Source organism: Planktotalea sp., assembly GCF_050633725.1.
GTDB lineage: Bacteria > Pseudomonadota > Alphaproteobacteria > Rhodobacterales > Rhodobacteraceae > Planktotalea.
In genome coordinates, this window is the sequence record NZ_JBOEHB010000023.1 from 1 (window position 1) to 56,904 (window position 56,904).

Genomic DNA, 56,904 nt, shown 5'->3' on the forward strand with positions numbered 1-56,904 from the left:
CTCCAGCGATTGCTGCATCGTGCGCTCGTCAGTTGCGCGCTTTTCAGCTTCGGAAAGCTGAACAGTCAAAACACCGTTGTCACCGCTCACTGTTATATCGCTCTGCCCGACACCAGACAAAGAGACAACTTGTTGCGACAAACCGCGTACAACTTCCATCGCGCGCGCCATACCGTCAGGCTCAGAGATACGAACTTTCAGCTCGTCGCCAGCGGAGGGCTGCAAACGGATCGTTCCAATCGTCGCGCGCTCAGGGCGCAACGCGTCGCGCACTTCTGGCCAAAACGATTTCATCCGCGCGGAGTACACGTCCGCAACTTTGACTTCCGCCAAAAGATGCGCACCGCCGCGAAGATCAAGGCCCAGATTCACCAACCCAGACGGAAGAAACCCCGGCCATTGAGCGACAGACGCATCAAGTTCTGGCGTGGTGCCAGAGACTTCTATCGCCGCAAGCGCGTCATTGTGCTGCTCGACTTTAGAGTAAAAGGCATTTGGAACCGCAAGCAGCAACCCGAGCGCACATAGCGCCCAGATGACCACCCGTTTCCACAGGTCAATTTGCAACATCCGAAAGGCCTTTCACGCCAACCGGCCAAACTGCGTGTTTACGCAGAGGCTGGTTCTGTTTTGTTGATCACGTTGGCGATTGTGGACTGAACCACGCGCACTTTGACGTTTTCTGCAAGCTCAACTTCGATTTCGTTGTCATCTTTAACCTTGCTGACCTTGCCAATCAGACCACCTTGCGTGACGACCTGATCGCCGCGGCNNGGACGGATCAGCAGGAAATACATGATCGCAAAGATCAGAATGAGTGGGACGAATTGGCCAATGCCTTCCATCGAAGTATCCTTTGAATTTAGGTTCTGGCCCGCGACGCAGACCGTGTCAGAATTTGGCCAGAACCTATGATCTGCGCACGGGCTTTGCAATGGGGCTTAAAACTGCGATTTCAAAGAGACGGTTGCGAGCTATGCACAGAGCGCATAGCGGGCATGCTGCACCTGCGGCATTATACGCCTTGATCGAAGGCAACCTGCATACTATTTAGGCCGTACAAGAATGAAGATGGCGCTGAGGTGCCTAGTTCTTGTACCTCCCTGTTGGACTTCGGCCGAGCTTATTGCTCGGCCTTTTTTTTGGGCAAAACACCTGATTTCAGTCGAAAACAGAGCGAATTTCATCCAAAGGCTTCTTAATTTTAGCCACTTTGGGGACTGTTGCGTCCTCAGCAGGATGACCAACAGCAAGAATCATCACTGGTTTTTCAGAATCAGGCCTGCCCAAAAGTCCGTTGAGAAATTTCATAGGATTCGGGGTGTGCGTCAAACAGGACAGCCCCGCATGATGAAGCGCCGAGATAAGAAAACCAGTCGCAATTCCCACGCTTTCTGGCACGTAATAGTTTTTGTACCGCGTTCCATCCTCGAACTCGCCCCAACGCTGCGCAAAAATCACGATCAACCACGGCGCTATATCAAGGTGCGGTTTATGCGCGTCGGTTCCAATCGGCTCTAGCGCTTTGATCCACTCGTCGCTGCCCCCGCCTGAATAGAACTTCTTTTCTTCCTCTTCCGAGGCAAGCCTGATCTGGTGTTTCACTTCGGCGCTGGAAACTGCCACGAAATGCCAAGGTTGATGATTGGCCCCTGACGGCGCAGAGCCTGCCGCCGTGATCGCAGCATCAATAACGTCTTGGCCAACCGGCGTTGGTGCAAAGTCCCGAACCGAGTGCCGTTTTTGCATAAATGCAAGGTGTTCCTGAGCGGCGCGCAAACGTTCTTCGTCTCTCATTTCAATGCGATCTGGCAAAGCCAGCGCGCTGTAATCAAGTTTTTCTCGTGCAAACACCTGGTGCAGCCCTCATTTGGTTGTTGAAATTCGCATTGATTGCCTAGCTCAACAGGTCACTCGATAGACCAGCAAGTTTGAACATATGCCAGAAGAGCGCCTGATTAGAGGATAAGGCAGGTTTCGCGCAAGCCTCTTTGACGTCCTTAAGAATGCCAAACGTGCGCAAATTGGTACAACTCATAAAGACAGCCTCAGCCCCTTTGTCTGCGCCCATTTTGATCGCCGCGTCGCGGATCGAGGCAGGATCAATCCGCGCAACATTTGTTTCGACGGGTTCATTGAACGTGCCGAACACGGGCGTCTCAATTCCGTTTTGCATCAACGTGGCGCGCAAGCTGTCGCTGACCTCTTCGGTATAAGGCGTGAGCAACGCCAATTTGCTAACGCCAAACTCCTTGCAAACGGCAACCAGCGCGCTGACAGGATCTGTGACGGCGGATGTTTGACACTCAGCGCGCACCAGATCTGCGATACGCTCGGTTCCGATCACACTCGACGCAGAGGTGCATCCATATCCAACCACATCAAACGCAACGCTCTTGGGCAAAAGTCCTGCGGCGCATGGCAAATCCATTTCCATTTTCGCAAGGCTTTCGCTTGAGACTTCCGCAGCGCTAGAAATGCGCGACACAAATGCCGCGATATCGCCCGTGGGCAACGCGCCCCGCAACTCGGCCTCCATCGTTTCATCCGATTGCAAAACGATCAGCCCCAAACGCCCCGCTGTGCCGATCTGCGGCGCTAAAGAATAAGGCAGGCTCATGCTTCTATCCTTATTAAATGCTCAGGCGGTTTGGGCGATAAACGCTCCCAGCCTGTTTGAGTAATCACATAGTCATCTTCATGTACCATCAATCCCGCCCCGCCTGAGACGGAAACGCCCGGCTCTAAAGTGATCACCATGCCCGGTTTCAGCACTTCATGGTCCTGCGCGATGAAGGAAAGCCCTTCTGTCAATTGCAATCCCAACCCATGCCCCAAACGCCCTGCGCTCTGACCACCTGCCCCGCCTGTACAGACACTGTCCATTGCATGGAAAACATCGGATGCCGTATTCCCCGGTTTCAACGCGGCCTCACCTGCCTGCGTCGCTTTCAAGAGCGTCTCATAAGCGCGCGCAACATCCGCGCTAGGCGGACCTACGCTAAAGTTACGGTCAAAATCGCTGAAATAGCCATTTCGGATCACCCCCGTATCTAGCATCAGAACATCGCCCTGCTCCAAGGGCACATCCGTTGCAGGTGATATAACATCTTCATACCCATCTGGCCCCGCGCCCCCCGCAAGATACGGAACCCAATCCGCACCTTCCTCCAAGCAGAGCATTTGAAAGCGGCGAAACACATCGGAAAGCGCGTCACCTTTGCGTGCAATCTCTGGCACGCGGTCAAAGGCACGACCTGCGATCTGACATGCATCCCGTATGGCCTCGACTTCTGCTGGGGTCTTGATCATTCGCGCGCCGCGCATGATCGCCTCATCGCTCACAAGTGTCAGCCGCGCGTTCAAACGCATCCAGTCCGCGAGCGGCATGCGCAGGTGGCTTTCGATGCCATGCGGCGTGCCAATCTTTCCGCGCCCAGCAACCTCTTGCAAAGTATCGATCAAAAGCGAAACGCCATCGTCTTGATAATCAGGCGCGGACCATGTTCGAATGTCCTCCACAACCGTCCCGGCCATAAGCGCCGCACCAATCGACGGGATCACGGCGATCGGCAGCCCCTGCGCAGGCACGACCAAAAACCAAACCCGCGTCGGGCTTTCCCAAAACCGTGTCAGAAAGCCGGTCAGATAGCGAATATCGGCATCTTGGGTCAGCAAAAGCGCGTCAAACCCGCGCTCCGCCATCCGCGACTGAACGCCTGCAATCCGATCAACAAATTCAGCGCGCTCAAACATCACTCACCTTCGCTCAAAATGCACAGGACACGCGCATCTTCAGGCAAATCGCTGAGCAAAGCTGCTGCAATCCCTGCCGCGCCCGACGTGCTGGAAGCAAGCCCGACTTCGGCCAGCTTTGGCAAAACGTCAGATGCTTCCTCCTCCGAAATCAACGCAAACCGATCCGCATCATGCGACAACCCTTTTAACGCAATCAACGAGGCTTCTTTGCAATCAAGCCGCCCCATATCAGAGACAGGCCCCTTGGCGGTGACAAATTCACCTGCCGCAATCGAATCGTATAATGCGGGCGCGAATTCAGGCTCTACCACCGTAATGATCGGCACATCCCCCCACACATCGCGAAACAGCGCGGCGCAGGCCCCAGCCAAACCACCAACGCCCGCTTGCAAGAAAATATGGCTCGGCGGCTCCATCTGCTCGGTGCATTCCGCCGCCATCGCCAAATAGCCTTCCATCAAACGATGGGGCAGATCAAAATAGCCCTCCCAAGAGCTGTCTGACAGCAAGGTCCAACCATTGTCTGCTGCCGCCTTTTGCGCAGCTGCCATGCTCGCCTCATAATCCGCGCCCTCGATGACAACATCTGCGCCCTTCGCGCGCAAACGATCTGCGAAATCGCTTGGCACAGTTTCAGACAGATAAATGACAGCCTTTGCACCAAAGACTTTCGCACCCGCCGCGACCGAAAGGCCATGATTGCCTGCACTTGCAGTAATATATGTACGCCCCTCAAGCGAACCTGCTTGCGCCTCATGAGCGATCACATAGGCAGCTCCGAGCGCTTTGAAACTGCCAAGGCCCATGCGGCCTCGCTCGTCTTTAATGTTCAAGCCGAGCGCAGACATCATGGGCGTGACCCCATGCACAGGACACTTTGCAAGCAATGCTCTTGGCGCGGCGGCATTAACCGAGGGCGCTCGAACAGCATCCAGACCAATTTCTATTCCGACCTTACGAAAAGGGTTTTCTAGTGTTTGCATATGTGCGCTCCCCATGCTCGTGCGCACCTCATGGCAAAAAAACTTAAGCGTCAACGCCCGAAACGACATGGCTGTCGCATTGCCCCCACGGCCCTTTCCCAGTAAGAGACCCGCAACTTCACGTTTTGGGGACCAAACTTGATGCAAGAACCTGCTATTTCCGCTGATCTGATCGCCTCTCACGGGCTGAAACCAGATGAATATGATGTCATTTTAGAGATCATCGGACGAGAGCCGACATTCACAGAACTGGGAATTTTCTCGGCCATGTGGAACGAGCACTGCTCTTATAAATCCTCCAAAAAATGGCTGCGCACCCTGCCGACAGAAGGCCCGCAGGTGATTTGCGGCCCCGGTGAAAATGCAGGCATCGTTGATATCGGAGATGGCCAAGCGGTTGTTTTCAAAATGGAAAGCCACAACCACCCGTCTTACATCGAGCCCTATCAAGGCGCGGCAACAGGCGTTGGCGGCATTTTGCGCGACGTCTTTACAATGGGCGCGCGCCCTATTGCGGCGATGAATTCGCTCTCATTTGGCGAAACCGCGCACCACAAAACCCGTCAACTCGTGAACGGCGTTGTTGAAGGTGTTGGAGGGTACGGCAACTGTTTCGGCGTTCCAACGGTCGGCGGCGAAGTGCGCTTTGATCCTGCTTACAACGGCAATTGCCTTGTGAATGCGTTTGCCGCGGGAATCGCTGACACGGACAGTATTTTCTATTCGGCCGCTTCTGGCGTCGGCATGCCTGTTGTTTATCTCGGCGCGAAAACGGGCCGCGATGGTGTTGGCGGCGCGACCATGGCGTCAGCTGAATTTGACGATTCAATCGAAGAAAAGCGCCCGACAGTTCAAGTGGGTGATCCCTTCACCGAAAAACGCCTGATGGAAGCAACGCTTGAGCTGATGCAAACAGGCGCTGTGATTTCAATTCAGGACATGGGCGCTGCTGGCCTTACCTGCTCTGCCGTTGAAATGGGCGACAAGGGCGGACTTGGCGTGCGCCTTGATCTCGAGCGCGTTCCCGTGCGCGAAGTCAACATGACCGCTTACGAAATGATGCTCTCTGAAAGCCAAGAGCGCATGCTGATGGTTCTGAAACCAGAACTTGAAGCAGAAGCCAAAGCTGTGTTCGACAAATGGGACCTCGATTTTGCGATCGTGGGTGAGACGATTGCAGAAGACCGCTTCCTGATCGTTCACAACGGCGAAGTAAAAGCGGATCTACCGCTTAGCAAACTCGCGTCTTCCGCTCCCGAATATGATCGCCCTTGGGTTCCAACGCCAGCGGCAGACGCGTTGGAAGATGTGCCACAAATCGATCCAATTGATGGCCTGAAGGCCTTGCTTGCCAGCCCGAACTATTCGTCCAAGCGCTGGGTTTATGAGCAATACGATAGCCAAGTAATGGGCGATACGATCCGTATTCCCGGCGCCGGCGCTGGCATTGTACGCGTTCACGGCACGCCCAAAGCATTGGCGTTTACCTCTGACGTGACCCCGCGCTATGTGAAAGCCAATCCGGTCGAAGGCGGCAAGCAAGCCGTCGCCGAAGCCTACCGCAACCTCACAGCTGTGGGCGCAAAGCCATTGGCAACAACAGATAATATGAACTTCGGCAACCCTGAGAAACCTGAGATCATGGGCCAGTTTGTTGGCGCAATCGACGGTATTGGCCAAGCGGTCAAGGCGCTGGATATGCCTATCGTTTCTGGCAACGTATCGCTTTATAATGAAACCGATGGCACGGGTATTCTACCAACGCCGACAATTGGTGCTGTTGGCCTGCTTGCAAACGAAGACGAACTTATCAATGGCGATGTGCGCGAAGGTCATGTTGCTATTTTGGTTGGCGAGACAAAGGGCCATCTTGGGCAATCGGCATTGCTCGCCGAGGTGTTCAACCGCGTTGAAGGTGATGCACCTAGCGTTGATCTAGACCTTGAAGCAAAGCACGGTGATTTCATCCGCGCGAACCGCGACTGGATCAAAGCCTGCTCTGATCTATCCGATGGTGGCCTTGCGCTAACGGCCTTTGAAATGGCGGCATCCGCCGATGTTGGCGTGTCGCTAGACACGGATCAAACCCCGGAACTCTTTGGCGAAGATCAAGCGCGCTACCTCGTGGCCTGCAACTTTGATCAAGCCGAAGCGCTAATGAGCGCGGCAGGCCAAGCGGGCGTTCCAGTTGCCTTCGTTGGCAAATTTGGTGGCAGCGATGTCACCATCGGTAGCTCATCCGCGCCATTGGCCGACCTTAAAGCCACGTCGGAAGGTGTCTTTCCCACGCTCTTTTCCTAAGCGCCCCTTGCGAGCGCCTGCGCCCCCTTCTACATTTGGGGGAGCATACACATCGAGAGGATAATCATGGCGATCACCGCACAAGAGATCGAAACGCTTCTACGCGAAGCGTTTCCAGACGGACAAATTGCGGTGCAAGGGGATGATGGCCAGCATTTTGCCGCGGAAGTCATTGATGCCTCTTTCGAGGGCAAAAATCGCGTCCAACAACAACGCGCAGTTTATGCCGCGTTGAAGGGCAAGATGGATGGTAGCGCGGGCGAACTGCATGCACTGGCGCTAACGACAAAGGCACCAGGCTAAAGCGGTGTTCAGGTTCTGGAATTTTCTGGTGGAACGACTTGCTCCTCCAAAATACGATCCAGACAATCCGCCACTTGGAATGGAAGCGACTGATCTAGAGAGCATCAATCAAACAAATCGAGAAAATGCTTCTCATGAAAAACACAACTGGCGAGAAAGCACCGGCTATCGCCCACGAAGGAATCTAAAATGAGCGACGCACAAGACGCAATCAAACAGACCGTCACAGACAACGCAGTTGTTCTGTTCATGAAGGGCACCAAAGAAATGCCGCAGTGCGGGTTTTCCTCCCGCGTGGCAGGTGTGTTGAACTACATGGCGGTTGATTACAAAGACATGAATGTTCTGGCGGACGAAGCGCTGCGCCAAGGCATCAAAGAGTATTCCGATTGGCCAACAATCCCGCAACTTTATGTGAACGGAGAGTTCATCGGTGGCTGTGATATCATCACGGAAATGACGCTCTCTGGTGAGCTTGATACCTTGTTTTCTGAGCAATCCGTTGCCTTTGACAAAGACGCAGCTGACAAGATCCGCGAAGCCAACGGCTAAAATTCCGCCGGAAAAGAATTCTCTGCGATAATTCTTGTTTGAGACCCTTCGCAGAAGGGTCTCAATTGCGCTGATATTCGCAGAATATCAGCTTTCGTAAGCTTCCGCGCTATGATGCCCCGCGCGCACAATGCGCTCACACTCTTGCGCCATGGCTTTGCGTCCTTGAGCATTCGCCACGCGTAGCGGTTCATGATAAATCACCTCCACGCCGCCTGGATGTTTCACCGCAAGTGTTTTGATCATATGCGGGAAAAAACCCATGTCCCCCCACCATCCGTAAAAGCGATCTTCCTGACCCAATGGGGCTGAATAGTTCACAGTAACAGGTTGAACCCACAGCAATTCTTTCAACTCCGGCACAAAGAACGCTGCGAACAATGTTGATTTGAATGGCAAAACCCGCAGCCCATCTGTCGATGTGCCTTCGGGAAAGAACAAGAGCTTGTGACCCGCCTTCAAGCGCGTCTCGAACACAGCTTTTTGTTCCTGCGACTTGCGGCGATCTCTCTCAATGAACACGGTCCCTGTGGCTTTCGCCAAAGCGCCGATCCCAGGCCATTTGGCGACTTCGGACTTAGAAACAAAATACACCCGTTTCGCAGCATTGAGCGAAAAAATATCCAGCCATGAGCTATGATTTGCAACAACTGCGCCAGGCTGCTTCATTTGCCGCCCTTTCGCGGTAAATGACATCCCCATCAGGCGAAACGCATTACGGCACACAAATTGCGTAATGAAGGGCGTAATGGGGCGATGCATACCGTAAATGGGGCGCTCAATCAGGCGCAAAAGCAAAAGCAATAAAAGACAAACAAGGATCATGACAATGATTGGCACAGCGCGCCTTGCAAAACGCAACCAATCACGAACCGTGAGCGTTCTCAGGTCCACATTGTCGTCGTCATCTTGGCCCCATGTTGAACTCATTGCGCATGTTCCATTGAATATAATCGTCTCTGTTTTTCGCTCATATTCGAGACGTCCAACACCAAACACACATCTGTGGTGTTAAACGTGTGGTCCAAATATGCGCCCTGCCCGATGCAGCCACCAAGACGCAAGTAAGCTTTGATAAGCGCAGGAATTTGCATCATTGTGTCTTTGCGCGCGATCTGTTCGGTCGAAAACTCGGCCATGGAAATACAGGGTTCCTGCGCGATTGGGCGCAGGTCTTGCGATGCAAGGTGGCGCTGATGAAGCAGGGTCAATGGCGCAGTAAGCGGCGCTGGATCCGTGCCGTGGAAACTCGCCACGCCAAAGAGAACATCTACTTTCTGCTCTAGCACATAGCGTGCAAGTTTTGACCAAAGGTAATACATCGCCATGCCGCCGCGATAATCGCGATGCAAACAGGATCGCCCAAGTTCTAAAAGAGCTCGCTTGGACGCGATTAACGGTGCAAGGTCGAATTCGCGCGCCGAATAAAAGCCGCCGGCATTTTGCGCCCCTTGCGCGTCAAGCAAGCGATACACACCGACAACTTGGTGCGCCGCATCATCTGAGCGTGCGCGATCAAGCAGCAAAAGATGCTTGGAGTGTTTATCAAAGCTATCGATTTCGAGGCCCGCATTGTGATCGACAAGTGGTCCATCGCCACCAAGTTCTCGTACAAACACATCGTAGCGCAGCGCTTGTGCGGCTCGAAGCTCATCGCCCGTTGTGGCGAATACAACGTCAAAATCTGGCTGTGACATCGGGAAATGCGATCCTAGAAACCTGCGCGAGCAGATTTAGGCAATGTCGGGCGCAAAGGCAAGCGCAGGAGTCACACCCTTGACGTGCACCAATGCAACCTTTAGTTGTTTACCTATTGTTAATCTTCACCCGTCATCAAAGACGGGCACCAAGGCAATGCGAGATCCGTCAATGACTACCTTTCCAACGTGGCGAAAGTTAACTGTGATGCGCCGATCAATAACTGATTGCACCTGCCCGCGCCCCCAATCTGGCTCGCTAGGATGGCTGACAATCATGCCCGGTTCCAAAAACGTGTTCAAATCTGTCATGTCATCTTCGCTTAAAGGAATGTCTTGTGGGAGAACATAGCTTGCAATTCGCCGCATTGGTAGGCTCGCGCATTTGCCATGACCTAATCAGCCCTATTGGCGCGATTAACAATGGTATGGAGCTGATAGCCATGTCTGGCCAAAGCACCAGCCCTGAAATGGCTTTGATTTCAGAAAGCATCGATGCCGCGAATGCTCGAATTCGCTTCTTTCGGATTGCTTACGGACCTGCAAGCGATGCTCAACAGCTTAGCGCGTCAGAAATCGCCTCTCTCTTGACTGACATCACAAAGGGGTCGCGCCTATCTCTTACTTATGATCTGCCAGACAATTTGCCGCGCAGTGAAGCACAATTGATTTTTCTGGCCTTTCAATGCTTGGAACAAGCACTTCCTTATGGCGGCGATATTAGCCTATCCCCACAGAATGGACGCTGGCGTTTCATCGCCCGCTCAGATCGGCTTTCGTTTGATCCAAATCTATGGAGCATGCTCGAGAACGGGAAGGACGTGGCAAGCGATACAATGAGCACACCTGCGCATGTTCAATTCTTGCTACTACCACTACATGCGGCGGCAAAAGGACGGCGCATCGAGGTGACGCAAGGCGATGGAACCGCCTTGCTGGTGGTGTAAGGTTCTAAGAGCGCGTTGTCCCGTTTCCAACGACCAGATACTTAAAGCTGGTCAACTGCGCCGCGCCCACAGGCCCGCGCGCATGCATTTTCCCTGTCGCGATACCTATTTCAGCGCCCATGCCAAATTCGCCGCCATCCGCAAACTGGGTAGAGGCGTTGCGCATCAGAATCGCGCTATCAAGCTCGGCAAAAAACTTGTCCGCAACCGCATCATCCTCGGTCAGAATGCAATCCGTGTGATTTGATCCATAGGTCCGAATATGAGCAATCGCACCGTCGACATCATCAACAACTTTGGCGGCAATGATCATATCAAGGAACTCGCAGCCAAAGTCTGAATCGCGTGCCGCAACGGTGCCTTCGATATGCTCAAGCCCCTCACCCGCGCGCACTTCGACACCTGCATCAATCAACGCGCGAATGACGCCCTGCCCCAAAGTGTCGACAACAGAGCGATGGATCAACAAACATTCGGCTGAGCCGCAAATTCCTGTGCGCCGCGTCTTCGCATTCAACACGACGTCGAGCGTCTTTACAGGATCGGCTGCAGCATCAATATAGACATGAACGATGCCTTCAAGATGGGCAAATACCGGAACACGCGCCTCGCGTTGAACCAAACCAACAAGACCTTTGCCGCCGCGCGGGACAATCACATCGATGGTATCGGTCATCGTCAGCATTTCCTGCACCGCCGCGCGATCCCGCGTTGGCACCAATTGAATGCTCTCTGCGGGCAAGCCTGCTTTTGTTACCCCATCAACCAGCGCCGCATGGATCGCACCAGAGCTGTGAAAACTCTCGGAGCCACCGCGCAAAATGACTGCATTGCCCGACTTGAGGCACAAAGCCCCTGCATCAGCGGTTACATTGGGGCGGCTTTCATAGATCACGCCAATCACCCCCAAAGGGGTACGCACGCGGCGAATGTCGAGACCCGACGGCATATCCCATTCCGCAATGACTTCGCCCACGGGATCCGCTTGCTCTGCCACCGCGCGCAAACCATTCACGATGCCTTGGATACGTTCTTCATCCAACATCAAACGGTCCATCATCGCATCTGACAGGCCCTTTTCACGGCCATATTCCAGATCAAGCTTGTTCGCTTCAATGATTTCGTCGCGCGTCCTCCAAACGGCTTCAGCGGCGCCAATCAGGGCTGCGTGTTTACGCTCGGCGGTGGCGCTGGCCAAAATGGCAGACGCAGCTTTTGCCTTTGCTCCAATGTCGGCCATCAAGGCCGGAATGCTCTCAAAATCTTTCATATCGGCCTCCTCTTAAAGTGCCATGTCGTCTCTGTGGATCAGTGCCGCGCGACCAGAATAGCCGAGCAATGCTTCGATTTCGGTGCTATTGTGCCCCATGATCTTACGCGCGTCTTCGCTAGAATACCGCGTCAGCCCATAGCCAACAATGCGCCCATCAGGGCCTTCAATTGCAACGCTGTCGCCGCGCTCGAATGTGCCGATGACATCTATTACGCCAGCGGGTAGCAAGCTGTTACCATCTGTCAATGCACGCGCCGCACCTGTATCAACGCGCACGGCGCCATGTGCCTTCATCGCGAAAATCCATGACTTGCGAGCGGTAATTGGATCGGTCTGGGCCGTGAACCATGTCGCATTTGCCCCCGCTTCAAGCGCGTTGATCGGGCGATAGACCGAACCTTCCATAATCACCATCGCGCAGCCCGCAGAAGTGGCCGTCTTGCCAGCGATCACTTTGGTTTTCATCCCGCCTTTGGACAGCGACGACGTGGCATCCCCTGCCATGTTTTCAATTTCTGGCGTGATTTCTTCAATCACATCAAAGCGCGTCGCCTTGGGATCAAGCGTAGGATTGGACGTATAAAGCCCATCCACGTCGGAAAGCAAAACCAAGGTATCAGCGCCGACCGTCACTGCGATTTGCGCCGCTAATCGATCATTGTCGCCAAAGCGAATTTCATCCGTCGCGATGGTGTCGTTCTCGTTTACAATCGGCACTGCGCCAAGACTAAGCAATTGATCAAGCGTCGCACGCGAGTTTAAGAACCGCCGACGGTCCCAACTGTCTTCGAGGGTCACAAGAATTTGTGCGGCGGCAATTCCGTGCGGTGCAAGCGCTTCTTCGTAGGCGCGCGCAAGGCGGATTTGACCGACCGACGCCGCAGCTTGGCTCTGCTCTAGCGGCAGCGCTGTGTTTGGCAATCCAAGCACACCGCGCCCCAGCGCAATGGACCCTGAGGACACCAGAACAACATCCACACCGCGCCCGCGCAGCGCCGCGACGTCTTCCGCAAGGCCATAAAGCCAATCTCGGCGTAAGCGCCCCTCTTCCACCAACAGGGCTGAACCGATCTTGATGACAACGCGTTTTGCAGAGCTTAAGGACGCCATGGCTCATCCTCTGCTTCGCCAATATGCGCGCGCAGACGGTCATCATCAATTTGGGTGCGCAGTGCGCGAAGCACTTCGGTCGTGCCGAGCTTTGCCGCACCCGACATTTCCATCACAGGGCCGCCGCTGGCTTTTTCAAGCGCGGCTTTTGCCTCGGCGCGCGTGTCATCATCCAGCGCATCGACCTTGTTCAAAACGGTAACGCGGTTCTTGAAGGCAAGCTCACCGCCATAGGCCTCTAATTCGCCAATAATGGTTTTGTAGTCTTCGACCACGGTTTCCGACGTGCCATCCACAAGATGCAGCAGGACCGCGCAGCGTTCCACATGGCCAAGAAACCGCACGCCAAGCCCAACGCCTTCATGCGCGCCTTCAATGAGGCCGGGAATATCTGCAACGACGAATTCAACATTATCGACACCAACAACGCCCAAATTCGGGTGCAAGGTGGTAAAGGGATAATCCGCAATCTTCGGGCGCGCGTTCGAGGTCGCCGCAAGGAAAGTTGATTTGCCCGCATTGGGAAGCCCCAATAGCCCAACATCCGCAATGAGTTTCAAGCGCAACCAGATCGTTCGCTCTACGCCCTCTTGCCCCGGATTGGCGCGGCGCGGTGCTTGGTTGGTTGCTGATTTAAAGTGAAGGTTGCCAAAGCCACCATTGCCGCCCTTAGCGATCAACACACGTTGGCCAAGCTCGGTCATGTCTGCGATCACCGTCTCTTGATCTTCATCCATAACTTCGGTGCCGACGGGCACGCGCAGGATAATGTCATCCCCGTCTTTACCCGTGCGCCCCTGACCCATTCCGGGCTGGCCACTTTTGGCGAAGAAGTGTTGCTGGTAGCGAAAATCGATCAGCGTGTTCAGACCATCAACGGTTTCAACCCAAACAGAGCCACCACACCCACCGTCGCCGCCATTCGGGCCACCGTATTCAATGAACTTCTCGCGCCGAAAGCTGACAGAGCCGCCCCCACCGCCGCCTGAACGGATATATACTTTGGCGAGGTCTAGGAATTTCATGTCAGTGCTTTCTATTGCGCGCAAAAGTGCGTTAGGTGCGGTTTACGCAAAGGCGCGGCTTTGCTCAATCGAGTTTTCGTAAATAGGTCCAAGTCGGCACATTCGCTCCGCGCGCAACACAAAACGTTTCCGCATCGCCAATATAGGCAAATCCAACGTTTGTTAACACGCGGGCCGAAGCAGGGTTGTCATGAAAGACCGAGGCAAAGATCGTGCAATTGCCCAAAGGGTTCGCCTTAATCAAGGTTGCAACCGCATCGGAGGCTGCGCCTGTATTCCAATATGCTGGGGCGACCCAATAGCTAATCTCGGATTGGCTTTTGTCTAACTTTGTCAAAGAGATGAGACCAACAACTTCAGGTCCTCCATGAATGCTGGCATCCATCGCCCAAATGTCGACCTCACGCTCAGGATCGCTCGCACGTGCAAGCAACGCTTCGGTTGCCCCGGGGGGCAACGGATGTGGAATAGCTGGCGTCATTTTTGCGACGCGCGCATCGCTTCGGTGCATTTCGATTAACCCGAAATCTGAGCCGCGCAACGGGCGCAGCTTCATTCGCTCAGAGATCAGGTTTTTCTGCTCGATCTGTGTCATATCATTCATGCTTTGCCTCCTCCAAACAAAACAAAGAGAACAGAAGCAACGGTCAACGCTGCCAAAGTCCACATTAAATAGGTCTCCGCACGCGTTCCTGCGACGGTCTGCGCGATTTTGTGACCGGCAAAGGTCCAAATCGGGTGCAAAACGATTTGGCAGGCCAGCAAACAGGCCGCGATAATCGCGGTTGCTTCAAAAGTCGGCGTATCAGGTTCGACAAAGGCGGTGAAACCGCCCACAATCATTGCCCAAGCCTTTGGATTAAGCGGATGCACAATCAAGCCCGCGGCAAATCCAGGGGCTTTGGCCTTTTCATTTGTTTTCAATCGCAGGTTCGCGACCTTCCACGCCAACCAAATGATGTAGGCCGCGGATATGTATTTCAACGCGGTGAAAAGCGCTGGAACAGTTTCCGCTAAACCCATGAGACCAAACCCAATCGGCCATATAATGAGCTGCTTGCCAAGCGCCACACCCGCCACAAATGGCAGCGCAGCTTTGAAACCAAACCGCGCGCCTGTCGCCATCAGCGCCATGTTTGCAGGCCCGGGCGTTCCAACTTGGGACGCGGCGAAAATCAGGAAAGCTCCTGTTGCAACTGACATCAGACAAACGCCTCTTGCAATCCAGAGTTTCCGCAACATAACCCGCGCCTTACGACGCGCTTATGAAGTATCACATCAAAATTCATTAACACTACCATCGCGCGGTCCTCCCAAACCTTACGATACAAAAGAAAAGGGACCGGCGTTTCCGCCGATCCCCTGAATTTAGTCTGTATTCAGAAACGGCTTATTCAGCGGCCTCCGCCACTGGCAGGACCGATACAAACGTGCGGCCTTTAAGGCCTTTGTGGAATTTCACCGCGCCATCGGCTGTTGCGAAGATCGTGTGATCTTTGCCAAGGCCAACGCCCTCGCCTGGCCAGAACTTTGTGCCACGCTGACGAATGATGATGTTACCTGCGATTGCCGCTTGGCCACCGTAGAGTTTTACACCGAGACGGCGACCAGCTGAGTCGCGACCGTTACGGGATGAACCACCTGCTTTTTTATGTGCCATGGGGTCGTGCTCCTCTTATTCTGCTGAGAACTGTTTTGCTTGCGCAATCCAGTCGTCACGTTCGATGCGGCCTTTGAAAGACAGACGATCATCCATATAGGCGATCTCTGCTGGGCCCCATGCTGCGATTTGGTCGAAGTGGAAAACACCGATTTCGTGCAGTGTGCCTTCGAGCTTTGGACCAACGCCGCTGATCTTTTTCAGATCATCAGGCTGACCGCCGCGTGCTTCTTTCAAAAGGTTTGTTGGCTCTACACCATCAACCTCAACAGCCGGAGCCGCTGCTTCTGCTTTCTTAGGCGCTGCTTTTTTCGCGGCTGCCTTCTTAGGCGCGGCTTTCGCTGCTGCGGCTGCAACGGCAACACCAGCAACAGAACCTGCGCCGATTGCTGCTTTTACGCCAGACTTGTCACCACCGGAGGCAAGGATGTCGCCAACGCGGATCAACGTCAGTTGTTGACGGTGGCCCTTTGTACGCTGGGAGCCGTGCTTACGACGACGCTTAACAAAGTTGATAACCTTGTCGCCTTTGATCTGGTCTACGACCTCGGCCTGAACAGCAGCGCCGTCCACGTTCGGTGCGCCAACGACAGTCTTGTCGCCGCCCAGCATCAGAATTTCATTGAATTGTACGGTTTCACCCGCATCAGCAGCCAGCTTTTCAACACGAAGCACATCGCCCGATTGAACTTTATATTGCTTGCCGCCGGTTTTCATTACCGCGAACATCTACGTTCTTCCTTGTCTACCGCGTCTCTAGGGTCCCGTTTCCAGCATTTCTTGGGGATCGGCCCCACCCATAAACAGCGCGCACATTTGTGCGAATTTCCAATAACACCAAAGCGCAAGACGGACCTCGCGCCCTTGGTAGGCGGCTTATGTTGCTATGAAGACCTACTGTCAAGCGATCTTTACACGCTTTTCACTTGTTTTGGCACCCTTTCGCCGGGATTAGGTGCTCGGAAAAAAAGAATCCCAAAAACGTCAGGCCGCGCGACGGAACATAGTGCGCTCAGCGTATTAACCTCATTAGCAGCGCAACGGAATAGAGCGACCTATGAAACTTCTCAACTCAAAACCCTTCTTTTGGCTTCTTCTAAGCCTGCCCGCTTTCGGGTTTCTCTCTATGTGGATCAACGGAGCGACGAATACAGACGGAAAGGCAATTGAAGAGATTCTGCTTCACCCCACAGGTGAATTTGCAGCGCGCTTTATGATCATCGCGATGATCCTCACGCCCATGCGGATGCTTTTCCCTGCGTCCGGGTTTTGGCGTTGGATGATGAAACGCAGACGCCACATTGGTGTGGCGGCCTTTGGATACGCAGCGTTCCATACATTACTATACATTGTCGATATGGGCACGCTTCGCGCGATGCTAGGCGAGTTCTTTGCACTCGGGATTTGGACCGGTTGGCTTGCCCTGTTCATCTTCTTGCCCCTTGCTGTGACCTCGAATGATTATTCGCTCAAGAAGATGGGGCGGTCTTGGAAGCCGTTGCAACGCACAGTTTACGTCGCAGCGCTTGCAACGCTCGTGCACTGGATATTCGTGCATAACAACGTTGGCCCTGCCCTTGTGCACTTTATCCCTCTCGCGGGTCTAGAAACCTATCGCATCTGGAGAAACGCGCGCCCGCGCAATGCAAGCCTTGCCTGACAAGAATGTCGAACCTCAAACCTGTTCCTATCCCAGCACTTTAGCTGGCAGCGCCGCAAATGGCTGGCGCAACAGGCAGGTTTGATTGTAACGCATCCGAGAAAGCCGGTTGGCTTTCGTTAGCAAAGCTTACGCGCAAGCTGGATGATCTGCACGTTGAGGGGCTTTGACCGATCGCTGACGCCGCGCAGATGTTCACAAAGCGCGGAAGATGAAAACAGGGCCACAAAAGCGGTCAGCCAGAGATTTAACTGGCTGACTTTTCTTCAATTGCCGCCGCAAAGCTCTCAGTGCGCGCTGCGATCTCTGCCAAAGTTTCCGTCACGATTGCTGGAATCACCGGCACTTCAACCCGCTCAGGTGCAGGCGCAGGTTGGTTCTGCAAAGTCGTCAAGGCGGACTGAACCTCGGCCAATTGGGCCTCAACCTGAGCCACTTTGTCCTCCATTGCCGCGGTCTTATCCGCCAACATCAAACCCGCCATAAGCAACATACGCGGCTCTGGAATTCGGCCAATCTGACTTGCTAAGGTTTGCGCCTCTGTATCTAGCATTTTAGCCGCCGAATGGAGATATTCCTCTTCGCCCGCTTGGCACGCAACTTCAAACTCACGACCGCCAATTTTGATCACGACCTCAGGCATCTGAATTCTCCTTTGCGTTGGCAGCGTCATTCACCGCACGTTTCACCAAAGGCTCTAACGCGGCAAGCACAGTATCGGCTTGGGCAATTTCAACCGAGCGGGTTGCGCGAAGGGTCTCTAATTCAGCTAACATTGCCTTATTAATAAGGTGAGGCTCGGCCAAACCTTTCTCCAAAGCATCACGAAGGCCCAGATTAGACGCGCGCAAATCTTCGGCAGCGCGGCGAAGGCGCTGCAAATCGGCGTCAAGGCGCGCGGTTGTTTGCTGTTGCTCATAGGCCTGAATGTCCATCGCAGACGCATGCCGGTCAGCCGTTTCGCGCACCGACTTCATCCGCTCTTCCAATTGGGCGTTCGCCAGTTTTTCATCAGTCAGTGCTTGCTCTAACTCCGCCGCGCGTGCTTCCGCCGCTTCGAGCTTTGCCAGAGTTTCAGGATCAGGTCCGGCTGGCGCTGGAGCCTCTAATCCGTCTAGTCCCGTCCCAATTCGATCCAGCGCCGCTGTTATCCGGCGCTCGAGCTCGGTGATATCGCTCATCGTGCTCTCCTCGTCCCTCAATTCCTCGTGCCGCACGTCTTGCGCGAATCGCATATATGTGCGGCTTGAAGCGAGTTTAGCCAAAGCCTCAGCAAAATACTCCCCCCTTATGCATCAACCACTTAAGGGCTACGCTTGATCTTTGCCCGAAGCTTGATATTGAGCGCTAAAACTTACCGCTAACATTCAGCCTCTCACGAAGGACGACCCTTTTGGATATTGCAGCTCTCCGCTCCGCCAATCCTGATCACTGGAACAAGGCCGCCGCTATTCGCGCGTTGACTTTGGACGCGATCCACGCCGCCAATTCAGGCCACTCAGGCATGCCTATGGGCATGGCCGATGTCGCGACCGTTCTTTTTGAGAAGCATCTAAAGTTTGATGCAAGCGCACCGCTTTGGCATGATCGCGACCGCTTTATCTTGTCTGCGGGCCACGGCTCGATGCTGATTTATTCGCTGCTGTATCTCGTTGGCGACAAGCAGGTCACGCTCGATCAGATCAAAAACTTCCGCCAAAAAGGCGCTTTGACAGCGGGACACCCTGAGAATTTCTTGATCGACGCGGTTGAGACGACAACTGGTCCACTTGGTCAGGGCATCGCCAATTCTGTCGGTTTCGCGATGGCAGAAGAAATCCAGCGCGCCCGTTACGGTAAGAAGTTGGTGGATCACCACACATATGTCATCGCTGGCGATGGTTGCCTGATGGAAGGTGTTTCCCAAGAGGCGATCGGCCTTGCGGGTCGTCATGAACTGAGCAAGTTGATTGTGCTTTGGGACAACAACAACATCACCATCGACGGCACGGTTGAGCTGTCTGATCGCACAGATCAGGTGCAACGCTTCAAAGCCTCTGGTTGGCATGTTCAGGAAATCGACGGTCACAACCCAATTGAGATTGACGAAGCAATTACGGCTGCGAAGAAAGCAGGCAAGCCGTCAATGATCGCTTGCAAAACGCACATCGCTTTGGGTCACGCGGCGCAAGACACGTCCAAAGGTCACGGCGCATTGACCAATGAAGAGCAAATGGCAGAAGCCAAAGCGCTCTACGGTTGGACATCGGGCCCGTTTGAAGTCCCTGCTGACATCAAATCCGCTTGGGAAGCGATCGGCGCGCGCGGCGCCGCCGAGCATGCCGCATGGAACGAGCGTTTCGCGTCTGTTTCTGCAAACAAACAGGCCGAGTTCAAACGCGCTTATGATTTGGAAGCACCCAAGAAACTGGCCGCAGCGATCAAAGCGTTCAAAAAGCAGATCACCGCGGACGCGCCTAAGGTGGCGACCCGTAAGTCATCTGAAATGACGCTCGAAGTGATCAACCCGCTCATGCAAGAAACTGTTGGTGGCTCTGCTGACCTAACAGGCTCTAACAACACCAAGACAGGTGATATGGGCGTGTTTGACACGGACAATCGCGGTGGCCGCTATATCTATTGGGGCATTCGTGAGCATGGCATGTCCTCTGCGATGAACGGTATGGCGCTACACGGCGGCGTGCGCCCTTATGGCGGCACGTTCATGTGCTTTACCGATTACGCGCGCCCAGCAATGCGTTTGGCGGCGCTGATGAAAGTGCCAACAGTCTTTGTCATGACCCACGACTCCATTGGTCTGGGCGAAGATGGTCCAACGCACCAACCTGTTGAGCACCTCGCAATTTCGCGCTCTACGCCGAACACCTATGTGTTCCGCCCAGCGGATACGGTTGAAACGGCAGAGGCTTGGGAAGTGGCTTTGACAGCCAAAACAACGCCATCCGTTCTGGCGCTTTCCCGTCAGAACCTGCCAACTGTGCGCCTTGAGCACAAAACCAAGAACCTTTCCGCGCAAGGCGGTTACGTTCTGGCAGATGCAGAAGGCAAGCGTCAGGTTATCTTGATGGCCACAGGCTCTGAAGTGGAAATCGCTTTGGCAGCGCGCGACGCCCTACACGCGGAAGGCATCGGAACACGCGTTGTGTCTATGCCCTGCATGGAACTTTTTGCCGCGCAAGACGACGCCTATCGCAAGCGCGTTCTGCCGGGCGGTCCAGTGCGCGTTGCAATCGAAGCTGGCGTGCGTATGGGCTGGGATCAGTGGCTCCTTGGTGAGCGTGGCCGCGAAGCAAAAGCGGACTTCGTTGGCATGGATAGTTTTGGCGCATCTGCCCCAGCGGGCGAGCTTTATGAGCACTTTGGCATCACTGCTGAAGCGACTGTCGCCAAAGTCAAAGCCCTTTTGGGCCTATGAGACGGAGGGTGCGTGAAACCACGCACCCTACCCCCAATTTCTTATGAAGCCCTTTGAAATCTTCTGTGCTTGCCCACCGGGGTTAGAGCCCATTCTGGAAGCCGAAGCGTTAGAAGCAGGTTTCAAAGGCGCAACAGCCACGGCTGGCGGCGTAAGTTTTTTCGGCCTCTGGCCCAACGTTATGCGCGCCAACCTCACCCTGCGCGGCACATCGCGCATCCTCGCAAGGTTCGCACATTTTCGCAGCTTCAACCTGAGCCAGCTCGAAAAGCAAACGCGTGAACTCGATTGGCACGCCCTGTTGCGCAAGGATGTCCCGGTTAAAGTTGACGTCACGACGCGCAAATCCAAAATCTACCACGCTGGCGCTGCCAAAGAACGCATCGAACGCGCAATCCATGAACGCATGCGCCTCCCCATTGGCGGTGAAGACGCAATCAAGATCATGGTGCGGATCGAAGATAACCTATGCACTTTTTCGGTAGATACATCTGGAACGCCGCTCCATCAGCGCGGCCATAAAGAAGCTGTCGGCAAGGCCCCGATGCGAGAAAATCTCGCATCTCTGTTTCTACGCGCCGCTGGCTTTGATGGCACAGAGCCTGTCCTTGATCCAATGTGCGGTTCGGGAACCTTCCCGATTGAAGCCGCCGAAATCGCGCACGGCCTTCTGCCTGGGCGCTCGCGCGCATTCGCCTTTGAACATCTTGCAAGCTTTATGCCCGAACGCTGGGCCGAGTTGAAATCCGTTCAAACACGCCATGACACGCAATGCCAATTCTACGGATCAGATCGCAATCCAGGGGCGATTGACAACGCAAAAGCAAATGCAAACCGCGCGGGTGTCGGCGAAAGTTGCCTCTTTACCAAGGCCTCTATCAGCGATCTGGAATGCCCCAAAGGCGCGGCGGGGTTGCTCATAATGAACCCACCCTACGGCGCACGGATCGGTGACAAAAAGCAACTATTTGCGCTTTATGGCGCGCTCGGGAAGACCCTGAAAACCCGCTTCAAAGGCTGGCGCGTTGCGATCATCACAACGGATATGGGCCTCGCTCAAACCACGGGCCTGCCCTTTACTACAAGCAGCGCACCAATCCCCCATGGCGGACTAAAAGTGCGCCTCCATCAAACAAAGCGGCTGACCTAAACTCTTCATTTTCCAAGTAAACTCTGGGGGCAAAGCCCCCAGTCGGTCCAATCACGTCAGTGATTGGAAACCTTATGTTCGCTTAAAAACCGCGCTCCAAATTGGCGTGATCACTTTGCTAACAACTGGAATGAGCAACAGCCCTAACGCCAAACCGAACACCCCATCCGCAAAAGCCGTCGCGCCCCATTCTACCGCGCCCTGTGCTCCTTCGGGAACCAAAGCCGCTACCTTCACTGCAAGGTCATGAATCAAAGAATATGGCGTCTTCCAACCCAGATCTTTCAAGCTGTGAATAATGATCGACCCGCCGACCCAAAGCATTGCACCCGTTCCAACAATTGTAAGTGTTTTCATAACCTTCGGCATCGCACTGACAATCCCGCGGCCAAGCGCACGAAACGCAGCAAATCGCCCTCCCGCCATCGCGAGGCCCACATCGTCAGCCTTCACAATCAAAGCAACCGATCCGTAAACAGCCACTGTGATCCCGATTGCAACAAGCGCCAAAGTAGCGGCCTCCATCCAAAAGCTGCTCTCTGGAATTGCCGCCAAAGCAATTGTCATTATCTCAGCGGAAAGAATGAAATCTGTCTTGATCGCACCTTTCACTTTCTCTTCTTCCAAATGCGCAGGATCGCCGCTTTCGTAAGAGTCCGTATGGCTGTCCTCATGATGAAATAACCAATGGGCGATCTTCTCTGCGCCTTCAAAGCACAGATATGCGCCGCCAAGCATCAACAAGGGCGGAATAAGCCAAGGCGCGAAGGCAGATAGGGCAAGACCCAAAGGCAATAAGATCAAGAGCTTATTCAACAAAGAGCCACGCGCAATGCGCCATATGATTGGAAGCTCTCGCTTGGCGTCAAAGCCTTGAACATATTTTGGCGTCACAGCCGCATCATCAATAACCGCGCCTGCCGCTTTGCTCCCTGCTTTCACAGCTTGCGCTGCCACATCATCCAATGATGCCGCTGCAACCTTTGCAATCGCGGCCACATCATCCAGCAAAGCCAGCAAACCACTCATATTCGTACCCTTCGTTTCGTCTGTCTTGATCGAATCACTATTATCGCGCTCAATCGTTGCTTTTACACCTGTTACCGCAATCACCTGCGCGCGCCCATGCGTTCGTTAGCGCCACCATGCGCAAAGCGGTAACATTTAACGCTAACACATTGCACAAAAGACCTTTTTGGCTTGGTCACGCTGCACTTGCACAGCTATACCCGCGCCAATGGCAGCACTTTAGGAGACCAGAATGACCGTCACTCTAGGAATCAACGGATTTGGCCGCATTGGTCGCTCAACCCTTGCGCATATCGCAGAAGCCGCGCGCAATGACGTACAGGTTGTTAAAGTAAATGCCACTGGCCCTCTCGAAACCAGCGCCCACCTTTTGCGCTATGACAGTGTGCACGGCCGTTTTCCCGGGGAAGTCAAAATCAAAGGCAATACAATGGATTTGGGCCGCGGCCCGATGGAAATGTTTTCGACCTATGACCCACAAGAGCTCGACTGGTCTGGTTGCGATGTTGTTCTAGAGTGCACAGGCAACTTCAATGACGGTCACAAAGCGGGTGTTCATATTGAACGCGGCGCAAAAGCGGTTCTTATTTCTGCCCCTGCCAAAAACGTCGAAAAGACAATCGTCTATGGTGTAAACCACCGTGATCTCGCAGCGGGCGATTCAATGATTTCCAACGGATCATGCACCACGAACTGCCTTGCCCCGCTGGCAAAAGTTCTGGACGAATCTATTGGCATTGAGCGCGGCATCATGACAACAATTCACTCCTACACGGGGGATCAGCCAACGCTTGATCGTCGCCACTCCGATCTTTACCGAGCGCGATCAGCCGCAATGGCGATGATCCCGACCTCAACCGGCGCGGCAAAAGCTTTGGGTGAAGTATTGCCAAACCTCAAGGGCAAACTTGACGGAACAGCCATGCGTGTACCCACGCCAAATGTTTCAGCTGTTGACCTTACATTTGAAGCAAAGCGCGATGTAACCGTAGAAGACGTCAATGCCGCAGTGCAAACAGCTGCTGCGGGACAGATGGGTTCAGTTCTGTCCTATGATCCAGAGCCGAAGGTGTCGATTGACTTCAATCACACGACACATAGCTCGATTTTTGCACCTGATCAGACCAAGGTTGTGGGCGGCCGCACAGTGCGGGTCCTCGCTTGGTATGACAACGAGTGGGGCTTCTCTGCGCGTATGGCAGACGTAGCCGCCGCCCTTGGCCGCTTGAACCACTAAGCTCTTTACAAATTTCGATCTCGAAAACGCCCCCGCCTACCCATGTGTAGTGCGGGGGTTTTGCATCTTGGCATTCGCGCCGCTCTGACGCATGTTGCACATGTCCACAAAGCAGAGCCACAATGACAAACCCAATCGCAATCTTTCTTGGCGCTCTCATCGTCGTCGCACTCTTGAGCGATATGGTGCTGACAGGTGGCAGCAACCTTCTGTTCCTCGCAAAAAAGTTCACGGAAATGACTGAATGGATGGCGTTCTGGCGTTAATCCGATGCTCAGGTCTTACAAGGCCTTGACTCTAGCCTTGTTTTGGAATTGTTAGCGCTAACAGCTCAAGCCCGAGGAATGAGACATGACCCTTAAAGTAGCAATCAACGGTTTTGGACGTATCGGCCGCAATGTGCTGCGTGCAATTATCGAAAGTAATCGTACGGACATCGAAGTTGTCGCCATCAATGATCTCGGCCCAGTGGAAACCAATGCCCACTTGCTGCAATTCGATAGCGTGCATGGCCGCTTCCCGGCCCCAGTTACCCATGATGAAACATCACTCAATGTTGGACGCGGCCCGATTGCGGTAAGCGCAATCCGCAACCCTGCCGATCTGCCTTGGGGTGAAGTAGACATCGTTCTGGAATGCACTGGTATCTTTACAGACAAAGAAAAAGCCAAGGTTCACCTTGAGAATGGCGCAAGCCGTGTTCTCGTCTCTGCCCCGTCCAAGGGCGCAGATAAAACAATCGTTTACGGTGTAAATGACGATGTGCTTGGTCCAGAAGATCACATTGTATCCAACGCCTCTTGCACCACGAACTGCCTTGCGCCTGTGGCAAGCGTTTTGAACAACGCCATCGGCATCAAACGTGGCTTTATGACGACAGTTCATAGCTACACGGGTGATCAGCCGACACTGGATACGATGCACAGTGATCTCTATCGCGCCCGCGCCGCTGCGCTGAGCATGATCCCGACCTCCACAGGCGCGGCCAAAGCCGTTGGGCTTGTGTTGCCTGAGCTCGCTGGCAAGCTTGACGGGGTCGCCATTCGCGTACCAACTCCCAATGTTTCAGCGGTTGACCTGACTTTCGAGGCGAGCCGAGATGTAAGTGTTGAAGAGATTAACGCAGCGATTGAGGCTGCTGCACATGGGCCTCTTAAAGGCGTTTTGGACTACTCAGAACGCAAACTGGTTTCGATGGATTTCAATCACGATCCCCACAGTTCAATTTTTGCTGCGGACCAAACCAAGGTCATGGACGGAAATATGTGCCGTATCCTTGCTTGGTATGACAACGAATGGGGTTTCTCTAATCGCATGGCAGATACAGCTGTTGCGATGGGTAAGTTTCTGTAGCCAAATCCTTCTGCGAAGGATTTGCGCCCCGCGATTTTTCGCAGAAAAATCGCACCCTTAACGACGGTAAAGAATGGGAAACCAATCTTCTCGCAAGCGCTGCCCTGCGTTCATATCGTGCCCGGGAAATGGCGGAGACGTTGGACCCGGGCGCTCTACGTAGCGTGCATCATCGCCAAGCAAACGAAGTGAAAACGCGCGTCTGCGCTGCTTTGTTTCATTGCCCCGTGCGCCGTGCAGAATCGAATAGTTGAAGGCGACTGCGTCTCCCGGCTCCATCGCCCATTCGCGCACAATCATACCCTCGGCATCCGGATCAGGAACTGGCATGTAAGCGTCCGCATCTGGATAGAAATCTTCCTCAGACAGCCATCTCGTCGGCAGCACTGGTTTTTCCCAAAGGTGCGATCCAGCAACGCAGCGCAAGGAAGCATCAGTTACCGGATCTAGCGGCGACCAAAAGCTAACCGTTTGTTGCCCTTCGACAAAGTAGTACGGCCCATCCGTATGCCAAGGCGTTGGCTTTGACGTTCCTGGCTCTTTTACCAACACATGATCATGGAACATCTGCACGCTCTTTGAGCACATCAAATCCGCCGCTACTTCTGCCGCCGCGCTATTATTGACCACATCCTCGAACTCTGGAATTCGCGTCCAGTTGCAGTAGTCGTCAAAGAAACGACCGCCCTCGCCCTCTTTCAAGTTTTCGGCGCTAAAGGGCCCTGGATCATCGATGTTGCGTTGGACCCCAGCGCGCAGAGTTTCAACATAGCCAGCAAACAGCCCTTTGATCAGCACCACGCCGTCGCGCTGAAATGCGTCGACCTGTTCTTGCGTCACCAGATCGTGCATCTATTGCCTCTCCCGTTGTGTCATACGTGTTGCCAACTCCAGCATGCGCATAGAAAAGCCCCATTCATTATCGTACCATCCAAAAACCCGTAGCAAGCCGCCGACTGAAACCGACAACTCTGGTCCAACCAGAACAAGCGATTCTGGCCGCATCCGCAAGTCCGAAGACACCAAGGGTTGCTCGGTCCAGCCCAATATCTCGCCGCTCGCGTGCTCTTTAAGGCACGCACGCACCTGATCCGCCCTAACGCGCGCTCGCGTTTGTACCGTGAGGTCAATCGCAGACACGCTTGCCGTTGGCACCCGAATTGCACGGGCTTCGATCCTCCCGGCAAGATGCGGCAAAACTTCGTCCGTCAGGCGCTGCGCACTCGTTGTTGTCGGCACCATTGACAAGGCCGCAGCGCGACTGCGCGCAAAATCCGCGCCAGGTTTGTCCACCGTCGGCTGACTGCCTGTGTAGCAATGCACAGTCGTCATATGACCGCTTTCAACGCCATAGGTTTGATCCAAGATGTGCAACAAAGGCGCCAGAGCGTTGGTTGTGCAGGATGCATTTGAAACAATCCGCGCCGAGCCCAGCTCTTGCTCATTCGCGCCCAAAACGATCGTTTTGTCCGCCGTATCGGAGGGGCCAGAGATCAAAACCGAGGCTGCTCCTGCGTCCAAGCCGCGCGTTGCAACTGCGCGGTTTCCAGCAAGACCTGTGCATTCCAAAACGACGTCGACCCCAACAAGATCAAGCGTGCTTAGATCATCCGTATGATGGAATGGAACGGGTGTGCCATCTAAGATCAACGCGCCGTTTTTCGTGTCGACAGTGCCGTCAAATCTTCCAAAAACACTATCATATTCAAATAGATAAGCGCAAACATCGAGCGGCTGGATGTCGTTGATCAACACCAGCTCAAACGGCAAGTCCTGTTGCTTTAGAATACGAAGGATCGAGCGACCAATACGCCCAAACCCATTCAATGCGATGCGTGTGGATTTCTGTGTCATGCTTAATCATTGGCTCAAAGCACGCTGCATTCCAAGCGCACAATTGTACCAATTCTTGCCTTGCAAACGCGACAATATTTCAATTGGGTCGCAAACAGACAGGCCATGTCGCGACCAAAGCGCCAAGTCACAAAGAAGCAACGACATTCAAAGAAACAAAAGACTGGAATTCCGCCGTGCAATTTGGATTAAGTGAAGAGCAAAACATGATCGTCGAGACGGTCAGAAGCTTTGTCGAGAACGAAATCTACCCGTTTGAAACCGAAGTCGAACGCACAGGTCATGTTCCGCATGAGCTTGGCGAAGAAATAAAGCAAAAGGTGATCGATCTGGGGTTTTACGCCTGCAACTTCCCTGAGGAGGTTGGCGGCGCGGGCTTGTCGCATCTTGATTTCACCTTAGTCGAGCGAGAGTTGGGTCGTGGATCAATGGCATTGACTCACTTCTTTGGGCGACCACAGAACATCTTGATGGCTTGTGAGGGCGAGCAGCGCGAACGTTACCTACTGCCTGCCGTGCGCGGTGAAAAAATGGATGCGCTTGCCATGACAGAACCCCAAGCGGGATCAGACGTGCGCGGGATGAAATGCAGTGCGGTTCGCGATGGTGGCGATTGGGTGATCAACGGATCAAAACACTTTATTTCAGGCGGCGAGCATGCGGACTTCTTTATCGTTTTCATTGCAACGGGCGAAGATCAAACTCCGAAGGGTCCGAAAAAGCGTATAACCGCCTTCTTGGTTGATCGTGGAACACCAGGCTTCGAAGCGCGTGAAGGTTACAAATCGGTCTCGCACCGCGGATATAAGAACTACATTCTCGATTTCACCGATTGCCGCCTGCCCGATGCACAAGTCCTCGGTGAGGTAGATAGCGGATTTGCTGTGATGAACGAATGGCTCTACGCCACGCGCCTCACAGTCGCGGCCTTTAGCGTTGGGCGCGCGCGCCGTTGCTTTGACTATGCTTTAAACTATTCAGCTGAGCGCCAACAATTTGGACAGCAAATTGGAAAGTTCCAAGGCGTCAGCTTTCAAATTGCAGATATGATCACAGAAATCGACGCCGCAGATTGGTTAACACTGTCAGGGGCATGGCGCCTCGATCAAGAACTGCCAGCTAACCGTGAAATCGCAAGCGCCAAGCTTTATGCAACAGAAATGCTGGCGCGGGTGACAGATACAACTTTGCAGATATTTGGCGGTATGGGGTTGATGGATGATTTTCCTATCGAGCGATTTTGGCGCGATGCGCGGGTTGAACGTATTTGGGATGGGACGAGCGAAATTCAGCGTCACATTATCAGCCGCGATTTGCTTCGCCCTCTTGGTGCTTAACCGATGAGCGCTCTGCGGACTGGCCTTGATCGCTTGTTGCGACCCCGCTCAATCGCCGTCGTCGGTGGCGGTGCATGGTGTCGAAATGTTATTAAAACATGCGAGAGCATTGGCTTTACTGGCTCGATCTGGCCCGTTCATCCAACAAAGTCAGAGATCGCTGGTCGCCGCGTTTATAGCGCAATTGATAGCCTGCCAGATGCGCCCGACGCGAGCTTTCTTGGTGTAAATCGTCATGTGACCATTGAGTGCCTTTCCTCTCTTTCAAAGCGCGGCGCAGGCGGCGCTGTTTGTTTTGCCTCTGGCTTTGCAGAAGCCACGGCAGAACTGGCCGATGGCGCGGACCTACAGGCCGAGCTACTTGCCGCGGCGGGCGAAATGGCGATCCTAGGCCCCAATTGTTACGGAGTTCTTAACTACCTTGATGGCGCGGCTTTATGGCCGGATCAGCACGGCGGAAAACGCGTTGAAAGCGGCGTCGCGATCATCACACAAAGTTCGAACATCGCGATAAATTTGACCATGCAAACCCGCGCTTTGCCTGTGGCCTATGTTGTTACCGCTGGCAACCAAGCCCAAACGGACCTCGCGCAGATCGGTGTCGAATTGTTGCGCGATCCTCAGGTTACTTGCCTTGGACTTCACATCGAAGGTATCCAAAATATCAAGGCACTAGAAGACCTTATTAAAGTAGCACATGAACTTAAAAAGCCAATTTGCGCCTTGAAAGTTGGACGTTCTGAGCAAGCTCAACTTGCATCTGTTTCGCACACGGCATCGCTGGCCGGAAGCCATGTTGGCGCACAGGCCTTGCTGGCCCGCCTTGGCATCGCGCAATGCGATGACTTAAGCACATTTCTTGAATTGCTCAAGATTTGGCATGTTGCGGGGCCGCTTAAATCAACGCAGATTGCCTCTGCGTCTTGTTCTGGTGGTGAGGCAAGTTTGATCGCTGACTTAGGTCAAACAGAAAAGGTCGGTTTCCCCGCTCTGAGCAAGCGACAGTCAACTGCGCTTAGGGCGGCGTTAGGCCCCAAGGTCGCGCTTGCGAACCCGCTAGATTATCACACTTATATCTGGGCACAGAAGGACGCGATGCGAGACACGTTTACCGCATTGTTTGACGCCGATATCTCCATAGGCCTGATTGTATTAGATTTTCCACGTCCCGATCGCTGCGCGCTGTCCGATTGGGATATCGCAGTTGAGGCCATCGTAGAAACGGCAAAAACAAGCGATGTGCCCGTCGCGGTCCTGTCTTCTTTGCCAGATACGTTTCCGGAGGAGATCGCAGAGACGCTATTGTCCCACGGCGTCGTTCCTCTGTCAGGAATGGACCACGCGCTGCGCGCTATTCGATTGGCGCAGATCAACCCACGGCTCGCAGCCCCTGTGCTAACGGCGCGCACCCCCATTGATGCAAAGGTGCTTTCTGAAAAAGACGCCAAAGAGGCCTTAATGCGGTTTGGCATGGATATACCTTCATCTCTCTTGGCCAATTCAGTGGATGAAGCTGCGAAGAAGGCTGATACCCTCAAGGCACCTTGGGTGCTTAAGGGAATGGGGTTTGCCCATAAGTCTGATGCAGGCGCTGTTAAGGTCGGATTGCGCACGCCTGATGACGTGAAGAACGCGGCAACGCAGATGAGGTGCGATCAGTATCTCGTTGAAGAAATGATAGAAAATGCGGTCGTTGAGTTGTTGGTAGCCGTTACTTTGGATCCTGCGCACGGCTATGTTTTGACGCTAGGCGCTGGCGGAACGCATACCGAATTATTGCAAGACACGACCTCCCTCATCCTGCCTGTGACGCAAGAAGAAGTCACTGACGCGCTGAAAAACCTTCGCTGCGCCCCCGTCTTGGATGGCTATCGCAATGGCCAAGCCATTGATCGTAGTGCTTTATGGAAGGCGAGTGACGCGGTTCAGAACTATGTGATTGCGCATCACGGGCAAGTACAAGAAGTTGAGATAAATCCGCTGCTTTGCACAGCGTCGCGTGCTACCGCTGTAGATGCGCTTATTGTTCAAGGAGACAAGAAATGAGCGAAACCCCAATCAAAACATCTCGCAACGGTCACATCCTCGAAGTCACGCTAGATCGCCCAAAAGCCAATGCGATTGATCTGGCAACAAGCCGCATAATGGGGCAAGTTTTCAAAGACTTTCGCGATGATCCTGAACTGCGTGTGGCGATCATTACGGGGGCTGGCGACAAGTTCTTTTGCCCTGGATGGGATCTGAAAGCCGCCGCTGACGGCGATGCAGTGGATGGCGATTACGGCGTTGGCGGATTTGGCGGTTTGCAAGAGCTGCCGCACCTGAACAAGCCTGTGATTGCTGCTATTAACGGCATCTGTTGTGGCGGAGGCCTTGAGCTGGCTCTGAGCGCGGACATGATCCTTGCCGCCGATCATGCCAGCTTTGCCTTACCTGAAATTCGCTCTGGCACGGTCGCTGATGCTGCGAGCATCAAATTGCCCAAACGCATCCCCTATCACATTGCAATGGATATGTTGCTCACAGGTCGCTGGTTAGACGCTGATGAAGCCGCGCGTTGGGGAATGATAAACTATGTTTACTCTGCGCAGGACTTGATGACAGAAGCGCGAAAGCTGGCAGAATTGCTCGCCTCTGGCCCCCCGCTTGTTTACGCCGCGATTAAGGAAGTTGTGCGTGAAGCCGAGGATATGAAGTTCCAGGATGCGTTGAACAAAATCACCAAAAGCCAGTTCAAAACCGTTGAAACGCTTTACACCTCAGAGGATCAACTTGAAGGCGCGCGCGCATTTGCGCAGAAACGTGATCCGGTTTGGAAAGGGCGCTAAGCGCTCTAAAGCCCAACAAAAATTGGCATTTTGCTAGCAGCGCTGACGCGCCTGACCCTGTGCAAATTTGACTCAAAACTAAATGAGGCGCACTCTGATCGCATTCATTTTGAACAGGGTATTTTTTCATGGCGACTTTTTTCTATTCTGGTGCTGATCTTCCCAGCCTGACGCTCGACGTGGCTTCAGGCTTTGATCACTTCGATGCGCAAATGTCTTTGATTACGGGCACAGCCACGGGCAACATTTTCGACCTCACGGGAATTCTCACTTATGAGGGCGCAAATCTATTCGAGTTGCGCGACGGTGCGGATCAGTTCGTCGGCTCTATCGCTGCCGAGCAGGTTATTGGCGGCAATGGTTCCGACACGCTTCAAGGGGGCGGCGGCATAGATGTTCTGACGGGCGGAAGTGGGAATGATTTCCTGCATACCGGTTTCGCAGATGGCGAAATTGACGCGATTGATGGGGGAACTGACACGGACACCCTCGTCTATGGCGGTTTTGCGATTAAGGGCTTTAGCTTTACCTCCATCGAGAACTTCGATGCCTCTGGGTTAACCGTGATCGGAACCAGCGAAGATGACGCCTTTGATTTGAAAGGTGTGCAATCCTACGTGAACGGCAATGTTTTTGAATTGAAACGTGGCTCGGACGTTTTTGTTGGCTCGGGTCAAGCCGAGGATGTGCATGGCGGCAAAGGCGATGACACGATTGAAGGCAGAGGTGGACAAGACATTCTGCGCGGAGGCGGCGGCGTGGATACGATGCTAGGCGGCAAAGGCGCAGATCACATCTATACAGGCGTAGCCGATGCTTCGATTGACCTGATCAATGGTGGAGGCGGCGTCGACACGGTTCATTATGGTGGCCGCGCGATAGAGGGATTTGATCTTACTGCTATCGAAAACTTCGACGCAGGCAACACCTTGATTGAAGGCACTGCAAACGCCAACACCTTCGATCTTACCGGCATTCAAACTTATGTTGATGGCAGCGCGTTCAAGTTGCGCAGAGGCAACGATACGTTCAACGGCTCTGATCAAGACGAAACCATTGGCGGCGGCAGAGGGATGGATACTTTGGAGGGCGGTGGCGGCAATGACGTTTTGACCGGCGGCAAGGGCGATGACCGATTTGTGTTCAACGATGGTTTTGGCGACGATACGATCACCGATTTTAACAGCAGAAATGCCGAAGACATTGATTTGAGCGGCGTGATTGCGATCACGGACTTTTCCGACCTGCTTGCAAACCATCTACGAGACAATGGTGGAGAGGCCGAAATCTTTACGCCAGAGAGCACGCTGCTTTTGCAGGGTATCTCTGTTGACGATATCGGGATCGGATTGGCCTATTCCGCAAGTGATTTCATTTTCTGATCAACCGCTATTGGAGAGAACATGTTTTAGGTGGCATCGGAAAGCTATCCTGAAAATACGTCTTTTTTAATTAACCTGCCTCGGCAGCACTTGACGAGCACAACGCCGCTACCAAATACATCCGATGCTGCATCCTTTTGCCTGTAAGGAACGACCCCATGAGCAAAGCCGTCAAAGCGCCCCAAGTAGATGCAGAGATTGCGGACATCCAAACGCCCGCGCCGCTTGAGTTCACCTCTGACAAAGGCGCATCGCGATCCACTTGGATCGCCGCAATTTTGCTCGTTGCGATTGTTGCTTGGATGGGCAGCGGCTTCATTTTCCCGTCAGAGAACACCGACACAACGATAACACGCGAAGAGCCCAAGCCCGTTGCTGTTGCCGTGAGCACATCACACGCAAAAACGGTTACCCAGTTCTACCGCGCAGAAGGACAGGCCCTGCCCGATCGCGACACGAAAATGCGGGCGGAAACCTCTGGTGACATCGCAGAGGTTCTTGTGTCGAAAGGTCAAGATGTTGAGGCTGGCGCAGTGATCGCTCGGTTTGATCCGACCAACAACGACGCAGATGCCAACCGTGCCAACGAAGAACTTGCACGCGCCCAACGAGAGTTTGACAACGCTGAAGCCCTCTTGGAGCGCGGCGTTTCCACAAAGGATCGCGTGGCTCAAGCCCGCGCAAGCCTCGCAGCGGCGCAAGCGAGCGTAATCTCTATTGAGCAAAACGCGAAATCGCTAACCATTACCGCCCCGTTTGCGGGGCGCATTGAAACCCTGGACCTCGATGAAGGCGAATTCGTATCCACAGGCAGCGAAGTGGGCCGCATCGTCGATATCACGCCGCTGACTGTCGCCATTCAAGTGCCGCAACAGTCCCTCACCCGCCTTGCCGTCGGATTGCCTGCGCAAGTGCGCTTTATCACAGGTGAAGAGCGCGTTGGGACAGTGAGTTTTGTTGGAACCTCCGCTGCGTCTGAAACACGCACCTTTCTTGCCGAAATCACGGTTGAGAACCAAGACGGAGCCGTGCCTGCGGGTATTTCAGCGGAAGTTACGATCCCCACGGGCGAGACGAATGCGCATTTCCTCTCGCCTTCGATCGTCTCGCTCAACACAGAGGGCACTCTGGGCGTCAAGACCGTGAACGCGCAGAATGTTGTCGAGTTCCACAAGATTGAGATTGTCAAAGCACAGATCGATGGGATTTGGGTAACGGGCCTGCCAGACGCCGCCGATGTCATTACGATTGGGCAAGGTTATGTAAATGAGGCCGAAATCGTCGCGCCGAGCGCCGAGGTTGTGGGTCAATGAACGCTCTGATCAACGCGGCCTTCTCGCGCTCGCGGGTTGTGGTCATGGCTCTGCTCATGGTCCTCACCGTTGGGGCATACGCCTATGTCGCCATTCCCAAAGAGGCAAATCCAGAGGTGCCTTTACCCCTGTTTTATGCCTCAACGGGCCTCGATGGCATTAGCCCAACAGACGCCGAGCGGCTTTTGCTTGAGCCTATGGAAACAGAATTTGCCTCCATTTCTGGCCTCGACAGTATGAAATCGGATGCCTCCGAAGGTTTTGCCAGCATCCAGTTGGAATTTAGCCCCGGCGGCGACAATCAGGCCGCATTGGATAAGGTGCGCCAAGCCGCAGACCGCGCCCAAAGCGATCTGCCCGAAGATGCACGCGACATAACGATTACTGAGATCAACACAGCCCTCTTTCCAATCATAACAGCGATCCTATCTGGTCCTGTACCAGAGCGTACGCTCAACAATCTCGCCGAGCATTTGCAAGAAGAGATTGAGGGTCTTGAAGGGGTTTTGGAGGCCGAAATCGGCGGTCAACGCTTTGAATTTCTTGAAGTTCTGATCGACCCGACTGTGTTTCAAACCTACAACCTGTCCTTTGATGAACTTATCGGCCAGATCCAGCGAAACAACCGCCTGATTGCAGCGGGTGCAATCGAAACGGGATCCGGGCGTATTGTGCTCAAAGTTCCGGGGCTTATTGAAGACCTCAGCGATGTTATGGCGATGCCAGTTAAGGTGCGCGGCAATGCTGTTGTGACCTTCGCGGATGTGGCTACGATCAGGCGTACCTTTGAAGACCCCAGTTCCTTTGCGCGGATCAATGGCCAACCTGCTTTGGCATTGGAAGTCACCAAACGATCTGGCGCAAATATCATCGATACGGTTGCCGATGTAAAAGCGTTGATCGAAGAGCTACGTGTTGACTGGCCCGATAGCGTTGAAGTGACCTACTTGCAGGATCAATCCAAGCAAGTGAAAGACATGCTGAGCGATCTTGAAGCCAATGTAATCGCGGCAGTGATCCTCGTGATGATTGTTATCGTTTTCGCGCTCGGCTCGCGCTCTGCAATCCTTGTTGGTCTGTCCATTCCAGGCGCATTTCTAGCGGGCGTTATCGCGCTTTGGGCGATGGGGTACACGATGAATATCGTTGTTTTGTTCTCCCTCATCCTTGTCGTTGGCATGCTCGTGGATGGCGCGATTGTCACCACTGAGCTCGCAGATCGAAAACTGCAGGAAGGAGCATCAGCAAAGGACGCTTACGCCTTTGCCGCCAAGCGGATGTCTTGGCCGATCATTGCGTCAACCGCAACAACGTTAAGCGTTTTCTTCCCGCTATTGTTCTGGACTGGGATGGTGGGCGAATTCATGAAGTTCCTGCCCATCACGGTAATCTTCACCCTGTTTGCCTCGCTCTTTATGGCGCTGATCTTTATCCCTGTTGTCGGTGGGTTGATCGGAAAACGTCAACCTCAAACAGCAAAGGCAAAGGCTGCGCTTTATGCCGCTGAGCTTGGCGATCCTCGTCAAATGGGTGGGTTTACCGGCGCATATGTACGTCTGCTTGAAAGGGCGATCACCCGCCCTGCTGCGACGCTCTTGCTTGCCATTGCAATGTTGCTCGGTGGCTTTGGTCTTTATGGACAATTCGGCAAGGGCATCAGTTTTTTCCCATCGGTCGAGCCTGACTTTATGCAGGTGCAAGTACGTGCGCGCGATAATTTCTCTATTTTTGAGCGTGATGCACTAGTTCGCACCGTGGAAAATCGACTGCTTGGCTATGATGAAATCGCCAGCATTTATGCGCGCTCGATGATGAGCGCAGGACAAGGCGATGAAGAAACCATTGGCACTTTGCAGCTAGAGCTAACGCCGTGGGACACGCGCCGCACCGCAGCCGAGATCGGCGTTGATATTCGTCAAAGTGTTGCCGATATCGCAGGCATTGATGTTCAGGTGCAAACCGAAAGCGGCGGCCCAACAGCTGGCAAGCCCGTTAACCTGCAAATCACAGCGCGCAACCCGGATGTGCAATCAACCGCGGTTCAGCAAGTGCGCGATACTATGGAGCGCATTGGTGGCTTTACGGATGTGACCGACACGCGCCCTGTGCCCGGGGTTGAAGTTTCGATCCTTGTCAATCGCGCGGAAGCGGCGCGATATGGCGCTGATGTAAGCCTGCTTGGACAAGCGGTGCAACTTTTGACCCAAGGCATCACTGTCGCCGATTACCGTCCCGATGACATTGACGGCTCGCTCGATATACGTGTGCGGTTTCCACGCGAAGAACGCTCGCTTGCCGAACTCGCAAGCCTTCGGGTGCCAACCACATCTGGACTTGTCCCAATTTCTAACTTTGTGACGTTCGCCCCGTCCGAAAGAACCGGCATAATTCGCCGCATAGACGAAAAGCGCGTCACCACGATTGAAGCAAATGTTGCACCCGGTGTTTTGGTAAATGATCAAGTCATCGCGCTAACTACGGCGCTGGATGCAGCAGAGCTGCCCGCCGGTGTAGAGTTCTCGTTTGCGGGCGAAGCAGAGGATCAAGCCGAGAGCATGACTTTTCTCGTCGGGGCTTTCGTTACAGCCATTTTCCTGATGTTTGTGATCTTGGTTTTGCAATTTAACAACTTCTTCCAAGCCTTTATCGTGATGAGCGCGATTGTCTTTTCCATTGCAGGGGTTTTGCTAGGTTTGATCGTCACAGGACGGCCATTTGGCGTGGTGATGGGCGGCATTGGCGTGATCGCTTTGGCGGGCATCGTGGTGAACAACAACATCGTGCTGATTGATACCTACAATGACCTCAAAAAAGCAGGGCAATCCCCGCTTGAGGCCGCCCTGCGTACGGGCGCGCAGCGATTACGGCCCGTGATTTTGACCTCTGTCACAACTGCTTTGGGCCTGATGCCGATGGTAATTGGTGTGAACTTGAACTTCTTCACACGTGACATCGTTTATGGCGCACCCTCGACCCAGTGGTGGACAGAACTTAGCTCGGCAATTGCGGGTGGTCTGGTGATTGCAACCATCCTGACGTTGATCGTTACGCCCGCAATGCTGATGCTAGCAGAGCGCCGCGCAAACCGAAGCCAGCGCGGCGTAAAGAGTGTTCAAATAGGATAGCAGCAACCAAACGCTTTAGATCGATGTTTGGTTGACCCGTTTGATTAACTCTTCCCCTGTTTCCTTGCGCTCGCTGTAACGCTCGACAAGGTAATCGGCCCGACCGCGCGTCAGAAGGGTAAACTTGACCAGCTCCTCCATCACATCAACCATTCGGTCATAGTTCGGTGAAGGCTTCATCCGGTCATCCTCGTCAAACTCCAGAAACGCCTTTGGCGTCGAGGACTGGTTCGGAATGGTCAAAAGCCGCATCCAACGCCCCAAAATGCGCAACTGGTTGACAGTGTTAAAGCTCTGCGAGCCGCCATTCACCTGCATCACAGCAAGCGTTTTTCCTTGTGTAGGTCGCACCGCGCCAAGCGACAGTGGAATCCAGTCAATTTGCGTTTTCATGATACCAGTCATCGCACCATGGCGCTCGGGTGAGCACCAAACCATGCCTTCGCTCCACGCAACCAGATCGCGGAGTTCCTGCACTTTGGGATGCTCCTCGTCCGCATCCCCTGGCAGCGGCAAACCGCTGGGATTAAACGTCCTTGTCTCGGCCCCAAAACGCACCAAAACGCGCGCAGCTTCTTCTGTCATTAGACGCGAAAACGAGCGCTGGCGCAAAGAACCGTAGAGCAGCAAAATGCGCGGTGCATGGCTTGGCCCTTCAGTAGTCATTAAGCGTTGCTCATCAATTGCGCGAAAATGCGTGTTTTCAATGTTTGGCGCATCGTTCATTTTGTCGGCTTTCGGTGGTTGGTAATTGCAGTGATCAGCGCGCCGAGCGCCTGATCTAAACGCGCGCGGCGGCATGCGATATTCAATCGGGCAAAGCCGGCGCCGCTCTCTCCAAAGGCAATGCCGCGCGTGATCGCCCAGCCAGCTTGCTCGCGCAGGAATTGAGTGAGATCGTCAGGAGCGAGCCCAAGCGCGCGAAAATCGAGCCAGAGCAAAAACGTCCCTTCTGGCTCGATCAAAGTGACCTCTGGCACAGGTTCAACGCGCGCGCGCACGAGAGCCAGATTGCCTTCGATATACCCGATAGCTGCATCAAGCCACGCAGCGCCGCTTTCATAAGCCGCCTGCATCGCAACACTGGCGAATGCGTTGTTTTTGTTGACCGTTAAGCGACTGTTCTCGGCCATGAAGGCTCTGCGCCGCTCAGGGTTTGGAACAACCGTAAACGCACTACAACACGATGCGATGTTAAAACTTTTGGCGGGTGAAAGGCAGGTAATGCTATTGTCTGCATCCGTATCAGAAATGCTTGCGAAGGGCGTATAAGCATGCCCACCCAAGGTGATATCGCCATGAATTTCATCGGCAACAACAAGAACTCCATGTTTTCGGCAAATACCCCCAAGGCGCAGCAGCTCATCTTTGCTCCAAACGCGGCCTACGGGGTTTTGGGGATTGCACATGAACAGCATCTTGGTCGCGGGATCAGATGCAAGCGTTTCAAGTCCTGCGAAGTCCATTTCATAGCGCCCAGCGATCAACAGCAACGGATTTTCAACCATCCTGCGACCATTCTCCTCAAGTATGTCCTTGAAGTCGAAAAACACGGGCGGTTGAACAATGACCCCGTCCCCCGCTTTGGTGAAAAGGTTCAGCGCCATCGAAATGCTATTGAGCACATTGGGCGCGCGCAGAATATCTGGCGGCTCAACCTGCCAGCCATGTCGGGTCAGCAACCAACTGCGCAGGGCTGGGATCAAACCATCAGGCACAGCCTCATAACCAAACACACCATGCAACGCGCGTTTTTCCAGTGCGCTCAAGATGCTTGGCGCAACGCGAAAATCCATATCAGCGACGCCTGCGGGAAAAAGATCGGCCCCGTCCGCGCCCAGCACTATGGGATGCGTCTTTAAGGCGGGGACCTCACGGCGATCGATTGGGGCGTCGAAATCAAATACCTCAGTCATCACCAACCTCCGCCAAAAGCCAGCTAAAGAACCATGTTGCCAAGAACGCCGCGATCAATTGCACGGCGATGAATGCTGCAACATCCATCGGCGCGATACCTGCGAAAGTATCCGAAAACCCGCGCGCGATTGTGACCGCCGGATTTGCAAAGGACGTGGACGAAGTAAACCAATACGCGGCGGTTATATAAAGTCCGACCGCCATTGGAACCGACTTTGGGCTGACTTTGATGCAGCCCAAAATCGTGCCAATCAAACCGAATGTAGCAACGAATTCGCCTGCCCATTGCCCCGTTCCACTGCGCGCGGTGCTGGAGGGGTCAATCAGAGGATGCTCGAACATTACGTGCGCCGCGAGGACGCCAGCGATGCCGCCAAGCACTTGTGCAAAAACGTAAAAAACCGCATCGCGCGAGGTGATCTGGCGCTGAAGCGCAAAACTCAACGTAACCGCAGGATTGAAATGCGCCCCCGAAATCGGGCCAAAGATCGTGATGAGCACGACAAGAATTGCGCCCGTTGGAATAGTATTGCCCAAAAGCGCGATAGCGACGTTCCCGTCTGCCAGGCGTTCTGCCATGATGCCCGATCCGATGACCGTCGCCAAAAGCGAAAACGTACCAAGCCATTCGGCCATGAGCCGTCTTTCTAAGGTCATGCCTTATCTCCTATGAGGGCGCAGAACCGTGCCGCGTCGATGTTTCCACCTGTTATGACAGTCGCCACAACCTTGTCTTTGATAGCGATCTGCCCGTTCAAAATCGCCGCAAGGCCCGCTACTGCGCCCGGCTCGCACACGATTTTGAAATGCTCAAACGCAAACCGCATTGCCGCGCGTATGTCTTGATCGCTCGCCGTGACTGCGCCTGCAAGAAGTTCGAGATTGATCGGAAAGGTCACATCATTCGGAATGGGCGTCATAATTGCGTCGCAGATCGTGCGCTGGCCCACTGGATTAGGCACAGGTTTACCCGCAACGAGTGATCGCTTGGTGTCATCGAACAACTCAGGCTCGGCAGCGAAAACTTTGGTGCTTGGCGCGCCAGACGCCATGACGATGGCGCTTGCCGCTGTTAGACCGCCCCCGCCACATGGCACAACGACGGTGTCTAATGCAGATGCATCTTCGAGAAGTTCCAGCGCTGCGGTCCCTGCCCCGGCAAGAACCTGCGGATGGGCGCTTGGCGGAACCTCAATGCGGCTTGTTTCGGCTTGGGTACGGGCAACGACGTCGCGGCTCTGCTGGGTATCACGCTCAAAAGTTACGATCTGAGCGCCTAGCTTTTGGGTTGCGCGCATCTTGGCCGTGGAGGCATCGCTGGGCATAACAAGTATCGCTGAAGTGCCGAGCATTTGCGCCGCGCGCGCAAGACCCAGCGCGTGGTTTCCCGACGAATAGCTGACGACGCCGCAGGCGCGTTGCTTTGGCGTCAGGTTCAACAATCGATAGTACGCGCCGCGCAGCTTAAATGCGCCAGTGCGTTGAAAATTCTCAGCTTTCAGCAGCAAACGCCCGCCAAGCAGATCATTGACCTCGCCATTCTCAAGAACGGGAGTGCGATGAACCACGCCCTTCAACGCGTGTTGAGCGGTTTGGACATCATCGAAACTGACTGGGAGTTGCGTCATGCTTAATCGCTCGACGCGCGCGCATCAGAGGCAATTTGAAACAGAGCATCGCCGCGCTTTACCTGCGCCATAGCGCGTTTGCACAAGGCAATCCCAGCATAGGGCGATGTAATCTTTTCTGGCTCGGCCTCGGGGGTATCGGGGCGATGAATAAATGCAACCAATTCGCCCTTCGCGACATCCTCACCAATCTCTTTCAACGGCTCAAACAACCCAGTTGAATACGCATAGATTGACCCTTGCGCGTTTAACTCGCGGGTGCCGCGCGTCGCATCGGGGGAGTAATCAGGCAGCATTCCAAGACTATGCAGAACCCGTTTCAAACCCCGCTCCGTACGGCGCAGTATGTCGGGCGTCACATCGCCGCCACCGCCGAGTTCTGCCATGACATTGATCACGCCCTTTCGATTGGCCGCGCCCATAGCGGTGCGCGCTGTGCTCTGGCGCCCGCCGCCGCTGGTGAAGACCCACGCATAGGGCAGATCAAACGCCTCTTGCAGACGCATCAAAGCTTCAGCCTCCTGCGCGCTATGCCCCATGCCGCGTAAAAGCGTCGGTGGGTAAAACAGCGAGCTGCCACCCGAATGCAGATCGATCGCATAGTCCGCCAACGGCAAGATGACTTCTTCGACATAATGGGCAATCATTTCTGTTGGCGTGCCACTTGGATCGCCGGGGTAAAGTCGATTGAGGTTGCCAGAATCAATGGGCGATGTGCGCAATCCTGCGCTGGCTGCGGGTGCGTTCACCATTGGCAACAAAATCACCCGCCCCTGAAGGTCAGCGGATTTCAAAGTGCGGGCAAGGTTTGCAACTGCTATTTGCCCTTCGTATTCGTCGCCATGATTGCCCGCCATAATCACCAGTGTTGGCCCTGAACCGTTCTTTATCGACACAATCGGAACGCCGATCCATCCATACGCCGAGCGATGCACAGAGTGCGGGACGCGCAAAAAGCCTGCGTGTTTACCAGTTGCTTCAAAATCAACTTCTGATGCTATCGAAGTTCCCGCCACGGCGACGCCTCCCGCTTCATTTCGGCAATTACCGAAGTGACTATTGAGGTACGTCCAGCTGAGATACTTGTCAAGAATTGATATTTCGGGCAATACCGAAATATGAAACAAGCCGATGCCATTGATGCCCTCGCCGCCCTCGCTCAGCCCTCGCGTCTTGATGCGTTCAGGTTGCTGGTTCAGGTCGGCCCACAAGGCCTACCAGCTTTGGAAATTTCGCGCCGCCTTGGCACAAAGCCATCAACACTGTCGGGCCATCTGGCCATTCTAAAGCGCGCAGGCGTTCTTACCTCTACGCGCCATCAGCGCGAAATTCACTACGCGGCTAATCTTGCAAGCGTGAACGCATTGGTTCAATTCCTTCTCGCTGATTGCTGCGGCGGTCAATTTGAAAACTGCTCTGAAATTGTTGCCCTGCTCGAAAAACCGGCACAAAGCTAAGCAGTTTAAACAAACTGTTTTTCGTGCCTTGTAGGCAAGCATCCTACCCGGTCTGGAAAACGCCCAAAGCCACTGGGACCGCAAATCGAAAAAAGACCCGCCTGAAAGGATCAGACGGGTCTATCGTGGTCAATAACGTGTCACACGTCTTCGGCGCTTAGAAAATAAAGTCGTTGGCTCCAAGGTTTGCAAGCACGAAGTCTTCTATGGTGATCGTGTTGCCACCGTCGTCGGTGATGACAACATCCGCGCCAGATTGCATCATATGATTGGCGGTTAAGTCGGCAAAATCAACGATGCTTGCGACGCTGGAAAGATCAACGTCTTCGGCGTTAGTGCCTTCAAAGTCGGTGATGGTGTCATCTCCGAAGGTCCCTTCGAACACAAACCGATCCGCGGCCGCGCCACCTGTCAGAATGTCATTGCCTCTGCCACCGTTGAGCACGTCTATGCCAGCGCCGCCTTTCAGCGTATCGGCTCCGTATCCGCCAGAGAGCGCGTCGGCTTGATCGCCGCCCTTCAGAACATCTGCGCCGTCGCCGCCACGCAGTTCGTCTTGGCCGTTTCCGCCCTCAAGGCTATCCGCACCAACACCGCCGCGCAGATCATCGTCGCCCGTGCCGCCAATCAGCGTATCTTTGCCATCATCGCCATTAAGCGTGTCGTTTCCGTCTCCGCCATTCAACAGATCATCGCCGATCCCGCCGCCGAGATCGTCCGCACCATTCGCGCCGTACAAGCTATCATCGCCGTCGCCGCCAGCTATGAGATCGTTGCCGGTTCCACCATTAAGCTGATCATCGCCTTTATCGCCGCTGAGCGTGTCATCGCCGTCATTGCCTTCGATCGTGTCGTTGGCTTTGCCGCCGCTGATCATATCCGCGCCTTTGTTGCCATAAAGCAGATCGCTATCTGCGCCGCCTTCGATGGCATCTGCGCCTTTGCCGCCGTTGATGGTATCGTCACCAGCGCCGCCAATCAGTGCATTGTCCCCCGCGTTGCCGTCGAGCAAGTTGCCAACGCCATTGCCGACTGCCGAAAGATCAGCGGTGCCGCGCAGATCGACTGCTTCGAAATCATCCATCCAAACTGCATCGGTCAGATTGATGTTCATACGCCCTGCAAGCGTGTCAAAGCCTCCGCCGAACTCTTCATCAACGGTGTCTGCGCGATCAATGAAATAGAAATCATTGCCAAGACCGCCTTGCAGGGTATCTGCCCCGTTGCCTGAAATCAGAGTATCGTAACCGCGCCCTCCGACAAGCAAATCGTCACCTGCGCCGCCTTTAAGCAGATCGTAGCCAAGACCGCCGTTCAGCACGTCGTTGCCGTTTTCGCCAAACAGGCTGTCGCGGCCGCCATTGCCTGTGAGCAGATCATCTCCATCGCCCCCGAGCAATACGTCGTCGCCTTCAACGATTTCTCTATCTGGAACAGTCAACGTCACAGCCACTTCTGTTTCCGCTGTATCTGACGCAACCAAGACGACTTCGATAACGTCGCCAGCCGAAGTGTTTAGTCCACTCACGGTCGCATCATATTGCAGACCCAAAGGCGTCACCGAGAATTCCGTGCTGTCTAGTGTGCGCACGAGAACGCCGTTCACATAGATTTCGAGACGATCAACTTCAGAGGACTCAACGGGCGAGCCCGTCAGATTAGAGGTGAGCGCCGAGGGCTCAAGAACCTGAACCGCAGAACTATTCGCAAGGCCATCATCGACAAGATCAAGATCCGCAAGAACCGAGCTAGAGCCAAGGCCGACAGAGTTAATAATCGCATTCAAACCATTTGGGTCTATCAGCGTTGCGACTTCATCAAGGAAGGTCGTACCAGTGCCATTCCCACCGTCAGACATGAAGTAGACAACGTTCTGGCCATCCCCCATGCTGGACAGTGCAGTGATTGTCTGCTGCAACGCGGCTTCAAAATTGGTGCCACCACCGTCGTCCAAACTGGTAAGAGCACCATAAATGTCGCTGTCAACTGAGCCTGTGAAATAGGTGCTTGCGCCACTTGCGAATGTAACCACCGAGACGTCAGAAGTGCCAAAACCCGCGTTCAAAAGGGACGCGTTGAGCGCACCAAAGGCTTCAATTGTTCCATCCATTAACGTGTTGCTTGCGCCGTCGTTATTCGCATCGCCTACGGTTTCGACACCTTGGAACTGGCTGCTCATCGAACCTGAAATGTCGATGACATAAACAATGTTATAATCGTTGTTTGCCAGAGGCTTGCGGTTGATGATCCCGTTGATATCAATGCTGCCAGAATTTGACGCATCAGGCAGCGTTACCGAAAGCGCGAGATCTTGACCCGTTTCCGTAATAGTTTCGATGGCTGACGCGGTTTGGGTGAAATCGCCGTCACCTTGTATGCGGTCATTCCCTGCACCGCCGGAAATAACGTCAGAGCCTTCGCCGCCCTCAATTGTATCATCGCCATCTTCACCGAGGATAATGTCATCGCCGCGCTGCCCGTCGATGGTGTCGTCGATATTTGTTCCAACAAGAATATCGTCGTTATCTGTCCCGAGGATCGGAAGGTTCTCTGGGTCGATCTGGATAAGCGTGACTGAGTCGCTATAGACGGACGTTGCTATTAAAAAGCTCTTTCCATCGACTTCGGCAAACTGAACATAGTCAGGCTGATCAAGAAGGTAGCTCGGATCATCAGAATCCGAGACCGTATCCACGGGTGTAAGCGTTCCGTCGGCCGCGATTTGGAAAATCGTGACGGAGTCATTATAGGCGGATGTCGCAGCAAGAAAATTGGATCCATTATAGCTAAACAATTCAATATCTTGCAGGCCATTGAGATAGTACTCGGTTCCATCGTCAACCGTTTCGACCAGTGTCAAATCACCATTCGAGGCAACGCTAAACACCGAAATAGCATCATCTTGGAATGCACCGACATACAGGAAGGTCTGCCCCCCAATACTGAGAACCTCCAACGCGCGTGGCCCGTTCAAAGACGTGGTAGCATCGTCGCTGATGGTCGAAAGATGCGTTAACTGACCGTCGTTCTTTAAGCGGAAAACATTGATGGCATCGTCAACCTCACCCGTGACGAAGACAAAGGTCTTGGTGCCAACGCGGATCGATGCCGTGTCAGAAACACCATTCAACTCATACGCAGGGTCGGTCGCGTTATCGAGGTTGAATGTATTGGTAAGCATACCGTCAGCACCGATTTCAAAAATCGAAACGCCGTCGTCGTATTCGCCATGAGCAATCAAAAACTGTTTTGCACCTGTTACAGTGACCGTCAACTGGCCCGTAATGCCATCCATTTCAGTTAGAGCATCATCTTCAATCGCTTGGATGCTGGTCAGGCTACCATCAGCCCCGATTTGGAAAACAGTAAGTGCATCATCGTTTCGCGCCGCTGCGTAGAGGTAATGGGTGCCTGCAACCTCGACCGTCGCGAAGGCCGAGATCGCATTAAAAAACTCAGGCCCTGAATCAATCAAAACATCCACTTCGCCGATGGTGCCATCGCTGAAAATCTCCAATACGGAAATTCTGTCTGAAAATTCGCCTCCAACATAGGCAAAGACGCGGTCGCCAATCGTAACAACTTGCACACCCGAAGCCCCATTCAAGTCCGTATTCGAAAGTGTGTCGGTAACAAGAGAGTTTGTGTTTGAAATTGTCATGTCTTCGCTCCTAATTTAGGTGTCTCAAAGGGCACATTCGTTATCTAGTAATTCTGCCCCATCATTCTAAGGTCAAAGCCTTACAGATCAGCGGATTTTGACGGCAATGCCGTAACGCCTTTTATGTTTGATCAAAATGGGAACAGGCTGCGAAACGCAGCGAAATTATTAATACTTTCCCGCCAAATGTGAAGTTTGACCCGAAGCATGTCAACCGCTGCAAGCAAAGCGAGGGCATATCTCAAGAAACTAATGATTTTTTAACGTATTAAAGCTCTCGCCCCGCAGCGCGTTCTTGTGTCTTCAGCCGGAAATGCGCTCCAAGGCGCGCGATCGGGTTTGGCGGCAAACGCCTTGGCTTTTTGCTCGCGAGGGCTCTTTCTAAAGACGGCGAAGAGCGTCCGAGGGCCATGTCCGCCGCCAACCCACCTGCAAACGTTCCCTTCGCCGTTCCTAACCCGTTTTGACAGCACGCAGCGAAGAGACCCTCGTCCAGTTGGTCAATAACTTGAACCCCATTCCAGCTCAGGCAAAGCCGCCCTCCCCAGCGAAATTCCATTTCAACGTTGCTCAACATTGGAAACCGCGCTTTGAATGCGCGGTCATGATCCTGTGCAACGCTTTCGATCCTTGCCTGCGACACCTCCATGGACGGATCAAACGTAAACCGATTGCGCACAATGATCCGATCTCCTCCGATCCCGGAAATGCGCCGTACTGTTGTCCCCATTGGATCTGCAGGCGTTATGCCCCAAATCGCTTGTCCACCTAGCTGAGCGATCTCGTCAGCCCGTAAGGCACGGCTCATTGAAGCGTAGGTGAACACATGCATCAAACGCCCGCGCAAATAACCAAAGCTGTTCAAGTGACCATTCACCGCGAGGATCACGCGCGGCGCGCTCACTTGGCCCTGCGGCGTTGTCGCGACCCAATCGCCGTGTCGCGCAAGTTTGATTACGGGGCTGTTTTCAAAAATGGACACACCGCCAGATCGAAGTCCCGCCGATACGCCGCGCACAAATAGCGCGGGCTGGATCATCGCGGACCCAGCGGTGAACAAGCCGCTCTGATAAAAATCCGAGCCTGTAATCTCGCGCATCTGAGCGGCTGAGTATGTCTCGTAAGGTTCACCGAGTGCATCTAGATGTTTGGCAAAGCTATCATTATGCGCTTGCCCGCGCGCGCTGGCTGCGGCGTTGATTTTGCCCGAAAGCGTAAACGCTTCTTGTGTAAGATCGTATTCAGTCGCCATTTGTTGGGCGTGTGAAATACCAATTCGGTTGTCTTCTGTTTGCGCGATATCAGTCGCCAAAGCGCCGCCATAGTCGTCCGAATTGAGATCATGTGGCAAGTCAATCATGAAGCCTGAATTGCGCCCCGCAGGCCCCTCGCCCACGCGAACGGCATCCAGAACAACGATCCGATCCCCAGCCGCCAGCTTTGAGAGGCGATGCGCTGCTGCCAAACCGGCAAAGCCTGCCCCAATCACCAACCAATCTGCCGTAATGTTCGTCGCAAGCACAGATGCGGGCGCGCGCTTAGGCAAAAGCCGGTTCCACCCTGCAGGGCCAGGATCGTTAGGGAGCTTCGAGACGCGCATCAGAAATCCTGATTGAGCGCATCGGCAGCAGGAATTTCCCGTTCGCGGCGCGCAATATAGTCAAGCAGGGCCTCGTTGATGCCCGCATCAAGCTTGGGCTCTTCGTATTCATTCAGCATCGCACGCGCGCGGATCAACGCACGTTCATTGATTTCAACACCGCCTTCGGCTTGCCATTGCTCGATCGAGTTATTGTCGAACATTTCAGGCATGAAAAATGCTTTCTGAAAATGCTCAAGCGTATGGGGATGTCCAAGGTAATGCCCCCCTGGCCCTATGTCGGGAATTGCGGCAAGGGCTTCTTCGAAGTCATCCCATTTGATCCCTTCAGCCATGCGATACCCCATCGCGCACATTTCAGCGTCGACAATGAACTTGGCGGTCGAACAATGCATTCCCGCCTCATTCCACCCCGCAGAATGCCAGATGTAATTTGCACCCGCCATCAGAACCGCATTCAACGTCATAGCGCTTTCGTAGCCTGCTTGTGCATCAAAGGTCTTAGCACCGCCAAGCGTGTTCGACGTCCGCCACGGCACACGGTAAAAGCGAGCCATTTGCCCGATCATAAAGTTCATCAAACTGATCTCGGGCGTACCCGCCATTGGTGCGCCAGATTTCATCGAAACGGTGGACAGATAATGCCCGTAAATCGCAGGCGCACCTTTGCGAATGAGCTGCGTATAGGCCAAAGCGCTGAGCGCCTCTGCGTTGAGCTGCGCCACTGTTGCGGCGCTCGAAGCAGGTGTATTAGCGCCGCCCAAAACAAAGGGCGAGCACAGCACAGGCTGGTTGCGACGCGAAAACGCGCGCAAAGCGCCAAGCATGGTTTCGTCCCAAACCAGCGGTGAATTGCCATTGCAATTGCCTGTCACAACGGGATGGGTTTCCAGAAACTCCTCGCCAAACAGAATGGCGCACATGTCCAGAACATCCTCGGCATTCTTGGGGCTGGTGGTCATGCCCATGAACATCTTGTCCGAGTATTTCATCGAACTATAGGTGATCCTAAGGTGGCGCTGGCTGATCGGGTGGTCGTAGGGCTCAACGATATGGTGCGCGGAGGATTGCATCGCAGGCAACATATGGCTGAGCTTGTGAAAATTCGCCAAATCATCCAGCGTTGGATTGCGGCGGACATCATCCAGATCGCGCAAGAAAGGCGCGCCCGTCATTGGTACAAACACGCTGTGATCTTGGCCGAAGGGCAAATTATTTGCAGGGTTGCGCGCGTGGTAGGTAAAGCTCTCCGGGATTGTTGCGATCAGCTCGCGCACCAGATGCCGATCCAGATAGACCCTCTCGCCATCAACTTTGGCCCCTGCCCTTTTCCAATCGGCAAGCGCGATGTCATCGCGAAACTGAACGCCAACGTTTTCCAGAATGTCCATTGACGCCGCATCAATACGCTCGATCTGTTCTTGCGTCATAGGTTCGGTGAGCGGCAGTCGCCGTTTGAGCGCAGGGAGCATGGTGATGTCGCGGCTTTGACGGGCGGCTGCGCGCGCGCCGCGACCTCGGCGTGTTTTCCCTGTCGCCTCGACGCTCATCCTACGTTGTCTCCGTCCGCAGGATCGGTCAGATCGATCCAAATGGTTTTTAGCTCGGAGTATTGATCATGGGCGTGCACGCCGTTGTCGCGCCCGCCAAAGCCAGATTGCTTATAGCCGCCAAATGGAGTTGTGATATTGCCCTCGCCATAGCAATTGACCGTGACCGTGCCAGCGCGAATATCTCGCGCTGCCCGTATCGCACTGCGCCCGCCCGCAGAAAACACCGAGGCCGCAAGCCCGTAGGATGTGTCATTTGCAATTGCGACGGCCTCATCGTTGCTTGCCGCTTCGATCACACAAAGGACCGGGCCGAAAATTTCTTCGCGTGCACGTTTGTCATCCGCGCTTACTTCCAGCACCACTGGTTCAACAAAAGCCCCGCTTTCGGCGCTCTCGAGATAGCTGCGTACCTTGCGGCAATGCTCGTCATCAATCAACGCACCGATATGGACGTTCGGATCAAGTGGATCTCCGGTTTTCCAGTCCCGCAATCGACTGTTAATCTTGTCCATCAATGCCGGCTTCACCGAGGAATGAACAATCAACCGCGAAGTTGCAGAGCAGTTTTGCCCCGCGTTCCAGAACGCCGCATTCACTACATGCTCGGCAACGTGATCAAGGTTTTCGGCATCGTCAAATACCACCGCAGGGTTCTTACCGCCGCATTCCAGAACGACTTTCTTTAGGTTGCTATCCGCGCTGTAGCGCAAGAAACGGCGACCTGTTTCGGTCGAACCGGTAAAGCTCACCATATCCACATCCATATGCAGTCCAAGGGACTGCCCAACGCTGGGGCCATCGCCGGGCAATACCTGCAAAACGCCGCGCGGTACGCCAGCTTCAAAGGCGAGCTCTGCAACGCGCAGGGCGGTTAAGCTGGTTTGCTCGGCTGGCTTGACGATCACCGAACACCCAGCGGCCAGAGCTGGGCCGATCTTCCATGCTAACATCATCAGCGGAAAATTCCACGGCAAGATCGCCGCGACAACGCCAATCGGCTCGCGCAGGATCATCGCCAAGGCACCGTCCCCTGCCGGCGCGGTTTGATCGTAGATTTTGTCGACCGCTTCTGCATGCCATTTGATGCATTGAATCGTTTCCGGCAGATCAATCGTTTCGCAATCAAGGATCGGCTTACCGCTTTCGATACTTTCCATCACCGCCAACTCGCGGCGGTTTCGCGTCAGCAGTTTGCACAGACGGATCAACACGTCCTTGCGCTCTTCGGGATCGAGCTTGGACCAGCGTCCTTGATCGAATGCCTCGCGCGCCTTGGCAACGGCCAGATCAACATCCGTGTCATTTGCTGTCGAAATCTGCGTGATCTCTTCGCCTGTCGCAGGGTTCGTGGTGGCCATCATCGGCCCGTTGCCGCGTTGATATTTGCCGTCAATAAAAGGGCAGCGTGGTAGCTCAAGGTTTTGCGCAAGCGCGGTATATTCCGCGCGGGTCAGAAGATCGCTCATAATGGTTGCCCCGTAATGCTGGAAATTGTGGTGTTCATTGTGCGGATCACTTCGGCCAATTCGCGTTTGTCGTCCTTGTTCAACGGCTGTAGCGGCTTGCGCGGCGGCCCCGCATCAATGCCGCGCAGGGTTAAACCGTATTTGATACATTGCACAAATTTGCCGCCCTGCTCGAGAACGCGCATGAGTGGCAGCATAGCGGTCATGATCGCGCGCCCTTTGGTAAAGTCACCCTCAACCGCGCAGGCGTTATAGAGCGCGATATGCGCTTCGGGAGCAAAGTTTGACCCCGCACAAACCCAAGAGCGCGCGCCCCATGCAAAGAACTCAAGCGCCTGATCATCCATGCCACAGGACAGAGCAATATGGGGATAATCACGCGCCAACATATGCAGCCGGTTAATATCGCCCGAGCTTTCCTTGATCGCACAGAAATTCGGTGAACGTCCCAATCGATCAAGCGTTTCTTCGTCCATATTGACCGACATGCGGCCCGGGTAGTTGTAAAGCATCACAGGAAGGTTCGCAGCGCGATCAACGGCCAATGCATGCAGCGCGATCTCTCTCCCCGTCGGGTAAGCATAGGGAGGCGTTGCAACCAGCAGCGCATCCGCGCCGATGTCTTTAGCCGCCTCAGCAAACATCACGCTATCTTCGGTTCGAATTGCACCTGTGCCAACGATCATAGGAAGACGGCCAGCAATCAGACTTTTACAGCGCGTCATCATATCAAACCGCTCATCAGCGGTCTGCGCATAGTATTCACCCGTTGAGCCTGCCACGATGATCCCGTGAACTCCCGCCGCAATCAAATGCTCGATTGTTTTGGCCAAAGCCTCTTCATTTAACGAGAAGTCATCGTGATATGGTGTAATTACAGGCGTATAGATGCCTTCAAACTGCATTGCGGTGATCCTTTAGTGCAACAACGTCAACCGGCAAAGGATCGGGTCGCACATAGCGTTCCATCCTGTCTCGGCTGAGATCCCAATGTTGGAGTGTCATATCAATTGCCAAAGCCCCTTCCCGTGATTCAATCGCGCTGATGAGAGCGTCGTGTTGCTCAACAGCTTTGAGCACGAGCATGGTCTCGGAGGGCGCTGCGGGGCGGTAAAACGTCTGGCTCATTCGGGTGTGATCAATCTGGAGACGCGCCAAGGATGCAACCAGATATGGGTTATGTGCCATTTCCCCGATTATTGCGTGAAACCTGTGGTTCGCCAAGGACGCGGCGTCGGCGGTGCCCGATTTGGTCGCTTTGGCAAAGTCCACCTGCGCAGCTTTTAAATCCTCTAACTGCACCCCAACCCAATTTTCGCAAGCCAGTCGCGAGATATTCGCATAGACCATTGGCGCAGTTTGAAAAAAGGTGCGCATAACAGTGATGTCCAAAGACGCCACTTTTGCACTGCGATTGCGCGCCATTTGAACATAACCCTCACCGTTCAAATGTTGCAGCACTTCGCGCAATGGCGTGCGCGATATGCCGTAGTGTTCGGTTAGGCTCACCTCATCCAGCTCATAGCCTGGCGACAACTCGGTCGCCAAAATGCGTCGCTTCAAATCTTCTAGGCAAGTCTTTTTCGAGTGTTTCACGGCTGCGCTCCCTCACTTGTATACAAAAAATATACAATTCCAAGAAAAGCAAGAAAATTCTGTTCTTAGCAGTCGCTTTGCGGTGCTGCGAAACTAAACATCCCTCAAAGAGAGGTGCATTTAATCAAGAAGAGTTGCCGCGCCCAAGCGCGTCTCTTTGCGCAGCGGCGCGCTCAAGAAACGTAGATTTTAACGGACATACCAGCGCATCCACCCATAGCAGATGCAAGCTCATGGTTTCCCCCTCAAGCTGTAAAACAGCGCTGTGACTTGTTTTGAAAGGCGCATTAACTATGCTAATCGATATTCATTGAACACAAGTAATTAAAACCAAGCACTGGAGAACAGATGGTTAAGTTAACAACAACCGGCCCAACCGCGGCAATCCCAAATATGTTTAGCTCATTCTTTACAGTAGCGATCGCGACAATACTTACAGAAAAAACCACGATCTTCGCGTGGGAAGATTCAGCCGGCCACCAGATTCGCCTTAACGGCAGCTTTTCCTATTCATCTCCTGGTGTAATTGATACGGTGGCCTCCACGCTCGATTCCGTCGAAATTTCCGTTTCAGGTTCGACCGGTGTCGATATGACAGTTACTTTCCTGTCTCCGGTGAGTGGGTTTGATGATCTTTTGTCAGGATCCAGCGTCTATTTTTGGAAATACCTTCTTAGTGACGTCACAGCATTCGACATCGAAGGTGATGGTGCTATTGTTAATAATATAACGTCACTTTATGGATTTGGCGCTGATGGCAGAACCCGGAATGGGGCTATTACAGCTGATGACAACAACATAACGTTAAGAGGTTCTGGAAACTACTCGGGGGACTACCACCGAGGAATTTCAACCGATCATGGCGATGATATAATAACAATCATTCGAACAGATGCGGCCGATGATATCCTCGTGACAGGTGACTACATTTATTCCAATTCCTTTGGCCCAACTACTACATATGTCGTCTCTGGTGGCGATGATACCATAACCGATATTTCTACTGCTGGCGGTGATACCTACCTGATTGGTGACTCGAGGTTAGTTTCGACTTCTGTAGCATTCACTTCGGGCAATGACAGTATCACCGGCTCGGATATCGCATCCAACATTGTCGGAGACATTTGGAACCTGACTTCAACTCAGTCAGAAACTATCACATCTGGGCATGACACGCTCAAAGGTGGCGCAGGTGCAGATACTATTGTCGGCGATATTTATGATGCCGATGATTCCATTTCCGCCGCTCATACGATCGTCGCAGGCAATGACAGTATTGAAGGCGGCGACGGCGCGGATGAGATTTACGGTGAGTATGCTTTGTTGGATCTTTCTACGTTCTCGGGCGGCAATGATACCATTAAAGGCGGCAACGGTGCTGATACGATCAAGGGCCAGACTGGCGATGATGTGATTGAAGGCAACAAAGGCGCTGACAGCATCGAAGGCGGTAAAGGCGACGACAGCATTGAAGGCGGCAAAGGCGATGATACCGTGCTTGGCGGGCGCGCAAGTGACACGATTGACGGCGGGCGCGGCGACGACAGTTTGCTCGGTGAAGACGGTACAGACGACATCTTCGGCGGCGATGACAATGACTTTTTGGACGGCGGCGCTGGCAATGATACGCTTGATGGCGGCCAAGGAAACGACACGCTCATCGGCGGCGCAGATGATGATCTGTTGTTGGGCGGCTCTGGGCTTGGCACAGACCTGCTGGAAGGCGGCAAAGGCGCGGATATCCTGCTTGGCGCACGCGGCATCGACACGCTGAAAGGTGACAAGGGCGATGACACGCTTGACGGCCAAAAGGGCGATGACCAACTCGAAGGCGGCAAAGGCGACGATAGCCTCATCGGCAGCGGCGGCGTTGATAGTTTTGTCTTTGACGGCGATACCGACACGGGCACGGATCGCATTCAGGATTTCGACAATGGAGCCGAGTTGATGCTGATCAACGGATCAACGGTTTTTGCCGATCTGACGATCACAGGTGTCGGCGGCGACACCCATGTAGAGTGGAGCGGAAACACGATTATCCTTGAAGGGATCACTGGCGTCATCAATTCCAGCGATTTTGATTTTAGTGGCTAACGCCTATGCCACTAAGCGCTGCACCGGTTTTGATCGCTAAAGACAAAAAGTGATTTTTGTGCTAAAATAACGTTGTTTCGTGCATTTTTAACGAGTCTCCTTTCACTATAGAATAAAGGACGTTCGCAATGACTATTTCGTCATCGTTTGATTCTGGCCTTGAAGGCTGGACCACAACCAATTCGACTGAGGTTTTCGATGTCGCAGGCAAACCAGACGGTTCTATTTCCGGCGCCGAAGGCGGTTCTGGCGTTTGGTACTATGTTGCGCCAGCGGCATATCACGGCGATCTTGGAAAATATTACGGCGGAACAATCACGTTTGATCTAATTCAACCTAGCGCGTCCAATCAATTCGATGACGATGACATTATCATTACCAGCACTATGGGTAATCTGGCGATAGACGCAGGCCCAAATCCCGGCACCACTTGGACAAACTATGCCGTGGACCTAGAACTTGGCGCTGGTTGGCGGGTTAACGATCTAAATGGCGCTATCGCGTCCGAGCAATATATCCGAGACGTTCTCGCTAACGTGACGGGCTTCCTAATTCGCGGCGAGTTTGTAAGCGGCAGTGTGAACGACGAAAGCAGCCTCGACAATGTCGTGATCGAAGAAGGCCCAGCAAATAATTCCGGCTATGGCCTCGGCCCTGTAATTAGCTCTACTTTCGACAATGACCTAGAAGGATGGTCCTTTATTGAGGACGTTGAAGAGTTTCGTCATGAACCGACGAACGGCAACCCTGGAGGCCACCTCTTTGCAGAAGATTTCGCCAGTGGTCAGGTCTATTACTTCATTGCTCCAGACGCTTATTTGGGAAACAAATCAGCCTTCTATGACGGCACATTGTCTTTCGACCTCAAGCAAAGCGCGTTGGACAGCCAGTTTGATAGCACTGACATTTTCCTGATTGGCGGCGGTTTGACTCTGGCGCTCGACTTCGCCCATCCCGGCGTCAATTGGACCAGCTATTCCATCTCTTTGAACACCTCAGCGGATTGGCGCCTCATTGATGAAGACGGCGTTGTTGCGAGCGAGGCTCAATTGCGCGCAGCGCTCACTGACCTAACAGAAATACGTATCAGAGGAGAGTTCCGCACCGGTGAAGAGACATCCTACATGGACAATGTGAAGATGAGTGCAGGCAACCATGTAGAGCTTTCCCGCGGCCCGTCGCAGATCGACGTTGCGCAGACCCTTGAAGCAGCTCTCGACAATGCTCTATCCGGCGATGTTATTAAAATCTCAGTCGCGGCTTTACCGACCGAGACGGCAGGCAGTATTATTATCAAGGTCGACGATCTAACGATCTTTACCCCAGAAGGGTATATGTCCACGCTCGAGCTCTCTGGCAGCGCGCAACAATTAACCCTAACGGGCTTAGGTGATGTGGACGTGCTAGGAAACACGGTTGCCGACACAATTCTTGCCAATGACGGCGACAACAACATCAACTCGGGCGAAGGCGCAGATCGCGTCGAGGGCGCAAAGGGCGATGATGAAATCAAAGGTGGGCTAGGAAATGACACGCTTTTAGGCCAAGTCGGCAGGGACTCCATTGAAGGAGGGAAAGGCGACGATGTCTTAAACGGGGCCAAGGGGCATGACCTGCTGGAAGGCGGCAAAGGGCATGACAAGCTGCTTGGCGGCAAAGGCGATGACACGCTGCTCGGCGATAAAGGTAACGACACGCTGAAAGGCGAGAAAGGCGATGATCGCCTTGAGGGCGGTCTAGGCGATGACACGATTTGGGGCGGCAATGGCGTGGATCAATTTGTGTTCGACGGCGACAGCGCGACAGGCACTGATCTGATCAGAGATTTCAACAACAATAGCGAAATCATTGAAATCAACGGCGCAACTGTTTTCGCCGATTTGACAGTCACTAAGATCAGTGGCGACACCCACATCGAATGGAGCGGAAATACGATCATCCTCGAAGGGATCACAGGCACGATCAATGCCAATGATTTCGACTTTAGCGGATAGTCGTTCGATCCTGTGAATTTAGCTGGTATTCACTTTTCATAGCCGTTGAAGCGAAACTGCCTGAGCGGCCCTGCCCGTCTTTTCTTAGGGCTTGATCGAGCGGCTAAGATACTCGCCTGTTTTGCGGTAATGATCCAATAGCGCATTTGTTGCGCTATCCGCATCGCGATCCAAGGCCCTATCCAGTATTGTTTGGTGCTCGGCGTCGATGCTGCGCTCTTTGTATCGCGGCCCATCCGCTGCGAGATAACGGTAGCGGATGTTAAGATCATAAAGCTGTGCGCAAAACCGTTCTAACATGGGCAACCCAGAGTTTTGCAGCAACGTCATATGAAAGGCTTTGTGCGCATCTTCAAAATCGGGCGCGCCATTTCGCGAAGCTTTTTTCATGTGATGGTGACACAGCACCAAGCGCTCTTCCCAGTCTTGATCTGCGTTTGCGATCGAAGCACGGAGCGCCATTTCCTCAAGCGAGCAGCGCAGCAGCAAGATTTCTTCAAAATTCGCTTTGCCAACGGGCGCCGCGCGAAAACCGCGCTGATCGATGCGTTCCACCAACATATCGGACGTCAAAAGGCTTAGCGCCTCACGCACAGGGCTTGCACCTGTGCTAAGCAAGCTTCGCAACTGCTCGATCTTAAGCTT

Annotated in this window: 51 protein-coding genes and 2 pseudogenes (1 of these 53 only partly in view); 19 read left to right on the forward strand and 34 right to left on the reverse strand. The window is 53.8% G+C overall.

Features of this window, described 5'->3' with window-relative positions:
* From ACRBCU_RS16180 to ACRBCU_RS16210, 7 genes and pseudogenes are all read right to left on the reverse strand, one after another.
* Positions 1–570, reverse strand: a pseudogene (locus ACRBCU_RS16180) (protein translocase subunit SecD); the annotation flags it as partial.
* 38 nt (positions 571–608) lie between these two features.
* On the reverse strand, positions 609–772 hold a 164-nt coding region (locus ACRBCU_RS16185; RefSeq protein WP_431366517.1), incomplete at its 5' end, for a preprotein translocase subunit YajC.
* 2 nt (positions 773–774) lie between these two features.
* A pseudogene (locus tag ACRBCU_RS16190) lies at positions 775–845 on the reverse strand (preprotein translocase subunit YajC); the annotation flags it as partial.
* A gap of 316 nt (positions 846–1,161) precedes the next feature.
* Positions 1,162–1,854, reverse strand: a complete 693-nt coding sequence (locus ACRBCU_RS16195) for a nitroreductase family protein (protein ID WP_431366427.1) — start codon at positions 1,852–1,854, stop codon at positions 1,162–1,164.
* Between the two features lie 43 nt (positions 1,855–1,897).
* The gene (locus ACRBCU_RS16200; protein ID WP_431366428.1) at positions 1,898–2,620 is read right to left on the reverse strand and encodes a maleate cis-trans isomerase family protein; all 723 of its coding nucleotides are present in this window, start codon (positions 2,618–2,620) and stop codon (positions 1,898–1,900) included.
* Positions 2,617–3,756, reverse strand: coding sequence for a M24 family metallopeptidase (locus tag ACRBCU_RS16205; RefSeq protein ID WP_431366429.1), 1,140 nt, complete (start codon positions 3,754–3,756; stop codon positions 2,617–2,619). The genes ACRBCU_RS16200 and ACRBCU_RS16205 overlap by 4 nt, the downstream gene beginning before the upstream one ends.
* Positions 3,756–4,742, reverse strand: a complete 987-nt coding sequence (locus ACRBCU_RS16210; protein ID WP_431366430.1) for a pyridoxal-phosphate dependent enzyme — start codon at positions 4,740–4,742, stop codon at positions 3,756–3,758. Before ACRBCU_RS16210 ends, ACRBCU_RS16205 begins: the two co-directional genes overlap by 1 nt.
* Positions 4,743–4,883: 141 nt before the next feature.
* Here ACRBCU_RS16210 and purL point away from each other — a divergent pair, with 141 nt between their 5' ends.
* The 3 genes from purL (at position 4,884) to grxD (ending at position 7,898) form a co-directional block, all read left to right on the forward strand.
* On the forward strand, positions 4,884–7,043 hold the full coding sequence (gene purL / locus ACRBCU_RS16215) for a phosphoribosylformylglycinamidine synthase subunit PurL (protein ID WP_431366431.1): 2,160 nt from the start codon (positions 4,884–4,886) through the stop codon (positions 7,041–7,043).
* 66 nt (positions 7,044–7,109) lie between these two features.
* Positions 7,110–7,346 (forward strand): BolA/IbaG family iron-sulfur metabolism protein, encoded by a 237-nt coding sequence (locus ACRBCU_RS16220; protein WP_431366432.1) that lies wholly within the window; start codon positions 7,110–7,112, stop codon positions 7,344–7,346.
* A gap of 189 nt (positions 7,347–7,535) precedes the next feature.
* Positions 7,536–7,898 carry a Grx4 family monothiol glutaredoxin gene (gene grxD, locus ACRBCU_RS16225; RefSeq protein WP_431366433.1) on the forward strand — a complete coding sequence of 121 codons (363 nt, stop codon included), beginning with the start codon at positions 7,536–7,538 and terminating at the stop codon, positions 7,896–7,898.
* 87 nt (positions 7,899–7,985) lie between these two features.
* Here the strand turns inward: grxD and ACRBCU_RS16230 are convergent, their stop codons facing one another.
* From ACRBCU_RS16230 to ACRBCU_RS16240, 3 genes are all read right to left on the reverse strand, one after another.
* Positions 7,986–8,828 (reverse strand): lysophospholipid acyltransferase family protein, encoded by an 843-nt coding sequence (locus tag ACRBCU_RS16230; protein WP_431366434.1) that lies wholly within the window; start codon positions 8,826–8,828, stop codon positions 7,986–7,988.
* Positions 8,825–9,595 carry a GNAT family N-acetyltransferase gene (locus tag ACRBCU_RS16235; protein WP_431366435.1) on the reverse strand — a complete coding sequence of 257 codons (771 nt, stop codon included), beginning with the start codon at positions 9,593–9,595 and terminating at the stop codon, positions 8,825–8,827. Before ACRBCU_RS16235 ends, ACRBCU_RS16230 begins: the two co-directional genes overlap by 4 nt.
* A 126-nt stretch (positions 9,596–9,721) precedes the next feature.
* On the reverse strand, positions 9,722–9,907 hold the full coding sequence (locus tag ACRBCU_RS16240) for a DUF3553 domain-containing protein (RefSeq protein WP_431366436.1): 186 nt from the start codon (positions 9,905–9,907) through the stop codon (positions 9,722–9,724).
* Positions 9,908–9,933: 26 nt separating this feature from the next.
* On the opposite strand from ACRBCU_RS16240, the gene ACRBCU_RS16245 reads away from it, so the two are divergent.
* Complete coding sequence (locus ACRBCU_RS16245) at positions 9,934–10,542, forward strand: histidine phosphotransferase family protein (RefSeq protein ID WP_431366437.1); 609 nt, start codon at positions 9,934–9,936, stop codon at positions 10,540–10,542.
* Between the two features lie 4 nt (positions 10,543–10,546).
* Here the strand turns inward: ACRBCU_RS16245 and ACRBCU_RS16250 are convergent, their stop codons facing one another.
* The 7 genes from ACRBCU_RS16250 to ACRBCU_RS16280 form a co-directional block, all read right to left on the reverse strand.
* On the reverse strand, positions 10,547–11,812 hold the full coding sequence (locus tag ACRBCU_RS16250; protein ID WP_431366438.1) for a glutamate-5-semialdehyde dehydrogenase: 1,266 nt from the start codon (positions 11,810–11,812) through the stop codon (positions 10,547–10,549).
* 12 nt (positions 11,813–11,824) lie between these two features.
* A complete protein-coding gene (gene proB, locus ACRBCU_RS16255) occupies positions 11,825–12,925 on the reverse strand; it encodes a glutamate 5-kinase (RefSeq protein WP_431366439.1) in 1,101 nt (366 codons plus the stop codon).
* The gene (gene obgE / locus ACRBCU_RS16260) at positions 12,913–13,950 is read right to left on the reverse strand and encodes a GTPase ObgE (RefSeq protein ID WP_431366440.1); all 1,038 of its coding nucleotides are present in this window, start codon (positions 13,948–13,950) and stop codon (positions 12,913–12,915) included. Before obgE ends, proB begins: the two co-directional genes overlap by 13 nt.
* A 64-nt stretch (positions 13,951–14,014) precedes the next feature.
* Entirely contained in the window at positions 14,015–14,554 is a 540-nt protein-coding gene (locus ACRBCU_RS16265; RefSeq protein ID WP_431366441.1) for a GNAT family N-acetyltransferase, read from the reverse strand.
* Positions 14,551–15,153: a LysE family translocator gene (locus ACRBCU_RS16270; RefSeq protein ID WP_431366442.1), complete on the reverse strand. Its 603-nt coding sequence runs from the start codon at positions 15,151–15,153 to the stop codon at positions 14,551–14,553. Before ACRBCU_RS16270 ends, ACRBCU_RS16265 begins: the two co-directional genes overlap by 4 nt.
* A 187-nt stretch (positions 15,154–15,340) precedes the next feature.
* Complete coding sequence (gene rpmA, locus ACRBCU_RS16275; protein ID WP_431366443.1) at positions 15,341–15,610, reverse strand: 50S ribosomal protein L27; 270 nt, start codon at positions 15,608–15,610, stop codon at positions 15,341–15,343.
* Positions 15,611–15,625: 15 nt separating this feature from the next.
* Entirely contained in the window at positions 15,626–16,339 is a 714-nt protein-coding gene (locus ACRBCU_RS16280; protein ID WP_431366444.1) for a 50S ribosomal protein L21, read from the reverse strand.
* Positions 16,340–16,667: 328 nt separating this feature from the next.
* Here ACRBCU_RS16280 and ACRBCU_RS16285 point away from each other — a divergent pair, with 328 nt between their 5' ends.
* A complete protein-coding gene (locus tag ACRBCU_RS16285) occupies positions 16,668–17,270 on the forward strand; it encodes a sulfite oxidase heme-binding subunit YedZ (protein ID WP_431366445.1) in 603 nt (200 codons plus the stop codon).
* Between the two features lie 247 nt (positions 17,271–17,517).
* Here ACRBCU_RS16285 and ACRBCU_RS16290 read toward each other — a convergent pair whose 3' ends face one another.
* Both ACRBCU_RS16290 and ACRBCU_RS16295 read right to left on the reverse strand, forming a co-directional pair.
* Positions 17,518–17,913, reverse strand: coding sequence for a cell division protein ZapA (locus ACRBCU_RS16290; protein WP_431366446.1), 396 nt, complete (start codon positions 17,911–17,913; stop codon positions 17,518–17,520).
* Positions 17,906–18,451: a hypothetical protein gene (locus ACRBCU_RS16295; RefSeq protein WP_431366447.1), complete on the reverse strand. Its 546-nt coding sequence runs from the start codon at positions 18,449–18,451 to the stop codon at positions 17,906–17,908. The genes ACRBCU_RS16290 and ACRBCU_RS16295 overlap by 8 nt, the downstream gene beginning before the upstream one ends.
* Positions 18,452–18,663: 212 nt before the next feature.
* Between ACRBCU_RS16295 and tkt the strand changes: the two genes are divergently transcribed.
* Both tkt and ACRBCU_RS16305 read left to right on the forward strand, forming a co-directional pair.
* Positions 18,664–20,685: a transketolase gene (gene tkt / locus ACRBCU_RS16300; RefSeq protein WP_431366448.1), complete on the forward strand. Its 2,022-nt coding sequence runs from the start codon at positions 18,664–18,666 to the stop codon at positions 20,683–20,685.
* Positions 20,686–20,728: 43 nt separating this feature from the next.
* The gene (locus ACRBCU_RS16305; RefSeq protein WP_431366449.1) at positions 20,729–21,835 is read left to right on the forward strand and encodes a THUMP domain-containing class I SAM-dependent RNA methyltransferase; all 1,107 of its coding nucleotides are present in this window, start codon (positions 20,729–20,731) and stop codon (positions 21,833–21,835) included.
* A 72-nt stretch (positions 21,836–21,907) separates the two neighbouring features.
* Here the strand turns inward: ACRBCU_RS16305 and ACRBCU_RS16310 are convergent, their stop codons facing one another.
* Positions 21,908–22,864 (reverse strand): DUF808 domain-containing protein, encoded by a 957-nt coding sequence (locus ACRBCU_RS16310; protein WP_431366518.1) that lies wholly within the window; start codon positions 22,862–22,864, stop codon positions 21,908–21,910.
* Between the two features lie 232 nt (positions 22,865–23,096).
* Here ACRBCU_RS16310 and gap (ACRBCU_RS16315) point away from each other — a divergent pair, with 232 nt between their 5' ends.
* The 3 genes from gap (ACRBCU_RS16315) (at position 23,097) to gap (ACRBCU_RS16325) (ending at position 25,454) form a co-directional block, all read left to right on the forward strand.
* Positions 23,097–24,101 (forward strand): type I glyceraldehyde-3-phosphate dehydrogenase, encoded by a 1,005-nt coding sequence (gap, locus tag ACRBCU_RS16315; protein ID WP_431366450.1) that lies wholly within the window; start codon positions 23,097–23,099, stop codon positions 24,099–24,101.
* 122 nt (positions 24,102–24,223) lie between these two features.
* Complete coding sequence (locus ACRBCU_RS16320; RefSeq protein ID WP_431366451.1) at positions 24,224–24,367, forward strand: hypothetical protein; 144 nt, start codon at positions 24,224–24,226, stop codon at positions 24,365–24,367.
* A gap of 85 nt (positions 24,368–24,452) precedes the next feature.
* Positions 24,453–25,454, forward strand: coding sequence for a type I glyceraldehyde-3-phosphate dehydrogenase (gene gap, locus ACRBCU_RS16325; RefSeq protein ID WP_431366452.1), 1,002 nt, complete (start codon positions 24,453–24,455; stop codon positions 25,452–25,454).
* A gap of 57 nt (positions 25,455–25,511) precedes the next feature.
* Here gap (ACRBCU_RS16325) and ACRBCU_RS16330 read toward each other — a convergent pair whose 3' ends face one another.
* On the reverse strand, positions 25,512–26,306 hold the full coding sequence (locus ACRBCU_RS16330; RefSeq protein WP_431366453.1) for a phytanoyl-CoA dioxygenase family protein: 795 nt from the start codon (positions 26,304–26,306) through the stop codon (positions 25,512–25,514).
* Positions 26,307–27,308, reverse strand: a complete 1,002-nt coding sequence (locus ACRBCU_RS16335) for a type I glyceraldehyde-3-phosphate dehydrogenase (RefSeq protein ID WP_431366454.1) — start codon at positions 27,306–27,308, stop codon at positions 26,307–26,309.
* Between the two features lie 176 nt (positions 27,309–27,484).
* On the opposite strand from ACRBCU_RS16335, the gene ACRBCU_RS16340 reads away from it, so the two are divergent.
* From ACRBCU_RS16340 to ACRBCU_RS16365, 6 genes are all read left to right on the forward strand, one after another.
* Positions 27,485–28,645 carry an acyl-CoA dehydrogenase family protein gene (locus tag ACRBCU_RS16340; protein WP_431366455.1) on the forward strand — a complete coding sequence of 387 codons (1,161 nt, stop codon included), beginning with the start codon at positions 27,485–27,487 and terminating at the stop codon, positions 28,643–28,645.
* A gap of 3 nt (positions 28,646–28,648) precedes the next feature.
* On the forward strand, positions 28,649–30,691 hold the full coding sequence (locus tag ACRBCU_RS16345; RefSeq protein WP_431366456.1) for an acetate--CoA ligase family protein: 2,043 nt from the start codon (positions 28,649–28,651) through the stop codon (positions 30,689–30,691).
* Positions 30,688–31,473 (forward strand): carnitinyl-CoA dehydratase, encoded by a 786-nt coding sequence (locus tag ACRBCU_RS16350; protein ID WP_431366457.1) that lies wholly within the window; start codon positions 30,688–30,690, stop codon positions 31,471–31,473. The genes ACRBCU_RS16345 and ACRBCU_RS16350 overlap by 4 nt, the downstream gene beginning before the upstream one ends.
* Before the next feature lie 128 nt (positions 31,474–31,601).
* Positions 31,602–32,855 (forward strand): calcium-binding protein, encoded by a 1,254-nt coding sequence (locus ACRBCU_RS16355; protein ID WP_431366458.1) that lies wholly within the window; start codon positions 31,602–31,604, stop codon positions 32,853–32,855.
* A 158-nt stretch (positions 32,856–33,013) separates the two neighbouring features.
* Positions 33,014–34,168 carry an efflux RND transporter periplasmic adaptor subunit gene (locus tag ACRBCU_RS16360; RefSeq protein ID WP_431366459.1) on the forward strand — a complete coding sequence of 385 codons (1,155 nt, stop codon included), beginning with the start codon at positions 33,014–33,016 and terminating at the stop codon, positions 34,166–34,168.
* The gene (locus ACRBCU_RS16365) at positions 34,165–37,293 is read left to right on the forward strand and encodes an efflux RND transporter permease subunit (protein ID WP_431366460.1); all 3,129 of its coding nucleotides are present in this window, start codon (positions 34,165–34,167) and stop codon (positions 37,291–37,293) included. Before ACRBCU_RS16360 ends, ACRBCU_RS16365 begins: the two co-directional genes overlap by 4 nt.
* Before the next feature lie 15 nt (positions 37,294–37,308).
* Here ACRBCU_RS16365 and arsH read toward each other — a convergent pair whose 3' ends face one another.
* From arsH to ACRBCU_RS16390, 5 genes are read right to left on the reverse strand one after another with little or no spacing between them, the layout of a single operon-like run.
* Positions 37,309–38,019 carry an arsenical resistance protein ArsH gene (gene arsH, locus ACRBCU_RS16370; RefSeq protein ID WP_431366461.1) on the reverse strand — a complete coding sequence of 237 codons (711 nt, stop codon included), beginning with the start codon at positions 38,017–38,019 and terminating at the stop codon, positions 37,309–37,311.
* The gene (locus ACRBCU_RS16375) at positions 38,016–39,209 is read right to left on the reverse strand and encodes a MalY/PatB family protein (protein ID WP_431366462.1); all 1,194 of its coding nucleotides are present in this window, start codon (positions 39,207–39,209) and stop codon (positions 38,016–38,018) included. The genes arsH and ACRBCU_RS16375 overlap by 4 nt, the downstream gene beginning before the upstream one ends.
* On the reverse strand, positions 39,202–39,867 hold the full coding sequence (locus ACRBCU_RS16380; protein ID WP_431366463.1) for an aquaporin: 666 nt from the start codon (positions 39,865–39,867) through the stop codon (positions 39,202–39,204). Before ACRBCU_RS16380 ends, ACRBCU_RS16375 begins: the two co-directional genes overlap by 8 nt.
* Positions 39,864–40,838: a threonine ammonia-lyase gene (locus ACRBCU_RS16385; protein WP_431366464.1), complete on the reverse strand. Its 975-nt coding sequence runs from the start codon at positions 40,836–40,838 to the stop codon at positions 39,864–39,866. Before ACRBCU_RS16385 ends, ACRBCU_RS16380 begins: the two co-directional genes overlap by 4 nt.
* Before the next feature lie 2 nt (positions 40,839–40,840).
* Entirely contained in the window at positions 40,841–41,854 is a 1,014-nt protein-coding gene (locus tag ACRBCU_RS16390) for a succinylglutamate desuccinylase/aspartoacylase family protein (RefSeq protein WP_431366465.1), read from the reverse strand.
* 102 nt (positions 41,855–41,956) lie between these two features.
* Here ACRBCU_RS16390 and ACRBCU_RS16395 point away from each other — a divergent pair, with 102 nt between their 5' ends.
* Positions 41,957–42,295: an ArsR/SmtB family transcription factor gene (locus ACRBCU_RS16395; protein ID WP_431366466.1), complete on the forward strand. Its 339-nt coding sequence runs from the start codon at positions 41,957–41,959 to the stop codon at positions 42,293–42,295.
* 157 nt (positions 42,296–42,452) lie between these two features.
* Here the strand turns inward: ACRBCU_RS16395 and ACRBCU_RS16400 are convergent, their stop codons facing one another.
* The 6 genes from ACRBCU_RS16400 to ACRBCU_RS16425 all read right to left on the reverse strand — a co-directional run bounded on the left by ACRBCU_RS16400 (position 42,453) and on the right by ACRBCU_RS16425 (position 52,171).
* Positions 42,453–45,956: a beta-propeller fold lactonase family protein gene (locus ACRBCU_RS16400; protein ID WP_431366467.1), complete on the reverse strand. Its 3,504-nt coding sequence runs from the start codon at positions 45,954–45,956 to the stop codon at positions 42,453–42,455.
* A 268-nt stretch (positions 45,957–46,224) separates the two neighbouring features.
* Positions 46,225–47,556: an NAD(P)/FAD-dependent oxidoreductase gene (locus ACRBCU_RS16405; RefSeq protein WP_431366468.1), complete on the reverse strand. Its 1,332-nt coding sequence runs from the start codon at positions 47,554–47,556 to the stop codon at positions 46,225–46,227.
* Entirely contained in the window at positions 47,556–49,106 is a 1,551-nt protein-coding gene (locus tag ACRBCU_RS16410; protein WP_431366469.1) for a trimethylamine methyltransferase family protein, read from the reverse strand. Before ACRBCU_RS16410 ends, ACRBCU_RS16405 begins: the two co-directional genes overlap by 1 nt.
* Positions 49,103–50,575, reverse strand: coding sequence for an aldehyde dehydrogenase (locus ACRBCU_RS16415; RefSeq protein WP_431366470.1), 1,473 nt, complete (start codon positions 50,573–50,575; stop codon positions 49,103–49,105). The genes ACRBCU_RS16410 and ACRBCU_RS16415 overlap by 4 nt, the downstream gene beginning before the upstream one ends.
* Positions 50,572–51,480, reverse strand: coding sequence for a dihydrodipicolinate synthase family protein (locus ACRBCU_RS16420; RefSeq protein WP_431366471.1), 909 nt, complete (start codon positions 51,478–51,480; stop codon positions 50,572–50,574). Before ACRBCU_RS16420 ends, ACRBCU_RS16415 begins: the two co-directional genes overlap by 4 nt.
* Positions 51,470–52,171, reverse strand: coding sequence for a GntR family transcriptional regulator (locus ACRBCU_RS16425; RefSeq protein WP_431366472.1), 702 nt, complete (start codon positions 52,169–52,171; stop codon positions 51,470–51,472). The genes ACRBCU_RS16420 and ACRBCU_RS16425 overlap by 11 nt, the downstream gene beginning before the upstream one ends.
* Before the next feature lie 348 nt (positions 52,172–52,519).
* On the opposite strand from ACRBCU_RS16425, the gene ACRBCU_RS16430 reads away from it, so the two are divergent.
* Positions 52,520–54,265: a calcium-binding protein gene (locus ACRBCU_RS16430; protein ID WP_431366473.1), complete on the forward strand. Its 1,746-nt coding sequence runs from the start codon at positions 52,520–52,522 to the stop codon at positions 54,263–54,265.
* Between the two features lie 128 nt (positions 54,266–54,393).
* The gene (locus tag ACRBCU_RS16435) at positions 54,394–56,259 is read left to right on the forward strand and encodes a laminin B domain-containing protein (RefSeq protein WP_431366474.1); all 1,866 of its coding nucleotides are present in this window, start codon (positions 54,394–54,396) and stop codon (positions 56,257–56,259) included.
* Positions 56,260–56,343: 84 nt separating this feature from the next.
* Here ACRBCU_RS16435 and ACRBCU_RS16440 read toward each other — a convergent pair whose 3' ends face one another.
* Positions 56,344–56,904 carry the 3' portion of a GntR family transcriptional regulator gene (locus tag ACRBCU_RS16440; RefSeq protein WP_431366475.1) on the reverse strand. The gene runs 105 nt beyond the window's last position, so the window shows 561 of its 666 coding nt (coding positions 106–666); its start codon lies off the right edge, out of view; the stop codon is at positions 56,344–56,346.

What these genes read in the sequence shown, in the direction of transcription:
- ACRBCU_RS16200 (WP_431366428.1), bottom strand. Translation starts at nt 2,620, where the DNA reads ATGAGCCTGCCTTATTCTTTAGCGCCGCAGATCGGCACAGCGGGGCGT.
- ACRBCU_RS16205 (WP_431366429.1), bottom strand. Translation starts at nt 3,756, where the DNA reads ATGTTTGAGCGCGCTGAATTTGTTGATCGGATTGCAGGCGTTCAGTCG.
- ACRBCU_RS16210 (WP_431366430.1), bottom strand. Translation starts at nt 4,742, where the DNA reads ATGCAAACACTAGAAAACCCTTTTCGTAAGGTCGGAATAGAAATTGGT.
- purL (WP_431366431.1), top strand. Translation starts at nt 4,884, where the DNA reads ATGCAAGAACCTGCTATTTCCGCTGATCTGATCGCCTCTCACGGGCTG.
- ACRBCU_RS16220 (WP_431366432.1), top strand. Translation starts at nt 7,110, where the DNA reads ATGGCGATCACCGCACAAGAGATCGAAACGCTTCTACGCGAAGCGTTT.
- grxD (WP_431366433.1), top strand. Translation starts at nt 7,536, where the DNA reads ATGAGCGACGCACAAGACGCAATCAAACAGACCGTCACAGACAACGCA.
- ACRBCU_RS16230 (WP_431366434.1), bottom strand. Translation starts at nt 8,828, where the DNA reads ATGAGTTCAACATGGGGCCAAGATGACGACGACAATGTGGACCTGAGA.
- ACRBCU_RS16235 (WP_431366435.1), bottom strand. Translation starts at nt 9,595, where the DNA reads ATGTCACAGCCAGATTTTGACGTTGTATTCGCCACAACGGGCGATGAG.
- ACRBCU_RS16240 (WP_431366436.1), bottom strand. Translation starts at nt 9,907, where the DNA reads ATGACAGATTTGAACACGTTTTTGGAACCGGGCATGATTGTCAGCCAT.
- ACRBCU_RS16250 (WP_431366438.1), bottom strand. Translation starts at nt 11,812, where the DNA reads ATGAAAGATTTTGAGAGCATTCCGGCCTTGATGGCCGACATTGGAGCA.
- proB (WP_431366439.1), bottom strand. Translation starts at nt 12,925, where the DNA reads ATGGCGTCCTTAAGCTCTGCAAAACGCGTTGTCATCAAGATCGGTTCA.
- obgE (WP_431366440.1), bottom strand. Translation starts at nt 13,950, where the DNA reads ATGAAATTCCTAGACCTCGCCAAAGTATATATCCGTTCAGGCGGCGGT.
- ACRBCU_RS16265 (WP_431366441.1), bottom strand. Translation starts at nt 14,554, where the DNA reads ATGAATGATATGACACAGATCGAGCAGAAAAACCTGATCTCTGAGCGA.
- ACRBCU_RS16270 (WP_431366442.1), bottom strand. Translation starts at nt 15,153, where the DNA reads ATGTCAGTTGCAACAGGAGCTTTCCTGATTTTCGCCGCGTCCCAAGTT.
- rpmA (WP_431366443.1), bottom strand. Translation starts at nt 15,610, where the DNA reads ATGGCACATAAAAAAGCAGGTGGTTCATCCCGTAACGGTCGCGACTCA.
- ACRBCU_RS16280 (WP_431366444.1), bottom strand. Translation starts at nt 16,339, where the DNA reads ATGTTCGCGGTAATGAAAACCGGCGGCAAGCAATATAAAGTTCAATCG.
- ACRBCU_RS16285 (WP_431366445.1), top strand. Translation starts at nt 16,668, where the DNA reads ATGAAACTTCTCAACTCAAAACCCTTCTTTTGGCTTCTTCTAAGCCTG.
- ACRBCU_RS16290 (WP_431366446.1), bottom strand. Translation starts at nt 17,913, where the DNA reads ATGCCTGAGGTCGTGATCAAAATTGGCGGTCGTGAGTTTGAAGTTGCG.
- ACRBCU_RS16295 (WP_431366447.1), bottom strand. Translation starts at nt 18,451, where the DNA reads ATGAGCGATATCACCGAGCTCGAGCGCCGGATAACAGCGGCGCTGGAT.
- ACRBCU_RS16305 (WP_431366449.1), top strand. Translation starts at nt 20,729, where the DNA reads ATGAAGCCCTTTGAAATCTTCTGTGCTTGCCCACCGGGGTTAGAGCCC.
- ACRBCU_RS16310 (WP_431366518.1), bottom strand. Translation starts at nt 22,864, where the DNA reads ATGAGTGGTTTGCTGGCTTTGCTGGATGATGTGGCCGCGATTGCAAAG.
- gap (WP_431366450.1), top strand. Translation starts at nt 23,097, where the DNA reads ATGACCGTCACTCTAGGAATCAACGGATTTGGCCGCATTGGTCGCTCA.
- ACRBCU_RS16320 (WP_431366451.1), top strand. Translation starts at nt 24,224, where the DNA reads ATGACAAACCCAATCGCAATCTTTCTTGGCGCTCTCATCGTCGTCGCA.
- gap (WP_431366452.1), top strand. Translation starts at nt 24,453, where the DNA reads ATGACCCTTAAAGTAGCAATCAACGGTTTTGGACGTATCGGCCGCAAT.
- ACRBCU_RS16330 (WP_431366453.1), bottom strand. Translation starts at nt 26,306, where the DNA reads ATGCACGATCTGGTGACGCAAGAACAGGTCGACGCATTTCAGCGCGAC.
- ACRBCU_RS16335 (WP_431366454.1), bottom strand. Translation starts at nt 27,308, where the DNA reads ATGACACAGAAATCCACACGCATCGCATTGAATGGGTTTGGGCGTATT.
- ACRBCU_RS16345 (WP_431366456.1), top strand. Translation starts at nt 28,649, where the DNA reads ATGAGCGCTCTGCGGACTGGCCTTGATCGCTTGTTGCGACCCCGCTCA.
- ACRBCU_RS16350 (WP_431366457.1), top strand. Translation starts at nt 30,688, where the DNA reads ATGAGCGAAACCCCAATCAAAACATCTCGCAACGGTCACATCCTCGAA.
- ACRBCU_RS16355 (WP_431366458.1), top strand. Translation starts at nt 31,602, where the DNA reads ATGGCGACTTTTTTCTATTCTGGTGCTGATCTTCCCAGCCTGACGCTC.
- ACRBCU_RS16360 (WP_431366459.1), top strand. Translation starts at nt 33,014, where the DNA reads ATGAGCAAAGCCGTCAAAGCGCCCCAAGTAGATGCAGAGATTGCGGAC.
- ACRBCU_RS16365 (WP_431366460.1), top strand. Translation starts at nt 34,165, where the DNA reads ATGAACGCTCTGATCAACGCGGCCTTCTCGCGCTCGCGGGTTGTGGTC.
- arsH (WP_431366461.1), bottom strand. Translation starts at nt 38,019, where the DNA reads ATGAACGATGCGCCAAACATTGAAAACACGCATTTTCGCGCAATTGAT.
- ACRBCU_RS16375 (WP_431366462.1), bottom strand. Translation starts at nt 39,209, where the DNA reads ATGACTGAGGTATTTGATTTCGACGCCCCAATCGATCGCCGTGAGGTC.
- ACRBCU_RS16380 (WP_431366463.1), bottom strand. Translation starts at nt 39,867, where the DNA reads ATGACCTTAGAAAGACGGCTCATGGCCGAATGGCTTGGTACGTTTTCG.
- ACRBCU_RS16385 (WP_431366464.1), bottom strand. Translation starts at nt 40,838, where the DNA reads ATGACGCAACTCCCAGTCAGTTTCGATGATGTCCAAACCGCTCAACAC.
- ACRBCU_RS16395 (WP_431366466.1), top strand. Translation starts at nt 41,957, where the DNA reads ATGAAACAAGCCGATGCCATTGATGCCCTCGCCGCCCTCGCTCAGCCC.
- ACRBCU_RS16400 (WP_431366467.1), bottom strand. Translation starts at nt 45,956, where the DNA reads ATGACAATTTCAAACACAAACTCTCTTGTTACCGACACACTTTCGAAT.
- ACRBCU_RS16405 (WP_431366468.1), bottom strand. Translation starts at nt 47,556, where the DNA reads ATGCGCGTCTCGAAGCTCCCTAACGATCCTGGCCCTGCAGGGTGGAAC.
- ACRBCU_RS16410 (WP_431366469.1), bottom strand. Translation starts at nt 49,106, where the DNA reads ATGAGCGTCGAGGCGACAGGGAAAACACGCCGAGGTCGCGGCGCGCGC.
- ACRBCU_RS16415 (WP_431366470.1), bottom strand. Translation starts at nt 50,575, where the DNA reads ATGAGCGATCTTCTGACCCGCGCGGAATATACCGCGCTTGCGCAAAAC.
- ACRBCU_RS16420 (WP_431366471.1), bottom strand. Translation starts at nt 51,480, where the DNA reads ATGCAGTTTGAAGGCATCTATACGCCTGTAATTACACCATATCACGAT.
- ACRBCU_RS16430 (WP_431366473.1), top strand. Translation starts at nt 52,520, where the DNA reads ATGGTTAAGTTAACAACAACCGGCCCAACCGCGGCAATCCCAAATATG.
- ACRBCU_RS16435 (WP_431366474.1), top strand. Translation starts at nt 54,394, where the DNA reads ATGACTATTTCGTCATCGTTTGATTCTGGCCTTGAAGGCTGGACCACA.